The organism is Pedobacter arcticus A12, from assembly GCF_000302595.1.
In the GTDB taxonomy this organism is placed as follows: Bacteria; Bacteroidota; Bacteroidia; order Sphingobacteriales; family Sphingobacteriaceae; genus Pseudopedobacter; species Pseudopedobacter arcticus.
In genome coordinates this window covers 173,014-230,684 of sequence record NZ_JH947127.1, presented here as the reverse complement: position 1 = coordinate 230,684, position 57,671 = coordinate 173,014, and the positions used below count along the sequence as shown (strand labels likewise).

Genomic DNA, 57,671 nt, shown 5'->3' with positions numbered 1-57,671 from the left:
TTTAAAGCTTTTAGCTGTTCTAAAAATTCGGGGTTTTTAAGTTTTTCTGGTTGTAAAACATTTAAGTGATGCTCTACCGCGAATTTTTTTACCGCAGATTCGTTGATTTTTTGTCCGCGACCAGCCGGTTTATCAGGCGCCGTAATTACACCTACAATATTTTCTCCGGCTTCTAATAATGCTTTTAAAGAGGCCACCGCAAAATCGGGTGTGCCCATAAATATAATTCTCATCGTGTTTTTTATTTCTTAAAAGAGATGCTTTCCCCCAACAATCTAACCCCTAACCAACTAACAACCTAACTTAATTGTACAATAAATACTTTTTCCGCATCAGCTTATAAGCGTCCAAATCTGTTTTCCAGCTTGCTCTAATTTCGGCTTCTGTTTTTCCCGATTTAATTTGTTGCATTAAAACATTGTTGCCTGCCAATTTATTAAAAAAGGAATTAAAAAAGTTAGGTTTATCCGAATATGCCTGGTATAAATCAATCAATAATTTAAGATCCAGCTCTTTTGCATCTTTTAACTTTTGTTCGTCCACCGTTCTAAAATCTATACCATAACAAACCTGGTTTTCTAGCGGTGGGTTTTTGCTCATCCCATCAATGCTTTTTGGTGTAAAGCTAAATTTGTACTTTCCTTTTAGCAAAGGGCTTCCTAACACTTGGAAAGGGAATTCTGTGCCTCGTCCTTGGCTAATGTTTGTCCCTTCAAATAGGCATAAGCTTGGGTATAAATAAATAGAACGGTTGTTCGGAAGGTTGGGTGATGGTTTTACTGGTAAAATATAAGTCATGTTATGGTTGTAATTCTCGTTTTTGATTACGGTTAAATCACATTTAACACCATTCTTTAACCAACCTTGTCCGTTAACCATTTGGGCAAATTCGCCATTGGTTAAACCGTGTGCAATTGGTATAGCATGCATTCCTACACCCGATTTAAATTTCGGGTCTAAAATAGGTCCATCGATCAAGCCACCGTTTGGGTTCGGCCGATCAAGGATAATTAATGGCACTTTACTGTCTGCACAAGCTTGCATTACGGCCGCCATGGTAATGGTGTAGGTATAAAAACGGGCACCCACATCTTGAATGTCGAAAACCATGATGTCAATATTTTTTAGATCTTCTTTTGAAGGAGCACTTTTAGCGCCGTATAAAGAAATAACCGGAAACCCAGTCTTTTTGTCGATGTAATTGCCTACTTTTTCTCCTGCATCTGCAGTACCTCTAAAACCGTGTTCGGGACCAAAAATAGCTTTAATAGCAATGCCCATACTTTTTAACGTGTCAACCAAAGCTACGCCATTAATTTCTGCAGTTTGGTTAATCACCAAACCTACCCGTTTACCTTTTAGTAGCGGTAAATATTTGCTAGTTTGGTCAGCACCGGTCAATATTTTTCCATTTATGGTTTCACCGGATATACTTGTTGTTTTAGGTTGTGTTTGAGTTAAAACGCCAGCGCTACAAGAATTGCAGCTTAGCAAAGTGATGAGTGGAAAAAGTAAAAAGTAAGTAGTCCTGTTTTTTAAACCTAACATATTTTCTGTTTTTATTTTAATGGTTGCATATTTGCGATTATAAAAATAAACAAAAGCCCTTGAATTTAGGATTATTTATAGCTAAACGCATCTCTTTACAAGCTGAACGGACTTTTTCTAAACTAATTGTGCGTATTGCAATTGTAGGGATTATGTTGGGCTTGGGCGTGATGATTTTATCCGTTGCAATTGTAAAGGGCTTTAAATCAGAAATTAGAGAAAAAGTTAGAGGCTTTAACGGAGATATTCAGTTTGTTAAGTACGATTTAAATTCCTCGTTTGAGAACTCACCATTTACGCTGCCAAACAGCAACTTAAATAAGGCCAAAAGTTTAAACGGCGTAATGCATGTGGTGCCATTTGCTAACAAGCCTGGGATTATTAAAGCAAATAGCGAAGTAGAAGGTGTAATTTTAAAAGGTATTGACCATACCTACGATTGGAATTACTTTAAAAATATCCTGATTGCAGGTAAAACAATTGATTTTTCCGATTCCATAAATGCCAGCAAACAGATCATCATTTCCGATGTATTGGCAAAGCGCCTAAACCTTAAAGTGGGTGACGATTTTCTGATGTATTTTGTACAGGAATCTTTACGTAAAAGGAAATTTGATATTGTTGGTATTTACAACACCGGTGTAGAAGAAGTTGATAAAACGTATGTAATTGGTGATATGGCACTGATTAGGAAGCTGAACAACTGGGCTGATGACGAGGTTGGAGGCTACGAAGTGCGGGTTAACGATTTCTCTAAATTAGATCAGTTTACCTATACTTTGAGTGATTTTTTACCACCCGAAATAAAAACAGTAAACGTTAAGGACAATTATCCAATAATTTTCGACTGGCTTTCTTTGTTAGATGTTAACGCTCAGGTGATTTTATTTTTGATGCTGATTGTAGCTGTTATCAATATGATTTCTGCACTATTGATTATGATTTTGGAGCGCACCAATATGATCGGACTTTTAAAAGCTTTAGGAGAAACCAATTGGGGCATCCGTAAAATATTTCTTTATAATGCGCTTTACTTAGTAGGTATTGGCATGTTGCTTGGGAATGTTTTTGGTATAGGATTAGGGGTTTTACAGCAACAAACGCACTTTTTTACTTTAGATGAAGCTTCCTATTACATGAAGTTTATTCCGGTACAGCTTGAGTTTGCAGATATACTCATGATCAACGCAGGTACACTGCTGATTTGCCTTTTGGTGCTATTGATTCCGTCGTTATTAGTCACTCGTATTTCTCCGGTAAAAGCAATAGCTTTTAAGTGAGTTTTTGTGAAGTTCTGTAAATCCAAAAATGTAAAAGATTGATATTTATCTACGTAATAGATATTATACTTCGGTTTGAAAATTTGTGAGTTCCACAGAGCCAATTTCTCCTCCATTTTGGCAACACCTTGTTAGGTGTTTTTATTAAGGTTTTTTACTCAACTTTTGTAAAATGGACATCTGTTCTCGCTTCATTCGTAAGAGAGAAAGGATTATTAAATCCTCTAATTGTAAGTGAATTACCATTTATAGTATATTCAAACGTTTCGCTAAATTCCGCACTTCCGGGTTGATGGCTTGTTATTTTAATATTACTTTCTGTTAAAGAATAGGTGAAGTAATAAGAATTTGAAGAGTATAAAGTTATATGTGCAAATACAAAATAATCTTCTATCCTCATACCTGACGTAAAGTGTATTGTGTCGTTATGATTTAAATTCGGGCTAGAAGTGACCCACTTCCCGATAATCGACGACTCTACTGCGGTTTCTTTTTTACAACCCGAAAATACTGTTAAGCCTACGAGACAGATTGCTATTGCGATAATATTCCTCAATTTTAATTTCCTTGTTTGCATATTTTAAAAAAGTTTATGTTTTTTCTGGTCAGTAGATATTTTTGTAAACCATTATATGTTTTCATTAGCAATGCCCGCTAACGACAGTTCTCAGTAGCGTGTCTGATGTGTTTCTTGGTCATGATATAATGCCGGTTTTTATCTATTTTGGTCTATAGAAATAGTTTTGCTTTAAACTTCTGTAAATTATTTACCAAGTCCATATTTGTTAACTGCTGGTTGTCCCCATATGTTGTCTTTAACTCTGTAAATCGTTTTACAATCTGTTAATTGTCCGCATATAGCGTCTGGTTTTCCCCAAGCGTAGTTACAAGTTCCGACTTGTTTTCCATCTTTGTCGTAAATTGCCCCTCCCGCGTCATAAGCGTTCAATCCTGCAATGTAAACCGTCTGTCCGTTGTGTTTACATTCACTAATTTCTCCGTTTTTGTAGGTGTTGTAGAGTTTTTTTAGAGTCTGTTTGTTTTCAAAGTTATCTTTTTTACAACTTGAAATCCCAACTGACAACATCAGTGTCAAGGTGAAAATTGCTAAAAGTTTAATTTGATTTTTCATATTGTCGTCCTTTTAAAATGCCCGCTAACACTTAAATATATCCTTTAACAAAATCAGCTCCCTCTCTTTCGGAGAGCGTTGGGGGTGAGGCTCTCTCTATTTCCCAAAATTCAGCTTAAAGCTAATTCCTCCAGATCCAATCTCTAAATCTCTATTGCCAAAACCCGCAATTGGATATTTTACAAAAGGCTCTACAGAAATACTGTTTTTACTACTAACAGGATATAAAACTCCAAAAGAAAAATTAACAGTACGGGCAAATTGAAAGTTACTAAAAGCAGGATCTTGTTCTTCCTCAACGCTTCTTAAAACCGTTGTTGTGGGAGCGCTGGTTAACGAATAGTTTATCACAGACAGGTCGTTAACGTAACTTTGGTTAAGCAAACTGTATGAGCTAACTCCAGTTGAGATGAACGTTTTTACTTTCCCCAAGGGGATGTTGTATTTTAAATTTATAGGAATATCAAAACCCACCAGCTTAGCGTTGGTTCTTACACCTTCACTTACAGAAATACTTTGTTTTCCTATCTGTGATATAGAAGCATTTGGCGATTCCGGAGGACTGGCAAAACCCTGTGAACCCCCGCTCTGTTCTGAGTTTTGGTAAACAGCACTTTGTCTGTTTATACTGATACCAGAGTTAATACTTAAATATTTACTCAACTTTAATTCTGATAAAACACCTATTCCTAAGTTTAGATCATTGTTAAGGCCCGTAGAAGTGAAACTATAAAAAGTGTTTGCGTCAACTGCGAAATTTAAGCTGTTGTTTTTCTTTTTTTCTTCTTTTTTATTTGGTGAAGTAGCCGATTTTGGATAAATATCCGTGTTTTTTAATAAATCTGTTTTAAAAGCTAAATACGTTCGATTGTCAATTTTTTGAGCATCCCTGTTTTTAAAACTATACTCATCTAGCAATAATCCCTGCGCTGTATCATCAGCTTTAAAACTGTTAAAGTTTATTTGATGTGTGCTAACTAAACTAAGCTTGGCTCTGCTGTTAGTAGCCGAAATACTAACAATGTTTTCAACAGATTTGTTCTGATTTATAGTAGGCTTAATTTCTTTTTTTAATGCCGTTGTTGGGGTGTGTGCTTGCTTTCCAAAAGCGCTGGAACTTTCAACTGTTTCGTTTGAACCTTTTGAAATCGTCTCTATCGGTTTTGAAGCTTTATGTTGAGCAATATTTTTACCCGTTGGTTGTACAGCATTATTGGTGGCGATATTGAAAATCCACAATAAAGTCAAAGCTGCCGCAATACCGCTTGGTAAGGCATACCAAAGAATCAAACCGCGTTTTTTTCTGTTTTTCTGTTTCTGGAATTTATTCCACCCATCATCCGCCATTAAATCATCGTAATGATCAAATGTATCTCTAATGTGGTTTCTTAAAGTTCTATCAAATTGCTCGTTCATAATTCAAATAAAAATGAGCATTTACTAATTTTCTTAATTTCTCTTTTGCTCTTGATAAATACACCCTAGAACTGCTGGAAGGCATTTCTAATATATCAGCAATTTCTTCATGTGTGTAACCGTCAATCTCGTAAAGGTTAAAAACAACCCTGTGCATTTCTGGTAAATCTTTTAACAATCCTAAAATTTCTTCGGCGTTTATTTTACTGATGATGTTGTGGTTGGTAATGGGCTCATCCGCATCCTCAATATCTAAAACGTTGGCATGTTTCAAATTTTTCCGCCTATTGTCAATTGCCGAGTTTACAACAATTTGCCTAAACCAAGGTTTTATTAAACGATTGTGTTCAAACGTTTTTATGGTTTTAAAAAGTTTGATAAAAGCATCGTTTACAGCTTCTAAAGCATCGTCTCTATTGATACAATAGCGCATGCAAATAGCTATAGCGTATGCGTAAAAGCGTTTGTAAAGCATTTCTTGAGCTTTACTGTCATCTTTTCTGCATCGGTCAATTAATTCCTGCTCGCTATAATCGCTATAAGGTTTCCGCATTCAGCTATTTATATTGTTAATCTGATTTTAAAATAGTGAACGTAGCAGATTTTACACCCTTAATTTTGGTATTCGGATAGGGATCGACTGAATAAAGTAAGGCTTTATAGTTTTTATCATTTAAACCAAAACTTAGTGTGTCGGTTTTTGAGTTTTTTTCTGGGGAAATGATTAAATCTAATGCTACGGTATCAGTTTTACTTGTAGCTAGTAGTTTTACTTTCGCCTCGCCAGCCCATACACATTGAACATCTTCAGCACATCTGCTATCCGCAATCTCTTCAACGGTAACATGCATCCCCGTTAAAGTATCAGTACCAAACCACACACTCTTAGCTTGATAAAGTGTTGCTTTAGCGCCGAAATCAACAACTTTATTAGTTTCGATAGTTTGCTCGCATGCAATAAAAGACAGTAATCCTAAGATTGCTATCCCAAAAATAGAAGATTGATAATTGTTTAAATACATAATTCCCCCTTTTAAATACAAATACGTTATAGACAAGGTAACTGATACAGTTGTTACATTTTTTTTGCTTCGTTCCAGAAAACGTCCATCTCTGTTAAACTCATGTCTTTTAAATCTTTACCCATTCCACTTGCTTTAGATTCTAAGTACTGAAAGCGTTTGATAAACTTGCGGTTGGTTTTTTCTAAAGCGTCTTCTGGGTTAATGTTGATGAAACGGGCGTAATTGATCAGCGAGAACAACAAATCTCCAAATTCACCTTCGGCTTTTTCTTTATCAATCTCTTGATTGTCAACCACGTTAAACTCGTCTTTAAACTCTTGCAGTTCCTCTTCAACTTTAGCCCAAACTTGTTCTTTTTCTTCCCAATCAAATCCTACACCTCTTGCTTTTTCTTGTATTCTGGAAGCTTTTACCAAAGCAGGTAGGGAAGAGGGAACTCCCGCGAGAACCGATTTATTACCTTCTTTTAGTTTAATTTGTTCCCAGTTTTGCTTTACCTGTTCTTCCGTTTCTGCAATGGTGTCGCTGTAAATATGTGGATGGCGGTTGATTAGCTTTTCGCAGATGCCGTTTAAAACATCCGAAATATTAAAATCATTCGTTTCTGAGCCAATTTTAGCGTAAAAAACCAAATGCAACATCAAATCACCCAACTCTTTTCTGATCTCGGTCATGTCGCCTTCTAAAATCGCATCAGAAAGCTCGTATGTTTCTTCAATAGTGAGGTGACGCAAAGTTTCCATGGTCTGCTTTTTATCCCACGGACATTGCGTCCTTAAATCATCCATGATGGCTAAAAGACGTTCAAAGGCTTTTGCAGGTTGGTGTTGTTGTTCAAAAACATTCATTGATTGTGGTTTTGCCCAAAGGTAAGGATGTTAAAGTTTAAACCATATTTAGTGGGTGCTGTTTTTAGGTTTAGGATAGATTTATGACAAAACAAAAAACCTACGGTTTGCCGTAGGTTTTCTGAATAATTTCCGAAATATTTTAAGCTAAAATTCCTTCAATAGCTCTCAATTCGTTTTCCTCAAAAATAATATTGTCTAGTGCTTTTAAGGAGTCGGCAAGTTGCGTAGGTTTACTTGCACCTACCAAAACAGAGGTTACCCTATCATCTTTTAATAACCAAGCAATTGCCATCTGTGCTAAGGTTTGACCTCTTTCTTCAGCAATTTCATTTAGCTGTTTTACCTTTTCAATTTTTTCCGCTGTGGCATATTGCTCGTTTAAAAAACCGTGTTCTTTTGCCAAGCGGCTGTCACTTGGTATGCCATTTAAGTATTTATTGGTTAATAAACCTTGCGCTAAAGGCGAAAATGGTATGCAACCAACTTGGTTTTTTTCCAAAGAATCTAATAAGCTATCTTCCACCCATCGCTCAAACATCGAATACTTAGGCTGGTGAATTATACAAGGCGTTCCTAAATCATCCAGTATGCTTATCGCTTTTTCAAATTCGGGTGTTTCGTAATTACTTAAGCCTATATATAAAGCTTTCCCTTGTCGCACAATTAAATCTAGCGCTCCCATAGTTTCTTCCAAAGGTGTTTCCGGATCGGGACGATGATGATAAAAAATATCTACGTAGTCGAGATTCATACGTTTTAAGCTCTGATCTAAGCTGGAAACTAAATATTTCTTAGAACCCCAATCTCCGTAAGGTCCGTCCCACATCGTGTATCCAGCTTTTGTAGAGATAATGAGCTCGTCGCGGTAGTTTTTGAAGTCTTGATGTAGAATACGCCCAAAATTTTCTTCGGCAGATCCTGGAGGCGGACCATAATTATTGGCTAAATCAAAATGTGTAATACCGCGATCAAAAGCTAATTGTAAAATAGCCCGGTAATTTTCGTAAACATCTACGCCTCCGAAGTTGTGCCACAGCCCTAAAGAAAGGGCAGAAAGCTTGAGTCCACTGTTTCCGCAACGGCGGTAAATCATATCCGTATATCTGTCGGCTTTAGCTAAATAAGTCATTTTTTACAGTGTTGTTTATAGTTGTTTTATAACAATATGAGCTAAAGTAACTGTTTTATTTAAAAAGCTAAAGTGTTTTTTTAAGCACCCAAGGGCAAACTTGGTTTGTTATTTGCTTTTATAGGGTATCAGTTAATTTAAAAATATAACCTATGTCACACACACATCATAACGCTGGAAGTTCTGAGGCGGATAAAAAAGAACACGAGAAAAATCTTCATGGAAAAGAGGCAATTGATAAATTAAAAGATATTGCTAAAAGTGCGGAAAATTGTTTTTTCTGTACCAGTATTAAAACTGGGGTTCCTATGTCTGTAAGGCCAATGTCTGTACTGCAAGTAGACGACGAAGGAAGTTTGTGGTTTATGAGCGGAAAGGACAGCCATAAGAAAGAGGAGATTGAAGCAGACCCGTTTACACACTTGTTTTTCCAGGAAAACAAAAACTCTGGCTTTTTAAACATTTATGGAATTACAGATATTGTTGAAGACCAAGCTAAGATTGACGAGCTTTGGAATCCATTATTAAATGTTTGGTTTCCAGGAGGAAAGGAAGATCCGAATATCTGTCTTTTAAAAGTTACACCAACTAGCGTTTATTATTGGGATACCAAACATGGCGAATTGGTTTCGTTTGCTAAAATGGTCACTTCTTTGGTTATTGGTAAGCAGATGGATGATAGTGTAGAAGGTAAATTGGATATTTAAAACTTTCAACAAATTTTTTATCAACTGCCTTAAAGATGATTTAAGGCAGTTTTTTTATGAGCTGGATTTTAAAGAGGGACATTTTGCCGAGCTTGTGAGCTATGGATGTTTATATTTGTGTTTTAGGAATTCGACGAATGAAAAAGAAAATTATCATTTTAACCGGGGCTGGGATTTCTGCTGAAAGTGGTTTGCAAACTTTTAGAGATGCAGATGGCCTTTGGGAAGGTTATAACGTAGAAGATGTTGCTACACCAGAGGCTTGGGCTCGTAATCCTGTTTTAGTACAAAACTTTTATAATGAGCGAAGGAAGGCGGTTTTAGAAGCAAAGCCAAACGCGGCACATTTAGCTTTGGCCGAGCTCGAAAAGCATTTCGGTACGCTAATTATTACGCAGAACATCGATGATTTACACGAAAAAGCAGGGTCAAAGGTAGTGATGCATTTACATGGAGAAATTGTTTATTCCCGTTCCTCAAAAAATGCAGCGCTTCTTTATAAATTACAGAAGCCAACCATAGAAATGGGTGAGTTGTGTGAATTAGGGTCTCAATTGCGTCCGCATGTAGTTTGGTTTGGTGAAGCTGTGCCCATGATTAGCAAGGCAATGCATGAAATGCCACAAGCTGATATTGTAATTTTAGTGGGGAGTTCTTTGGCGGTTTACCCTGCATCTGGTTTATTGGAATTGGCAAAACCCGGTACACCAGTTTACATCATCGACCCAAAGATTCCCAATGTTAACCTACCAAAAAACATCGTTAAAATCGAAGAAAAGGCTAGTGTTGGTGTGCCTGTACTGGTATCTGAACTAATTAAAAATGAATAAGCTTAAATGTGTTTTTAATTGGAGCGGCGGCAAAGGCTCGGCATTGGCATTGTATCATTGCTTGCAAGATCCCAATTTAGATATTCGTTACTTAGTTACCACTATCAACGATAGCGTGAACCGCATATCCATGCATGGCGTTAGTTACGAGTTGTTAAAACAGCAAGCAGAAGAGATAGGGATTGAGCTCTACGAGATTCGTTTACCAGGAATGCCCGATATGCAGACTTACGATGAAACTATGCGTGTACATCTGCGTAAATTTAAGTTCGAAGGAATTATACATTCCATTTTTGGAGATATTCTTTTGGAGGATTTACGTAAGTATAGAGAAGATAAGTTGGCGGAAGTTGGTTTAACGGCCTTATTCCCATTATGGAAACGTGATACGCGAGCCGTTGTAGATGAGTTTTTAGCGTTTGGGTTTAAAACTGTTATCGTTTGTACCCAAGAGAAGTACGGCAATTTGTTGGGAGAGGAGATAAACCAAGAGCTTATTCGAACTTTTTCTGAAGATATGGATGTTTGCGGAGAAAATGGAGAATTCCATACTTTCGCTTTTGATGGACCGATATTTAGCAAGCCCATAAAATATACGCTAGGAGAGAAGGTTTTCAAAGCTTTTAAAGCTCCTAAAAATTCGACTGATACTTGTGGAGATATAGCTATTACGCAATCAGAAAACTCGGGGTTTTGGTATGTTGATTTATTGGCGAATTAGATGAAAAGACACCTCTTATAACGCTCTCTAAATAATCTACATTAACGTGAATTCTGTCGCTAATGCCTTTTCAGCACAGCCTTTTCTGCCCTCATGCCGGGCAATGGCATTTACTTTTTTCATTATTTGTTTATTTCTTTGTTCGGCATTCAAGAGTGCTTCGCAATTTTTTCCGCAAAAAGTAAACAAAAAACTCTCGACTACGCCCTTTGCTAAGAAGGCGGTGCTTTTACTCAGTTCACCTGTACCGCAAAGTTCTCATGTCGAAGATAATGTGAACTTTAGTCTGTGCTTCGGCTGGACTGAATGAGAAACAGCCGTAATCTGCATTATTCTGATATGATTTATTATAAATAAATTGATAATCGGTTTGTTATATCAAAAACCCACGTTACATTAAAATGTAAATCTTCTTTGTTGGGTTTTAATTGATGATATTTGAACAGAATAGCAAAAGAAAATGGCAGAAGATTTAACGATTAACAGTGGAACTAAAAAAGAGCAGTATCAATTACTAACACCACAAATTGAGGCTTTAATTACTGGAGAAACCGATTTAACAGCAAACTTAGGAAATGTTTGTGCGGCATTAAAAGAACAGTTTAACTGGTTTTGGGTTGGTTTTTACCTGATTAAAGGTGATCAATTGGTTCTGAATGCTTTTCAGGGGCCAGTTGCCTGTACGCGTATACAAAAAGGTAAGGGTGTTTGTGGTGCAGCTTGGCAAAATGCAAAAACACTGATAGTTGATGATGTTGATGCGTTCGAGGGTCACATTGCTTGCAGTAGTTTGTCCAAGTCGGAAATAGTAATTCCTATTTATAGCAATGATGTAATTATAGGTGTTTTAGATGTTGATAGCGAACACCTGAGTTTTTTCGATAAGGATGATCAGGAAGGACTGCAAAGAATAATAGACTTGATTGAGTTTTAATAATCGTCTAAAATATTTTTTAACTCATCTGGCAAATCATCAATGGTATCTATGTCTGATAATGTTATGCCCACGTGGTAGCTTATTCGTAAATTTTCTAAAACGTTAACGGTAGTGCGATATACTTCGTTGGTGCTCCAAGCTATGTCGCTAAACAATTGGGGAATCATCTTGTTTAAGCCTAACAAATAATAGCCACCGTCCTTTGCCGGGCCAATCACCGCGTCCTTGGTTTTGAGCGACTGAAATGAATCTTCAATATCACGCTGACTTAGCTCGTAACAATCAGATCCAATAATTAAAACACGCTCGTAACCTTTGGATAAAACCTGAGTAAAGGCGTCCTGCATTCTGCCACCCAAATCACTTTCTTTTTGGTAAGCGCTAAAATAAATCTCATCGCCCCAAGGCATTTTATTTTCAGAAACTTTATCGTAAAACAAAAACTTGTCTGCGTTTAAGTTTTTGGTAATGAGATTTGTATGGTTTAGTAGTTCTTGGTAAACTTTAAGTGCGTTCTTGTTTCCAACGGTAGAGGCTAGGCGAGTTTTTGACCTGCCCAACTCAGGATATTTTAAAAAAATAATGATGGCTTCTTTATTCATAAAATGCTTTAAACAAATAGCTGTGGCTCAAAAAAAGATACAGTTTTATACTAAACTCTTAACCAGCCAAGGGTTTAAAATACCAACTTATTTTTAGAATTCAATTTACTTAATTAAACCTGAGATTTCGTAATCGTTTAAGCCTAATAAAATAACCTTTTGGTGTTTGGTAATTTGATACAAAGAATCCGGAATAAAAACCAAGTTTTCTGTGGTGTGGTAAAGCAAATTCTTGCTTTGGGTGTTCATCTCTATCTTTGTAGGCGTAATTCCTGCAAAGCTTATTTTAATGGATTTTACGCGTAGGTCAGGATCTGTAGCGGAGTAAGTAACTGTGTTTGCAATGGAGTCCTTTTTATAGCTGTCTTTCCAAGCGGCCTTGTTAATGTCGCACTCAGAAAATAGCTGTAACTCCTGATCCCAGTTTTTTATAACCAGTGTTTTAGTTTCAGTCTCTTTATTTTTACTTACGGTTTTTACAACTTGTTTATTAGTAAGCGTGGATGCTTGTTGCTTAAAGTAACCAGCAACACCAAAAAAATATTTCTGTTCCGGAGCCTGTTCCTCCGGGGAGGACGAACAGCTCGAAAACAAAAATAAAATAATCGTAAATTTTAAAAGCTTAATCATTAAACTAATATTTCTCCACTCATTTCCTGTGGGGCATCAACACCTAGTAGTTTTAGAATTGTAGGAGCAATGTCTCCCAGCTTACCATCCTTAATGGTTTTATAATCCGGATCAATCAAGATACACGGAACCAAGTTTGTGGTATGCGCTGTATTTACAGAACCATCTTCATTAATCATATAGTCAGCATTACCATGGTCGGCAATGATGATAAACGAATAGCCATTTTTTAAACCAGCTTCAACAACAGCTTCTGCACATTGATCAACCGTTTCAACAGCTTTTACAACAGCTTCAAAAACCCCTGTATGCCCAACCATATCTGGGTTTGCAAAGTTCAGACAGATGAAATCTGCCCAGCCTTTTTCAATCTCGGGGATAATAGCATCCTTAATTCCATTTGCACTCATTTCTGGTTGCAAATCATAAGTGGCAACTTTTGGAGACGGAATCATCAGTCGTTTTTCATTCTCGAATTCTTTCTCGCGACCTCCAGAAAAGAAGAAAGTTACGTGAGGATATTTTTCCGTTTCCGCAATTCTAATCTGATTTTTATGGTTATGCTCTAAAACTTCGCCCAAAGTATTTACTAAATCAGCTTTTGTAAATACCACTTTAACACCTTTGAAAGTCTCATCGTAGGTTGTCATGGTGATATAGTCCAAATTCAAAGGCTTCATTCCTTGCTCTGGAAATTCTTTTTGGGTAAGCGCAACTGTAATTTCCCTACCTCTATCTGTTCTAAAATTAAAACAAATTACTACGTCTCCGTTTTCAATTACAGCAATTGGGTTACCGCTCGCATCAGTCTTTACTAAAGGCTTAATAAATTCATCCGTAACGCCATCAGCGTAAGACTTGCTAATTGGTGCAGAAAAATCAGTTACTTTTTCTCCTTGGCCGTTAACCAATAAATCGTAAGCAAGCTTTACCCTTTCCCAACGGTTGTCTCTGTCCATTGCGTAATATCTTCCAATTACACTAACTATTTCACCAGCAGAATTTTTTAAATAGTCGTTTAGGTTATTGATATAGCCTAATCCCGCATTTGGATCAGTATCTCTACCATCGCTAAAAGCATGGATATAAACTTTTTCTAAATCAAACGATTTTGCAGCGTCGCACAGTCCTTTTAAATGTAAAGTATGTGAGTGAACGCCCCCGTCAGAAAGTAGCCCTATAAAATGGACTTTCTTATTTTCTTTTTTCGCGTATTCAAATGCTTCTTTTAAAACCGGATTTGTTTTAAAATCTCCATCTTTTACAGCCTTATTTATTCTTCCCAGTTCTTGGTAAACTACTCTTCCAGCACCTAAATTCATGTGCCCAACCTCAGAGTTTCCCATTTGACCGGCCGGTAAACCAACCGCTTCACCAGAAGCTTCTAATCTAGAGTTTGGATACTGTTTGATGCAATGGTCAAAAAATGGTGTATTTGCAGCGATGATGGCGTTTGATGAGTCGTTTTTTCCGTATCCCCAGCCATCTAGGATTAGGAGTGCAACTTTTTTATCTTTCACGATGCAAATATAAAACTAATACTTAACAACATTAGCGAACAATTTGCTAAATTATGGCACTATTTGTGGATTTTTACATTAACACCGTACTATATGAAATACGCTTACACACTACTTTTTTTAATTATGGTTAAAAGCACTTTTGCTTTTGATATTATTGATGATGTTGCCGCAACATTTAAAAGTGGCGATGCAAAAGAAATCTCAAAATACTTTTCCTCAACCATAGAGCTTTCGATTATTGATAAAGAGGATATTTATTCTAGCAATCAGGCAGGTTTTATTTTGAAAGACTTTTTTGCGAAACACCCACCCATCAGTACAAAAATTATCCATAAGGTAACCTCAAACCCTAGCTATAAATTTGGTGTTATTTTGCTTGTTACGGCAAACGCTAATTATAGGGTAAGTTTTGAATTGAAGAGCAATTCATCAAAATTTTTACTGTCTCAAATCAGAATTGAAGAAAATAAAGAATAACCCAAACATAAAATTTCTATTTTTGGGAGCAAAATTTATACATTTTGGACAATCGACTATTACAACAATTTATAGATAACGCTCTAATTGAGGACGTTGCGGACGGAGATCATACCTCTTTATCCACTATTCCAGAAGATGCAAAAGGAAAAGCTAAGCTTTTAATTAAGGATGATGGGATAATTGCTGGCGTTGAAGTAGCTTTAGCAATATTTAAAACCGTAGATCAAAACCTAAAAATTGAGGTTTTGATTGAGGATGGTAAAGCTGTTAAATACGGGGACATTGTGTTGTACGTAACTGGTAGTTCACGCTCAATTTTAACCGCAGAACGTTTGGTGCTAAATACAATGCAAAGGATGAGCGGTATTGCTACAACCACCAACAAAATTGTAAAGTTGATTGAGACAACAGGTACCAAAGTTTTGGACACTAGAAAAACCACACCCAATATTAGGTTTTTAGAAAAAGAAGCCGTAAAAATTGGTGGAGGTGTAAACCATCGTTTTGGCTTGTACGATATGATTTTGATCAAAGACAATCATGTTGATTACGCCGGTGGAATTCCGCAAGCAATCAATGCAGCAAAAAAATATCTGAAAGAAAAAAATATCAATATCCCTATTGAAGTTGAGGTTAGAAACATCAAAGAATTAACCGACGTAATGAATACCGGTACTGTGGACAGGATTTTGTTAGATAATTTTAGTTTCGACGGATTAAAAGAAGCAGTTGCTTTGATAAATGGTAAATATATTACTGAGGCTTCTGGAGGAATTACCGAAGAAACAGTTTTAGATTATGCAAAATGTGGCGTAAACTATGTATCTATGGGTGCGCTAACCCATTCTGTGAAAAGCTTAGATATGAGCTTAAAAGCGGTTGTTTAAATAAAAATAAGACATTTGAGAACTTTAAATATTAATATAAAAGCTTTATGATTTCGATTTATTCTATCGGAGCATTATTATTAGCTTACTTGTTTGGCTCTATCCCTACAGCCGTTTGGATAGGTCAGGCTTTTTACGGAATCGACGTAAGAGAATACGGTAGCGGAAACGCTGGTGCAACAAATACTTTTAGAGTATTAGGCAAAAAAGCAGGGATTCCTGTGATGCTTTTAGATATCCTCAAAGGTTGGACTGCGACTAATCTCGTTTCTTTCATAGGTCTATCTGTGACCGGGCCCGAACATTCTGTTCAGTTCGTGAATTATCAGTTAGCTTTAGGTATTGTTGCGGTTATGGGACATCTCTTTCCCGTTTTCGCGGGATTTAGAGGAGGTAAAGGAATTGCTACCTTATTTGGTATGATATTAGCAGTGCACCTTCCATCAGCTTTAATCTGCGTTCTGGTATTTGTAGTGGTTTTATTGCTAACAAAGTATGTATCGTTGAGTAGTATTTGCGCCGGCTTTACATTTACATTAAGCGTGATATTTATTTATCAGGTTTCTGTTAAAGCAATAGTAATTTATGGAATGTGCATTTGCATATTAATTTTGGTCACGCACCAAAAAAACATAGAAAGGCTACTCAGAGGTAAGGAACCAAAGGTAAATCTGTTTAAAAAGAAACAGTAATATTAAATCAAAATTCATGAAAATTAAAGTATTGGCAGTAGTAGGGTTGAGTACCCTAATGATGGCTTGTTCAACAGTGCCACTTACTGGTAGAAGACAAGCAAACTTAGTGAGCGATGGCGAAATGCAGCAAATGGCCGCTACAAGTTATAGAGAGCTTTTATCGAGTCCAAAAACAAAAGTGCTTAATAATGCACAGAGCAGACAGGTAAAAGCGGTAGGCGCTAAAATTCAGGCGGCAGTTACCAAGTTTATGAATGAAAACGGTTATGCAGATCAAATTGCAGGCTTTAATTGGGAATTTAATTTAATTGAAAGCCCAGAAGTTAACGCTTGGTGTATGCCAGGAGGGAAAGTGGCCGTTTATACTGGTATTTTACCCATTACACAAAACGAAGCAGGTTTAGCTACGGTTATGGGTCATGAGATTGCACATGCCATAGCAAAACACAGTAATGAGCGTTATTCTCAAGAGATGATTGCACAGGGTTTAGGTGCTATTGTAGGTTCGGCAGTAACCAAAACAGAAGCTGGAGCAAGCGTTTTTAACCAGGTTTTTGGTATCGGTGCACAAACTGGTGTACTTTTACCTAATTCAAGAAAACAAGAATCGGAAGCAGACAGGTTAGGGCTAACTTTTATGGCTATGGCCGGATATAATCCGCAAAGTGCAGTCGGTTTTTGGCAACGTATGGCCGCAAAGAGTAACGGACAAGCACCACCAGAATTTTTAAGTACGCACCCAAGCGATGCAACAAGGATCAATGATATTCAAAAGTATCTTCCAGAAGCAAACAAATATTATAAGAAATAGATTTTTTTCAATAAGAAGAGGCTTGGAAACTGCGGTTTTCAAGCCTTTTTTTGTTTAAGCTTTTTTATGATTCAGGTATCTACATCGGGAAAAAGGAAGTCTGCTTAACGCCACTGCTCCAAAGTACTTAGTGTGAATAACAGCAGACTCGTTACTTTTTTTTGCGACTAGCTGTGATTTTTCGAATTGATGAAATAGTGCATCTAGAATAAACTTGCTGTAAAGCCTCTATCTGATTTCATTATTCCGCAGGATCACTGAAATCTAACTTAGAAAGCCGAGGACTGCGTCCGGAATATTAGCGTAAGACCTGACTAAATTGATCGTTCACATGTAAGGGTTTAGATTTCAGTGACCACTGAAAAAGCGAACAAGAAACCACAGGTGTTATTCTTTCCTCATTTTAACTTTCTTTCCGTTTTGATTTAATATCATTTCTTTTTCTTCGGGAAGAAATTCAAGTTTTAAACCTGCTTGGTCAAGTTTAAATTTGGTTGTCTCATAAGCCTCCAAAGAAAATTTTGGCTGGCCTGTTGCTTGCCCTTTTAGTATATTTCCTTCTTTTGTAATCGTCAATTTTAATGGAAAATTTGGGCTTGAATAAGTTCCCAGAAATTCATCTAAGTCTTCTGATTTAAGAGTAATTGATTTGAAAGCAGGAAATTCATAATCTTTGCCGTAGATAATACTTAAAATTCCGATGGCAAAATCGTTGTGCGGAAAACGCTCTCCGTTGATAGCAAAAGCTAATCCTAAATGGTCCTGCTCGTTGTAGGCAACCATACAGTGTGTACCGTAAGTATCTCCGCCATGTCCATAAAAAGAACGCTCATAAAAAGGAATGAACATTAAGCCTCTCCCAAAAGGTTCTTTTTTTGTATAGTCGGGTTTCATTTGCTCAATAGTTTCCTTTTTCAGGATTTTATATTGAAATAAACTAGACAGAAAAATGTTTAGGTCGTTCGTTGTAGAAACAATGTCTCCAACTCCTATTATATTTGAAAACTCAAAGTCTGTAACTTTTTCCCATTTATGAGTGTAGCTGTATGATGGGGAAATGTTTTTTGTTCCTTCGGTTATCGATGTCAGATTTTTAAGATTTAGCGGTATGGTAATTTTTTCTGCAACGATTGTAGCGTAATTTTTGTTCAATAGTTTTTCTGTAATTTTTGCCAATAGATAATAACCCGAATTGGAATAAGCAACTTTTTCATTTGGTTGAAATGAAACGCCTTGTTTAATGATTTCTTCAAAAATTTTATTTTCGCTTACTTTTATTGTTAGCCAAGTTATGCTGTCTTTTTTTGCCGTAAAATCTCCTAAACCACTGGAATGTTCTAATAAGTTTTTGATTGTAATTTTATCAGAATTTGGAATTTTGGGATAAAACTTTGATAATTTATCTTCTAAACGCAATTTATTATTTTCAATAAGTTCAAAAATTAAAGTAGCCGTAATTACTTTGGTTATTGACCCAATTTGATACTTTGTTTCAGAATTATATTGAACATTTTCAAGGTTTGATTTTCCGAAGTGTTTGTTGTAAACTTCTTTTCCGTTTTTGAAAATGGAAACGCTTCCAATTCCTCTGTTGTTGTTTTCAATGTGGCTAATAAAGTTGTCAATTTTTTGAACGTCAATGTTTTGAGCAAAAACTTGAAAGCCGAATAAAATGGTTATTACTGAGGTGATAAGTTTTAATTTCATATTGCGTTATCGTTTGTAATTGTGCAATAAAACTTCTATGTGTCAGGAGGTAAGTAATTCAATTGCTTTATATTTTATAAATATATTTCTTTTTGGTGAATTTTTTATAAGTACGAATAATTTAAGAAAATGAGTAGCCAAAGCCTATGTTGTTTAAGCCAGATAGAAACGGAAAACCCACAGCGAGCGCAACGGAGCGAGGATTTGTAGTGGATAGCTGGGACATGCTAATCTAGAAAGCAATTACTTTTGTTCTTTCAAAAATTTGAAACGCTTTTTAGGGAGCTGATTTCTTCAAAAGTTTGGCCTCAGACTAGTGTTTCCTTTTTCGTTAGGAGTGAAATTAAAAATTCCGAGGATTTTTTGTGCTGTTCAGTTCGGTAAAAGAAACCAACTGATCAAATCTGGCGCCGGGTGCTCGGTAGTAAATTAGTATTTGATAGTCGTTTTCTGTTTGGTAGTAGGAACCTTCGAAAGCGTTAGCGTCAATCAATTTGCCGTTTTTATCCACCCAAACATATTGATAATCCACCACACCTTGCTTTAAAAGCGTGGTTAAGGTGAATTCTTTACGCTCGGCGTTGTAAACCATGCGGTTGCTGTTGTTTTTTTGGTAAGCAGTAAATTTACCCACCACATAGGCAAACCCCTGTTCGTCTGGTGCTTCGGCCTTTAAAACAAAGTTTACATTTCCGTAATCTGCATCGTAACGCGGATCGTTTCCATCTTGGTTTAAGGTGTAGAAATTACCGTCTTCATCAAATTGATAGGTATAAGAGCTTTTGCTTTTATCGATATCTGCAAAAAGGTTTACGGTATAAATACTGTCTTGGATAATCTGGTAAACCCCGTCTGATTTATACCGGAAACTACGGGTATCAAACCTGCGAAACTCGTTGCCAGCCTTAAAATCAGTAGTGCTATTGTCAGCGTAAATGAGTTGGTTGTTTCTGATGAACAAGGGGCGTTGCGTGTTTTGAAAAATATCTGTTCGCCCATTCTGTAGTACGACTGCCGTGATTTCTTGATAAGCGTTTTGTATGTTTAGGCTTGGGTGGAAGATAGAAAAGTTTATTTTCTGATTGCTATCGCGATTTGAAACAGTGGCTGAAGGTGCTATTTCGGCTTGTACAGCTACTTTTGTATTAAGCAGATAAAACCTGCGTGTCAGTAATAATTTTGTTGCATCGCCATCTTCAAAAACCTTCAGTAAGTAATTTCCAGATAATTTAGGAATTACGCTAAAATTAGGCAACTTAAGTTCGTAATGGGTGTACTTTTGGTAAGTGTTGTATGAAAACCGATAATCGTTGACACGGTCTTCGCTAAAACTTTCTAGATATTCGATAGGGCTGATGGATGAAGGAGTCCAATCTGCATTACAATGTACAACGCTATAATACAGATTTCTGCTACCACCCCGTAAATCATCAAAACTTAAAAGTAGCTCATCACCGCCTCCTAAATTTAATAGGGGGAAAGACTGCACCTTTTTAAGGTTGTAAAAAGCAACGGTTTTAATTTCGGGAAGATAATTGATATCGTCGTAAACCAAATCCGAAGAAGGAACTTCAACCCGTTGTGAACGTTGTTTTTTTTCTTTTTTTTGAGCGAAAGTATGGGAAGTATAAAGTAAACAGTATGAAGTAAAAAGTAGGAAATAGTACCCAGTAAGTTTTAAGTTGTAAGTTTTAAGTTGATGGTTTTGTGGCGAACAATTTTGTTTTACTAATCCCATACATTTTTTTAATAAAAATAAACTTGTTGTTTTAAGATTTGGAAAGCCTAATTAACTAATGAGCGTGAACTTCTATTAGCCTAACAACCTTACCAACTAAACCCTAACAACCTATTTAAGCCTCCAAAACCATAATCTCTTCTGCAAGTTCTTCCCAATGTAATTGTGCAGCACCTAAAGTTTCTTTGGCTTTATCATAACGCTCGTTTACCTCTTTTAATTTTGTTGGGTTGCTATAAATTTCTTCTTTCGCAATTTCTTCCTCTAAGTTTTTTACCGACTTTTCCTTTTCAGCAATATCCTCTTCAAGCGCCTGTAAATTTTGGTTTAGCTTTTTTAACTGCTTTTTCTTTTCCTCTATTTCAGATGGTTTTGGTTCTTCTTTTTTAGGCTTGTTTGCTTTAGCTGGTTTTATACCACCTTGGTCGCCGGTTTTAATTCTTTTAGCCTGCCATTCTTCATATTCCTCGTAAGTTCCTGGGTATTCTTGGATGTTTTGACCTTCGATGAACCAAATTTTATTGGCAACGTTGTCTAAGAAATACCTATCGTGAGAAACTGCAATTAAAGTACCTTCATATTGTTGTAATGCCTGAATCAGTATGTTTACCGACTGGATGTCCAAGTGGTTGGTGGGCTCATCCAGAATCAAAAAATTAGAATCTGTAGTCAATGATTTTGCTAATGCAACCCTTGATTTTTCACCTCCGGAAAGTACTCTGATTTTTTTAAAAACATCATCTCCGGTAAATAAAAAGCATCCTAAAATAGAACGGATTTCGGTATCACTGTGTTTTGGTGCAAAAGATTGTAGTTCTTCTAAAATGGAGTTATCCAAGTGTAAGCTTTCCAGCTGATGCTGAGCGAAGAAGGTAGTAGTAACATTATGCCCGACTTCACATTTTCCTTTAAAATCCTCAGTTCCGGCAATCATCCTTAACAAAGTCGATTTTCCTTTTCCGTTGGCACCAATTAAAGCAATTTTATCACCTTTTTCAATTACACCATCAGCATTGTTTAAAATATCGATAGCTGGATAGCTTTTGTAAGCTTCTTCAATTCTAATGACATGGCGGCCAGAAGGTTTAGAGAATTTAAATCGGAAATTTACTGATGGGTTGTCGTCGTCAACGTCTTCCACACGATCCATTTTATCTAAAGCTTTCATACGGGACTGCGCCATTTTAGCTTTAGATGCTTTTGCTCTAAAACGTTCAATCAATCGCTCTTCCTGCTTTATCTTTGCCTGTTGGTTTTTGAATTCTCCTTTTTGGATTTCCCCGCGTAAAGATTTTTCTTCTACATAGAAGCTATAGTTGCCAGAATAAATAGTTAATTTTCCTTTTCTGGATTCAACAGTTCTATTTACAATTTTATCTAAGAAATACCTATCGTGAGATACAATTACGATAGCGCCCTCAAAATTATTTAGATAAGTTTCTAACCATTTAATGGACGGTAAATCCATGTGGTTGGTAGGTTCATCCAGCAACAAAATATCTGGTGTTTGTAAAAGGATTTTCGCAAGCATAACCCGCATACGCCAACCTCCAGAAAAAGTATTTAAAGGGCGATGTTGATCTTCGGAACTAAAACCTAAACCGGCTAGAATTTCATTTGCTCTATACTCAATGCTATAGCCATCTAAAGCTTCAAATTCAAGTTGTTTGTCACTTAGTTTGTTTAATACTTCTTCAGAATAATCTGTCTCTAGTTTTTTTAACAGCACCTCAATTTCGTCATGCAATTGGTTCTGGCGCTCAAAAGCTTCCATGGCCACATGTAAAATGCTGTGGTGCGAATCGTAAGAAAGTAAATCTTGGTTTAAATAACCTATCTTCAGGTCTTTAGCCATAGAAACCGAACCGGATGAGGGCTGGTATTCTCCAACTATTATTTTAAGCAAGGTTGATTTTCCGGTTCCGTTAGCGCCGATTAATCCGCATCTTTCTCCGGGTTTTATGTGCCAGTTGGCTTCTTCGTATAGGGCTCTTGAGCCAATTAGGAAGGTTAAGTCGTTTATTGAAATCATTCGGGCGCAAAGGTAGTAATTTTGAATAAGCAATTAATAGCGCAATAGGATAATTACATTAGAAACGAATTATTTTTTATCGGTTTTACGTTCGGTTTGCTTAATTACGCCACCAGGAACGTTAGCTTCTACATCATTTTTTGTATGCATCAAGCTTCTTTTGACTTTAACTTTATCCCAATCTGTACCCACTTTTCTTTTGTCTTGAAACGTCATTTTTAGAGAATTTAGAGATTTATTACATTTTTTATCTGCTCGCTAACATCATGAAGGGTATTGCTATCAAGCGGAGTGCCCGCAGTTTGTACAATTTTTCCATCCTCAGAAAATTTTACTCTAGGGTTTTCTGTCTCTTTTAAAAATCCAAGTTCATACTCCTGGCTATTTGCGGAATAAAATACTTGCACCTCTTTTGGCTCAGTATCCCCCATAATGTGGATGCTAATTTCAAATATTCTGTTCATAATTACTGTATTATAAGTTAATATAAAAACAAATATGATACCTAAAATAGGTTTAAAAGCTGAAAAAGTTATTTTAGTTGTGTTTGTTAGGGAATTAAGAAGAAACGTATTTTAAACCAATGATAGAACTTACCAATGTGAAAAGGAAAAATATACGCCAAAATGTTGCCGGTTCCTTAAAAATAAAGATACCAATAATCACCGAGCCTACGGCTCCAATACCTGTCCAAACTGCATAGGCAGTGCCAATTGGCAGTGTTTGGGTAGCTTTAATAAGCAGTAACATACTGATGATAAGGCAAGCTAAAAAGCCACCGTACCACAGGTATGTTTCTGTTCCGCTACTTTCTTTTGCTTTGCCTAAACACATCGCAAATGCAGTTTCAAAAATGCCTCCTAAAATTAAAAGTAACCAGTTCATTGCTTAATCTAAAAATAAAGTGTCGTCTTCTTCGGTCGTTAGGTTTAATTTTACGACGTCTTTTCCTGCTATTCCTTCTACAGATCCACTAATGTGGACGGCATTCAATAGTACTTTTTCCAGCTGTTTTTCTCTGCTCTTCCAAAGTTTTTCCATGGCGTTACGTTCTGTTTGGATGCTGGCTTTCATGCTCATAAAACCTTCGCTGATGGCACTCCACTGGTTGTTAAACTCCGAGCTGGTTAGATAATCGTAAAGCATGTGCATTTTGTCTCCCCGGTTTTCCTGAGATTTTGTAGCTGCATAAAGTTTTACAATTCCATCTCGTAAAACAAAGGTAACAGCTTTTAATTCTTCGAAAGAACAAATCCAAACTCCATCTTTTTCGCCAAAGCAATCCATCCCTTTTGGATAACATTGGGTAACAATAACGGCTACATCCGCCCCGACAGAAATTTTATCTTTCTTAAGTTTCTCTATCCAGTCGCCACCAAAATCTTTGGTGCGTTTACTTTCGTAGATAATTTTACCACAGGTTTGTCCGCTCGAATTTCTAACAGTTTGAATACAATCTGCGCCACGTACGCCTTTGCCAACTTCTGCAATCACATCAAAAGGGAAATTGCTTTGTAACAATTGCTCCACAATTAATTCCTGAGATTCGCCTTGCATTTGCATAGAGCCCTGTTCGGATTTCCGCTTCATCTCGTCAACCAGTTTGTTTTGTGCTTCTAGTTTTTGTTCGTATTCTTTAAGTTTTAACTGAAATTCGGTTTCCTTTAAATGACTTTTCTCATTTTCCTGCTTTCTAATCTGCTCTGATAGCGTTACGCGTTCTTCCTGTAGTTTTCGCTGTAAAGAAAGTTCCATTTCGGCTTCCTTAGTTTTTAAATCAGCTTCTTTACGTAAAAAGTCGAGTTCTTTTAGCCTAGCCGTTTTTAGTTTTTCTTCACCTTCTTTATTTGCATTTTGCAATAGCTGTAGTTGATTTTCAAAATCGGTAGCGATGCTTTTGCGTAGGTTTTCTTCTAATTGTTTTTGCAATTGCGCTTTCTCACTATCAGCTTGCTTTTGCATTTGCACTTTTTCTTGCTCTAGTTTTTGTTGAAACAACGACGCTTGCTGTTTTTCTTTTTGTAAAAAGTCCTGCTCTTTTTTTTGATACTCTTCGTCTTTTTTACGGGCTTCCTCGTCTTTCTTTTTTTGAAAATCAAGCATTTGCTTCCGCAGATTGTTTTTATATTCTTCGGCCATTACTTCTTCGATAGGGAAGGAGTGACTACAATTAGGACATTTTACTTCTGTTGACATATTGCTTTTAAAAAGATTTTTAAGGTAGGATATTTTTATGGATACAAAAATAAGATTTTCAATTTATTGATTTCGTTTATTAAAAGATGTTGTTAACGATAGGCGTGGATACCGGCTTTGTGGCTAATGCCTTGTGGTGTATGAATGGATAGCGTGTTAAAACCTCCTAGGTTTGTGAAAATCGCCGTTTTTGTTCGAGCTGTTAATGTGCAGTAATGTTTAGTTATGAGGGTTTGTTAATTGACCTGACCTGTTTTGTTGTACAATTTTTTTTGGGTACGATGATTGTATTGTTTGATTTATAAACATTTACAGAGATGATAACAGACAAAATTGAAGAAGTAAAAAACTCTTTAGAAGAGAGCTTACTTAAAGAAGATATTTTTACCAATATCAGTAAAACCGAACGAATATTATCAATGGCGAGCGGAAGCTATATTTTTTTAAAAGGGTTGAGTAATGTTTTTTCGAGCCCAATGTTAGCTACTAGCGAACTGTTGGTTGGTTTTGGACTATTGCAACGTGGGGTTACTGGGCATTGTGCGCTTACCGAAAAGTGGGAGATGAGTAAATTGGGTTCCACTTCTGTGGTTATTGTAGAGCAATAAAATAGACAAAAGAGGTTGTCTAAAAACATCGAACTGTCACATTGAGCGGAGTCGAAATGTATTCCTGATTAGCACTGAAGAGGCTTCGACTCCGCTCAGCCTGACAAAAAGGGATACATTTCTAAATTTTCACGGCTCTCAGCATTTCGCGTTTTCCGGCTGCGCCAGGGGCTTTTTCTACTTTCATTCCTAATGATTTCATAATCCGTTTTAAATCGCCAGTAATGGCATACGTTACAAAAACACCACCTGTTTTTAAGAGGTTAATAATATGTTGTATAAATTCTTTAGTCCACAGTTCGGGCTGATTTGAAGATGCAAAAGCGTCAAAATAGATCACATCGAACTTAAGATCTGTTTTATATACTCGAGCATCGGCATGTACGATTTGTAAATTGCAGTAACTGTTGAGCTGGATAGGCTCTTTTAAGACTTGGTTATAATTTGATATAAAGGTATTCCAAGTAGCTCGGGAAACCAATTCTTGATAGTTGGTCTGCTCAAGAAGCGTCACAGATAGCGGATAAGCCTCCAAACCAACATAAGTTAGGTTAAGTTCTTTGGCTGTGGAATAATCTTGCGTTAGTAAAAAGTTTAAACCTGTACCAAAGCCTACTTCTAATATCGTAAGTTCGGTAATGTTTTTATCTGCCAAATAGTACCGTAATCCAGAATTTAGAAATACATGGTTACTTTCTTGCAATGCACCGTTTTTACTATGATAATTTTCCTTTACTAAGGGATGGAATATGGTGTTTGAACCGTCTGCGGTAGTTACTACGGTGTATTGCAGACTATTGGTTGGCATCGTTTGGTTAATTGCTGTTAATTGACTTTTGTTCCGTTGGTGATCCATTTCGACCAGTTTTTGTTATAGGTATGTATCTCAGAAGTTTGTACGCCGTTGGTTTTGTAAACTGGCTGGTGTTCGTTTACCCATTCAAAGATGCCACCGTAAAGGTTATGTACTTTTTGGAAGCCATTTTTAATGAGCTTCTCTGCTATTTTCTCACTTCTATAACCCACAGAGCAATAAACAACCACGTCAGCATCTTTTGGGATATTTACCACCCTGCGCATATCAAACCAAATATAACCTACGTTTCTTGCGTTTTTAAGGTGACTAACGTTGTATTCTTCTTTCTCTCGGGCATCTAATAAATAAACATTTTTAAGGTGTTTTAAAGAATCTACGGAAATAAGCGGAACTGAATGCTGATACAAATCATCCAGAATTTCTTTGTATTCGGGATTTTTTATTTGAGATAAAACAGCGAACGGTAAGGTTAAGAAGAATAGCGTCAGTATGTTTTTTAGCATTTTATTGTAACGGGTAGAAGTATTAATTGTTATTTGCAATGGTTCGCTTTTGTTAAATAAAGCAAGTTTTTATGTTTTGGGCGCTGTTTTTAGAACACGATAAATATAGAAACAATCATTTTAATTTTGACCGAAAGAAATTAACATCGCAAAAAAAGCCGGAGCTTTTGCTCCGGCTATATTATTACCAAATTCTAATTCTGTCTTCTGGCGCTTTATATAATTTATCGCCTTTTTTTACGTCAAAGGCTTTGTACCAAGCATCCATGTTAACCAATGGACCTATTGTTCTGTATTCTCCCGGTGAGTGCGGATCAACGATAATAAATTGAGCTGCAGTTTCTGGTAAAATATTTATTCGCCAAACTTGTGCCCAAGCTAAAAAGAAGCGTTGATCTGGTGTAAACCCATCAATCTTGTCTTCAGTTTGCCCTTGCTTAGTCATTTTAAATGCTTCGTAAGCCACGTTTAAACCGCCTAAATCGCCAATGTTTTCGCCCAGGGTTAACTTCCCATTTACATGGATAGTGTCTAAAATAGTGTATTTATCAAACTGATCTGCTAACTTTTCGGTTTTTGCTTTAAAGTTTTTCAAATCTTCATCTGTCCACCAATTTCGTAAAGTTCCGTCTTTATCGTACTGGCTTCCTTCGTCATCAAAACCATGTGACATTTCATGACCAATTACCGAACCTATTCCGCCATAATTTACGGCGTCATCAGCGTTAGGGTCAAAAAATGGAAACTGTAAGATACCCGCTGGGAAAACAATTTCGTTGATAACGGGATTGTAATAAGCATTTACAGTGGGCGGAGTCATTCCCCATTTAGTTTTGTCTACTGGTTTACCTAATTTGTTGATCATTTTGTTATAATCCCATTCATCAGCATTTTTTAAGTTTTTAAAGTAAGTAGCGCTGTTGATTGCTAAGCCATCGTAAGTTTCCCATTTATCTGGGTAGCCGATTTTTGGCATAAAGGCGTGAAGCTTATCTAAGGCTTTTTGTTTGGTAGCTGCACTCATCCAATCTTGCTTATTGATTCTAATTTCAAAAGCTTTAGAAAGGTTGCTTACCAATTCTTCCATCCGGGCTTTAGCTTCTGGTTTAAAGTACTTTTTAACATAAAGCTGGCCCAATAGTTCGCCGATGGTTTCATCAGTTAGAGACGACATTCTTTGCCATCTTGGGGTTTGTATTTTTTGGCCCGATAAAGCTTGTGAAAACTTAAAACCAGCATCAACAAAAGGAGAACTTAAATTTCTACTTGAGTTTTTAAGAATATTCCACTTTAAATAAACTTTCCATTGATTTAACGGAACGGTTTTAAGCATTCCATTTGCTTTTACAAAAAAAGCAGGATTGTCTACCAAAATAGAATCTTGCCCAGTAACCTTCATTTTTTGCAATAAACTTGTCCAGTTTAATGCGGGAGTAGTTTTGCTTAAACCTATTACACTTAATTTATTGTAGGTTTTATGAGGGTCACGCATTTCTACTCTACTCATTTGAGCTTCAGCGAACGATTTTTCTATTGCAAAAATGTTTTTTGCGTTTAGTTCAGCGCTTTGTGCAGAACTTCCTGTCAATGTAAAAAGCTTTACAATAAAATCGTGGTAAGCGGTTCTTATTTTCCTAGACCTGTCGTCGTTTTTTAGATAATAATCACGGTCTGGTAGGGTTGTGCCGCCTTGGCTTAACTGTGCCATCATCACCTGCGGATTTTTAGAATCCTGATCGATGTAAAAATCAAAAACCGGAGAGGCAATTCCTTTGGTGCGCATGGTAGCAACTGCGTTTATTACACCGGTAATATTTGTAATTGCGTCAATATTTGCTAAATCTGCTTTAATTGGGGTATAGCCAAGCTTTTCGATAGCCAAACTATCCATTCCAGCGCTGTAAAAATCGCCAACACGTTTTTCAACAGAACCGGGCTTTGCAGTTTTGTCGTTTTTAGCATCAACTAAGATGCTTTTTACGGCATTGATGTTAAAATCTCTTAATACGTTGAAACTTCCCCAACGCACCTCTTTCGCTGGAATTGGGTTGTTTTTTAACCATGTTCCGTTTGCGTAGGTGTAGAAATCGTCGCCTGGTTTTACAGATAAATCCATATTGGCAACATCTATTAATTTTTTTTGTGTAGGCGCTGTGCTGTTCTGAGCTAAAACCGGCGTGGTTGCGGTTGATATTCCTAGCCCAACCATCACCAAGTGACTTAATTTGAGTTTCATAAATTTTTTGTTTACAACGTGGTGAAGGTAAGCATAGCACAGCAATTGTTTCAAAATTTGAATATGATTGTTACTTTGTAGTCGATAGTTTTCAGTCAATGGTCGATGGTGAATAGGTTGAATAGGCGCTCCTTCAGAAAGAAGGCTTCGCTGTTTATAATTTCAAATGCTATAATCCACTTAGCTCTGTGATCTCTGTGTCCTCCGTGGTTAAAAGAAATAGCTTTTGTGTCCTCTGTGCTAAACTTTGTACACTCTTTGGTTGATAACCAAAAGAACATAACATTAAAAAAAAACTCTCTTTCCTCTGTGGTTAAAAAAACAGTTGCATAACACACCTCACTCCGTAGTTTACAAACCAAAAAAACTTAAAACGGATAATTTCCTAATAAACCCTATTTTTGCGTTTCGAAAAAAATAGAGTCTTATTATATATGAGTATTGCCAAAACGTACAGCCCGAAAGATTTTGAAGATAAATGGTACCAGTATTGGATGGAGAACGATTTTTTTAAATCAACTCCAGACGATCGTGAACCTTATACTATTGTAATTCCTCCGCCAAATGTCACCGGGGTATTACACATGGGACACATGTTGAACAACACCATTCAAGATGTTTTAGTTCGTCGAGCAAGAATGAGCGGTAAAAACGCTTGTTGGATTCCAGGTACAGATCATGCTTCAATTGCGACAGAAGCGAAGGTAGTGGCGATGCTCAAAGAAAAAGGCATCAACAAAAAAGATATTTCCCGTTCAGAATTTTTGGCTCATGCTTACGAGTGGAAAGATAAATACGGTGGAATAATTTTAGATCAGTTGAAGAAACTAGGTGCTTCTTGCGATTGGAGCCGCACTTCTTTTACCATGGATCCAGCTTTATCCGAAGCAGTGATTGATACGTTCATTCACCTGCATAACAAAGGCTTGATTTACCGTGGTGTACGTATGGTGAATTGGGATCCGCAAGGTTTAACAGCAGTTTCAGATGAAGAAGTTATCCGTAAAGAAGTTAACCAAAAGCTATTTTATATAAAGTATCAAGTAGTAAGTAGCAAGAATCAAGACAAAAAGAATCAAGAGCCACAAGACAAGGAGTCTCAATACTCAATACTCGATACTCAATACTTAACGATTGCTACCACCCGCCCAGAAACCATTATGGCTGATGCAGCGATATGTGTGAACCCGAATGATGAGCGTTACATGCATTTACACGGAAAATCAGTTTTCGTCCCTTTGATCAATAGAGAGATTCCGGTTATCCTCGATGAATATGTGACCATGGATTTTGGTACAGGCTGTTTAAAAGTTACGCCAGCACATGATTTAAACGATTACGAACTCGGACAAAAACACCATTTACCAGTAATCGATATCTTAAATGATAACGGAACGTTGAATGAAAAAGCAGAGATTTTAGTAGGAGAGGATCGATTCATCGCCCGTAAAAGGATTGCTAAATTATTAGATGAGGCTGGGCATTTAGAAAAAGTAGAGGATTATAAATCACAAGTTGGTTTTTCTGAAAGAACCGATGCGGCTATTGAACCAAAGCTTTCTATGCAATGGTTCTGTAAAATGAGCGAAATGGCCGGTCCCGCTTTGGATTATGTGAATAATGGAGATGTTAAACTGATTCCTGATAAATTCATCAACACTTACCGTCATTGGATGGAAAACGTGAAGGATTGGTGTATCTCTCGCCAGTTATGGTGGGGACAACAAATACCGGCTTGGTATGCGCCAAATGGCGAAGTTGTAGTTGCTAAAACTGCGGAGGAAGCAATTGATCAATTCAATTTAAAACCTTTAACCTATAACTTACAACCATCCGACTTAAAACAAGACGAAGACGTAGTAGATACTTGGTTCTCATCATGGCTTTGGCCGATTTCTGTTTTTGATCCAACAGTTTGCGGTAATCCGGAAGCCAAAGGAAATGCAGATATTAACTATTACTACCCGACCAATGATTTAGTTACTGCTCCAGAAATTTTATTCTTTTGGGTGGCTAGGATGATTATGGCAGGGCATGAATTTAGAGGACAGGCGCCATTCAAAAATGTTTATCTAACTGGAATTGTTAGAGATAAATTAGGTCGTAAAATGTCTAAATCTTTAGGTAATTCGCCAGATCCCTTAGATTTAATTGAGAAATACGGTGCGGATGGTGTTAGGGTAGGGATGTTGCTTTGTTCGCCAGCAGGAAATGATATCATGTTTGATGAATCTTCTTGTGAACAGGGAAGAAACTTCGCCAATAAGATTTGGAATGCTTTTAGGTTAATTAAGGGGTGGGAAGGCCTCACCCCAGCCCTCTCCAAAGGAGAGGGAGAATCAAACGGAAATGTAAACGCTGTTGCGATTGCTTGGTTTGAGTCACGTTTTAACGAAGCTTTAGCGGAAATCGAAGCTAACTTTAAATCCTACCGTTTATCAGAAGCTTTAATGGCGACTTATAAATTGGTTTGGGACGATTACTGCGCTTGGTATTTAGAAATGGTAAAACCGGCATATCAGCAACCGATCGATAGAGCCACTTACGAGGCAAGCATTCAATTTTTTGAAAGAATTTTGAAAGTATTGCATCCGTTTATGCCTTTCTTAACTGAAGAGCTATGGCATGATGAAGTTTTTGGAAATCGTGAAGAAAAGGATTGTTGTATTGTAGCACAAATTCCAACGTCTGCCGAAACTAACGATAAGCTTTTAAAAGAAATTGAGGCGATTAAGCAAGTAGTTTCCGAAATACGTAATATCCGGAACAGCAAGCAAATCTCTCCAAAAGAGGCGTTGAATTTAGCAGTAAAAATAAACTCCGATATTGATTACTTAGCTTACACTAACATTATCTGTAAACTGGCCAACATCACTGAAATCAGCAAAACTGATGAGAAAATTGCTTGCGCTGCTACTTTTATGGCTGGTAGAGATGAGTTTTTTGTGCCTTTGGAAGGAAATATCGATGTAGAAGAAGAAAAAGCAACAATCAAAAAGGAAATTGAATACTTGCATGGCTTTTTGAAATCTGTAAATGGAAAGTTGGCTAATGAACGTTTTGTGCAAAACGCAAAACCAGAGATTGTAGCAAACGAGCAGAACAAGAAAGCAGATGCGGAAGCTAAGATTAAAATTTTAGAGGAATCTTTGGTTGCTTTGGGATAGAATTGATTATTATTTGGTTAGGTAGTCAGGTGGTCAGGTGGTTAGATTGTTAGTCTTAGTTCACGAGAAAATTAAGGCTTCCGTCATCATGTCGAGGCAAAAAGACATCCCACAAATTAGATCTTCCGATAGCATGGCAACCCTTCGAGTAAGATGTGTCCTAGATGAACTGACGTTTTTCATTCCGTTCTACATGATGGAGTCTTTTGAATACAAACAAAACGGACTGTCCTTTCGGAACAGCCCGTTTTTAGGTTAATCACAGGGTTAAATTGTTTAGTTCAGTGCAGTTATTTCAGCTTGAACTGTTGCTTCATTAGTTTGTACCAAGGTTAAGCTTTCATTCATATTAGCAGAGATCGTTACTGATTTTTTAGCGAAGTAGTATTTTCCGTCTTTGATGGAGAAAGAAATCAGTTTACCTACCGAGCCAATTGGCATAGAATCGTCATAGCTTTTAACTTTGTTTGGGCCGTCTGCCGTGTAAAGTTGTGCCACTACATTGTCCCCATCAGCACAAAAGAAAACGAAAGTTTCGCCGGTGAATCCTCTAAAAGTTGCCATTTCTCCTGGGTTGTTTAGTACAGTTACTCTAACGGTTGTTTTTGGTGCGCTTGAATTGTAAAAGATATCACAATTAACCCATCCTAACATCCCAAAGTCAAATCCAAAAGTATCTCCAATCGCTTTAACCTCACGTTGTTGGTTTTGTCCGTTAGCACCTACTGGAGCTTGCCACGCCATTTGATTTGCTTCGCCAACTTGTTCTACACCTTCCCAAATTTGAGTATAAGGTTGCCCCTTCGCTGGCATTTTAATGTTCAACGGTTTTTGTAAATACTTGTCTACGCTTTGTCCGTTTACCTTTGCATCAACAAAAATAAACCCTTGCGAAATCAATGGAGCTCCAGAAATATGGTTGGTGTTGGTTCCACTCAATATAATAGCACTACGTGTTAACATTTCGTAAGCTTCTATAGTTATATTTCCAGTGACAGGTTCGCCATTTCTAGTGAAAGAATTTGGTTGTATTGTGATTTCTGTTCCATTAATTAACTTTAATGTTTTAGGTAGTTCTGATGATTTGATCTCGAATTTTTGCTGTTGCGAACCTAATTTTTGAGTAAAATCTTTAGTGGTTTTTACATCGTTTATTGGGTCAACTCTATTTTTCTTACAAGCCGTAAATCCTATTACCGCTATTAATAATGCTGCTGTGAAATTTAACTTTTTCATGATTTCTTAATTTATGGCAATCAAATTTGCCAGGTTAAAATTTTTAAAATAAAAACTGAATTAATAAAAAAAGGCTTAATGCCATTGCTACGTTAACTAGTGTGTTGATAATAGTTCCTTCTCTAGTGCTCATATTTGTTTTTTTAAGGGTTTCTGTAGGTATATAAACCGGAGTTTGATTTTGTTACCCCAGATTTTTTAATTTTTTTTGAAGGGTTTATTTAGATGAGGTATGTGCGATAGAAAATATTTGCTTTACTACATTTTTTTGGAGCGTTGATTGCTTATTTGATCCAAAAGACAAGATGATTTTGCCAAAGGAATATGAAAAGCTAAGCCCGGAAGATGCAATCGTATTACAGATGGAAATGCGCAAAAGTATTAATATCACGCCATTAAATAAAGATTTTAAATTGATAGGCGGAGCTGATATTTCTTTTAACAAATACGAGGAACAGGTTTATGCTGGCATTATTGTTTTGGCATATCCTTCTATGAAAATTGGTTCTCAGGTTACGGTAAAAGCATTCACTAAATTCCCAAACATTTCTGGCTTACTAGCTTTAAGAGAAACCCCTGCATTGCTAAAAGCTTGGGAGCAACTCAAGCAAAAACCAGATGTGTTGATTTTGGACGATCAAGGTATTGCCCATGAAAGGGGAATTACCACACATTTTGGATTGCTCACGAATATTCCTACTATTGGTTGTGCTAAAAGTAAACTTTACGGAAATTATCATCAATTAGAAAATGAGCGTTTTTCCGCTTCACCACTTCTAAAACAAGAAGAAACAAGAGGTTTTGTATTAAGAACAAAAGTCAATTGCAAACCTATATATATTTCTCCCGGCCATAAGATAAGTATAGCTCAAAGCTTGGAAATTATTAAAAACTGTAGCTTGAAACACAGAATTCCGGAACCACTAGATTGGCTCATTTATTAGTTAACGAAGCGAGGGTAAACGACACGGAAAACAAACAAACTAAGCTTTTTTAGATAATCTTTTAAAATGTGAAAGATTGCTACCGAAATTAAATTTAAGATCAATAAATTCAGGTTTAAGGTGTTTGATCAAGGGGCAGTTAAAGTTGGACACCTGGCTTATGTATAGAGTTTGAAAACTCTTTATTATTGTTGAATCCGATTCACGCTTCGCTTAAGACTTCGGACAGTGGGAGTTGAATTTGCTTTATCAGTTTTTCTGAAAAATTCAATGAGAATGGAGGTATCGATGAGTATTAACTTGTTCTCCATTGATTAATTTCGATTCTTGCATTTGCAACTTTGTCTAATTGCTCTTTAGAAAAAGTTGGCGCATTCAAAAGAAAGTTTTCTAAATCGGACTTTGTTGTTTTAGCAACTGCTTTTTGCTGCTCTACTTCGCTGTTAAGCTTGTCCCACTTTTGTTTTGGAAGCTGTTTAGCTATTTGAACTAATTGTTTGAAGTCTATATTTAGGTGGAGTTCCATAATCAAATTTAATGTTTTATTTCAATTTTTTTAATGAATGTATAAAAGGAGCTAGTTTTAAGGGTTTGTTACACTTCGTCATGCTGAGGAAAGGAAGCATCTCACAAATAGGTTTAGGCGGATTACAAATCCGCTTTATTTTTATTTCGGCATACGCTACGTTAACATGTAGGATAACTGGTTTTTTTAAAGAGTTTGGAAACTCTTTTCTATTATTGAATCCGAAGTCACGCTTCGCTTAAGACTTCGGACAGTCGGGGTTAAAAATTGAATTTTGGTTTAGCAGAATTTTTTAATTTTAAATATATCTCTTTGTGATAAGGATATTCAAAGGCTAAAGTAAAATCGAAATTTTGCATTAAATCAAATTCCCGGATTAAGAACATAAAATTAGGGTAGCCAAGTCCTCTCTGAGTTGAGTTATATAATAATAGAAAAAGTTCTTCCGATGAAAGCTGTGCTCTAAGAACAGAAGCATAAAACTGTTTTTCTTTATCTTCAATAAGTTTAGATAAATATATAAATTTAAAAATATGATATATGTTTCTAAAATAATGACTTAGAATTTGTTTATTGTCTTCGTAATAAAATTTATAATAAGCATCATTAAGCCTACTTTGGGCTTCATTGACATTAGTTGGAGGATTATCAAAAGTGATTAACCCACCAGCTCCATCATTATTGTCAATTTCATTTAAAGATTGGATATGTTGGTTTAAACTTCTAAACGCACTTGAAATAACTTCTCTTTTTTCTATATATCTAGTAAGTGAATTATTGGTTATACTAAAACTTAGTTTGTCAACTAATTCGTGATGTAAATTTACTAATTGAAAAAAAGTATTTTCAAACCTTTGATTTTTCAAGGTAATACTTTGTTCTGTAAATACCTTTCTTGTTTCTTCGAGTTCGTTTCTTTGTAATTCAAATTCTTTAATTTGTTGGTTTAAAGCATCTACTTGAAGAGATAATGTTCTTCTATTTATCTTAATGTCTTTTCTTTGTTCAGTTAAGGCAACGTAAAATAAAATCACCCCAGCAAGAGACCAAATTGATCCTGTAATACCGCTTATAAAATCAGAAAAGTTAGCGACTTTTTCGGAATTAATTTCTTCATGCGTTGTGAAAGACTCTTTCCATAAAAAAAGCACTATCCCAATAAAAATAATAATAAATCCAGATGACAGTAATCTAACACTGTTTTTCTCTGTTAATATTTTGCTCATATACAATTCAATCTAAAGATATAGATTTTTTATTTTATCAGACCGCTGGTCCTTAGAGTTAAGAGAAATCTTTTAGGATTAAAATGAAAAGTCTTCGCCTTATCAACTGTCGTAGAGTTAAGCTAAGCGTCTCTACGGATTAAGAAATGGAACTGAGTCTCCATACTCTTTAATTGTTGATATACTATCTAGCGCAAGTCTTACAAGTGAAGGCAAAGAGCGCTAAGGGACTTGTGTTTTATATAATTGGAATCTTATAAAAGTTAGTATAGAACAAACAGATAATTTATGCACAAGTCAGCCCCTGATTTGAACAAACTCGCTAAGACTTGCGCTAGTGGGTTTAATTTATTAGAATATTTTTTAAGAAATAAATAATTGTATTTTTGAAAAAGAATTTATTTTTAAATGCAACAGCCTCGACGTCGAATCTCAAACTCTTTTTTTGGAGCAAAAATAACTGAGCCAGACAAGTTTATAGCGACTGTTATTGCGGTTATAGTTTTTTTAGTCGGTATTACCATCACGGCTTCATATCAAATCACTAAATTTTATTTACAACAAGAATTTAACGAAAAAACTCATCAACAAGATAGAGCATTCGATAACATGCAACGAGATTTGAAGACAGAGTTAAAAGACTGTGAGGATAATAATAAACTTGTAACTAAGGAAGATTTAGAAAATTTCAAACAGAACGTGGAAAGGAGTTTTAGAAGTGAAAAGAAATAATAATGTTCTCAAATTTTGCTGTTTGTTAATAATTATCGCTATGACGATAATAGCTTTGTTACTTATGAACAATTCATTTCTTAAAGCAGACCTAGAAAGCAAAAATATTCTCATTGGAAAATTGCAGCAAGCTAGTGATTCAACTAAAAATGAATATAAGTTAAGAATAGATTCATTAGCCGTTCTTCAAAATGATAATTCTTATACGACTGACGGGAAGAAGGTTACTATCAGTGATATCATTAAGTCAGCGAATTCTTGGTATTTAGAAAAAGAAAGTTTGAAAATTCAGCTTGAAAATTGTTTAAGCCTTCAAAAGTCATTTAAAGATAATTTGGATGAAACTACCAACATGTATGGTGTGGAAGTGAATAAAAGTAATGAGAATCTGAAGGTGGCAAATAATAACGCTAAAATAGCTAACTCTTACCAAAAACTTGTTAAGAAATATAATCCAGATAAATACAGAGAATACGAGTTTTTTTACCAGTCAGCTAAGAAATATTTCGGTTTAGACTATGAAATTAAAGAATTGTCCGATTCGACCAGGAATTTAATTTTCAAACCGAATTCTACACTTGACTCTGCTTTAGGTTATTTTGAAGCACTTAAAACTGGTCGTGGCAAGAAAAATATTATTTTAAAGCAAGAAGTAAAAGGAAAATAGAAACTCTACGTATAGAGTTAAGCGAAGCGTCTCTACGGATTAACAAATAAAACGGAGTCTTTAGACTCTTTAATTGTCGGTTCATCGGTTAATAAAGCTAGTGTAATAAACATACAGATCGCCACAACGCCTTCGCACAAGCCATCGCTTCGGCTTCGCGATGACGGCATGAGAATATTGGACATTGCAGGTAAAACCAAAGTAAATCCCCACCAACCCCGCGTTAAATAAACTGGATTGAAGCGACGGCCCGGATTGTTCGTCAGTCGGCGGACAAACGGCGTACAGCGTAAAGCAAGACTGTCGGGAATTGCTTGCACAACAGCACCTTTTCACAATCGACTCCGCTCAGGATAACATGATGATTTTTTTGGTCTTTCGGTTAATAAAGCAAATACAAAAGAACACGGAGATTGCCACTCCGCCACCCTTCGACTCCGCTTAGGATGACACTCAGCTTCAAAATCAAACATTTTTCATAACCCGTCTGAAAAACAGATATAAAACTGTATTTTTGCACCGATAAAAATAATAAATATGAGTTTAAATGTGTTTAAACAGTCGATTGATTTAGGCGATGGCCGTATCATTGAGATCGAAACTGGAAAATTGGCTAAACAAGCTGATGGTTCGGTGGTTGTGAAACAAGGTGATACCATGCTATTGGCTACTGTTGTTAGTAACAAAGATGCAAAAGAAGGTGTCGACTTCCTTCCTTTATCCGTTGATTACCAGGAGAAATATGCGGCAGCTGGTCGTATCCCTGGAGGTTTCTTAAGAAGAGAAGCCAGATTATCTGATTACGAAGTTTTAATTTCGAGAATCGTTGATAGGGCTTTACGTCCTTTATTTCCAGAAGATTATCATTCTGATACGCAGGTGATGATTTCTTTAATTTCATCAGACAAAGATATTATGCCTGATGCATTGGCAGGTTTGGCAGCTTCGGCGGCTTTAGCTGTTTCGGATATCCCGTTTAACGGACCAATATCTGAAGTTCGTGTGGCAAAAATCGACGGTAAGCTGGTGATTAACCCACTTCGTTCTGAGTTGGAAAGAGCTACTTTAGAATTTATTGTTGCTGGTTCTGCAAAGGACATTAACATGGTTGAAGGTGAAGCTGATGAAATTGCTGAAGCTGATTTAATTGAAGCGATTCAATTTGCTCACGAAGCCATTAAAAAACAAGTTGCTGCACAGGTTGAGTTAGGTCGTTTAGTTGGTAAAACTGAAAAAAGAACTTATTCTCACGAAAACAGCGATTTAGAATTAAAAGCAAAAATTACTGCTGATACTTACGATAAAGTTTACGCAGTTGCTAAATCAAACTCAGGTAAAGACGATCGTTCTGCACAATTTAAGGCTATCCAAAAAGAAGTTTTAGATGCTTTGCCAGAAGGAGCTACAGAATCTGATAAGTTTTTAGCTAAAAAATATTTCCATGATGTACAGTATGATGCCGTAAGAGCATTATTATTGAATGAAGGAATTCGTTTAGACGGAAGAAAAACTACTGAAATTCGACCAATTTGGAGCGAAGTAGGTTATTTGCCTTCTGCTCACGGTTCTGCAATTTTTACTCGTGGCGAAACACAATCATTAACTACGGTTACATTAGGTGCAAAATCTGATGAGCAAATGATTGATGGTGCGTTCATTAATGGTTACAACAAGTTTTTATTGCACTATAATTTCCCTGCTTTCTCAACTGGCGAGGCTCGTCCGAACAGAGGAGTTGGCCGTCGTGAAGTTGGTCATGGTAACTTAGCCATGAGAGCAATTAAAAAAGTATTGCCTGCTGATGCTGAAAATCCATACACCATCCGTATTGTTTCTGATATTTTAGAATCTAACGGTTCTTCATCTATGGCTACCGTTTGTGCGGGTACATTAGCTTTGATGGATGCTGGTATTCAATTGAAAGCTCCGGTTTCTGGTATCGCTATGGGTTTAATCTCTGACGAAGCAACTGGAAAATACGCTATTTTATCTGATATTTTAGGTGATGAAGATCATTTAGGAGATATGGATTTTAAAGTAACTGGTACTAAAAACGGTATTACTGCTTGTCAAATGGACTTGAAAGTGAACGGTTTAAGCTACGAAGTTTTGTCTAACGCATTAGCTCAAGCAAGAGATGGTCGTTTACATATTTTAGGCGAGATTGATAAAACAATGTCTGCACCACGCGAAGACTTTAAACCTCACGCTCCACGTATTGTTTCTTTGGTTATCGATAAAGAATTTATTGGTGCAATCATAGGTCCGGGTGGTAAAATTATTCAAGAAATGCAACGTGAAACTGGCGCTACAATCTCTGTTGAGGAGAAAGATAACAAAGGACACATTCAGATTTTTGCGGATAACAAAGCTGCTATTGACCAAGCAACTACGCGTATCAAAAACATTGTAGCTAAGCCAGAAGTTGGCGAAGTTTACGAAGGTAAAGTGAAATCTATTATGCCATTTGGTGCATTTGTAGAGATTATGCCGGGTAAGGATGGTTTATTGCACATTTCTGAAATTGACTGGAAACGTTACGAAACTATGGATGGTATTTTCCAAGTAGGTGACGAAGTAAAAGTTAAACTGATGGATGTTGATAAGCAAGGTAAATTAAAACTTTCTCGTAAAGCTTTATTGCCTCGTCCACCAAAAGAAGAAGCTCCAAAAGCTGACGCATAATTTAAGTCCGAAGTCTGATGACGGAAGTCCGAAGGCATAACGGATAAATGAAACGCCTTGATTTGTTGAAAATCTAGGCGTTTTTTTGTTTGGTTCCATTTTACCAGATGTTGAACCGGTGGAATGTATATAGGAATACGCGAGCATAATTACCCACAAGAATTGTATAAAGGAATTACCTGAGAAAAATTACGTTTTTAGCTTAGCCGAAGAACGACGTCAAATTTTTGTTAAAACTCCCGTTGCATCAATGGTAACTTCCTGCCCAACTTTGCGGTAGATCACATCGGGTGCTTTAACCTTATAATCGGCAGTCAGTAATTTAAAGTTGGTGTCAAAAATTATCTTTTGCTGTTTAACAGTGAACGTACAAGCTATTGATTTTGCTTTGGTAACACCGTGAATATTGAATTTTCCGTTAAAATGCAGTGTGTAAACACCGTCTTTGCTTAAATCGATTTCTTCAGTATATTTTCCATGAAAGTTTGCATTGGGGTATTTTGCGCTTTCGATGTACTTTTCATTAAAATGGGCCTGCATTAAAGCTTTCTTAAAAGTGAAACTTGTTACAGGGATTTCAATCTCAACTTCTTTCTTTACCGTATTAAGTTTTGCTTTTGCGGCATTGCTCACTGCTTCAATATCTGCAATAGGTGCGGGAGAAAATAAATGCACATACATTTCAGAAGCATTATAAACTTGTGCTTTTAATGTGCATCCGATAAAAAGAAATAATGGAAGAATGAAGTACCGCATAAATTAATGATAAATATATCTAAAATAACGGGCTTATTTGTGTTTAGATATAATTTCTAAAAGAAAGCTTATTTGTTATATTTGGCATATGAAGCCAATTATTTCCCCTTCAATTCTTTCTGCAAATTTTGCCAACCTCGAAGACGATATCTTAATGCTTAACGATAGTGAAGCAGGGTTGATTCACGTAGATGTAATGGACGGAGTTTTTGTACCTAATATTTCTTTCGGTTTCCCTGTAATTGCTGCAGTAAAAAACTTTGCCCTTAAGCCTTTAGATGTCCATTTAATGATTGTTAACCCAGATCGTTATCTGAAAGAGTTTAAAGAAGTAGGTGCGGATATCATTACCGTACATTATGAGGCTTGTACGCATCTACATCGTACAGTTCAAAACATCAAAGAATTGGGTTGTAAAGCTGGTGTGGCGTTAAATCCGCATACACCTGTGCTATTGTTAAAAGATATTTTAGCAGAGTTGGATTTGGTGTTAATTATGACGGTTAATCCCGGTTTTGGGGGGCAGAAATTTATTGAGCATAGTTACCAAAAGATAAGAGAGCTTAAAGCAATGGCTATGGAGCTGAACCCAGACCTAATGATTGAGGTTGACGGTGGCGTTAGTAACCATAATTCTTTGGCACTTTTAAAAGCTGGCGCAAATGTTTTGGTAGCGGGTAACGCAGTTTTTGGCTCGGCTGATCCAGCGCATACCATTGCCGAATTAAGAAATATATCTCCAGACATTTTAACGGCCTGATTTTTTTTAAATGGCTAAGTTTTTCTTCTTTCTATTGCTGTTGCCTGTGTTTTTAGATGCACAAACTGTGCATAAAATATCGGGTAAAGTGAGTAATACAGAAAACGAAGAACTTGCCGGTGTTAACCTATCTGTAAAAGAAACACAGGTTTCTACGAGTTCAAATAACCAAGGAGAGTTTAATTTTAGATTAAAGGCTGGGGTTTATCAGGTGTTGATTACCTATTTAGGTTATCAGACCCAAACTATTGATTTAAAGGTTGATAAAGAATCTAATAAAATACTCAATATAGTTTTAATCAAAGATTTAAGAAGTCTAAAACAGGTTGTAATCAGTGATAAATCTGTGCGTAACACAGGAATGATTAAGGTCGATGCTAAGCTTTCAAGCTCCAATCCAAATATATCTCAAAGTTTCGAATCGATTTTAAAACAGTTGCCCGGCGTTTCTACTAACAACGAGCTAAGTTCCCAGTATTCTGTTAGGGGAGGTAATTTCGATGAAAACTTAATTTACATCAACGATGTTGAAATTTACAAACCCTATTTAGTCCGCAACGGGCAACAGGAAGGTTTAAGCTTAATTAATCCCGATCTGGTTTCAAATGTGAAGTTTTCTGCTGGCGGATTTACACCCCGTTATGGCGATAAGCTTTCATCTGTGTTGGATGTGCAGTACAAAACTACAGATTCCGTAAAATATACTTTTGGTATCGGTACAAACGGGGTTTCTGCCACTGCCTTTGTAAAAGAGGGTAAGTTTAGTGGTGCTATCGGTTACAGAAATAAGCAGAACAAATTTATATTGAATGCACAACCGGTTGTTGGTGCGTACCAGCCACAATTTCATGATTTACAAGGCTTGCTGAATTACCAGATCAGCAAAAAAAACAGTTTGAACTTTTTTGGTGCCTATAACAGCAGTAAGTTTGGTTTGGTGCCCCAGTCCCGAAGTACGGAATTTGGGACTTTAAACGAGATTTTAAGACTAAATGTAGATTACGAAGGGCAGGAGCAAGATCAATATACAAACGTGGTGGCTGCGCTTACTTTAAACAGTACGCTGAGCGAGAAAGTGAATTTTAAGTGGATTAATTCCATGTTCCTGATTACTGAAAAAGAGAATTTCGATATTTTAGGTACTTATATTTTCGACGAGATCGAGAATGATTTCGCTAGCGGAACTTTTGGTCAGGTAAAAGCAAATAGAGGGATAGGAGCTTATCAGAACTACGGGAGAAATGAACTTCAAGCAGATGTTTATGCCTCTGAACTGAAACTGAACTACAGTACCAGAAAGTCTTTTTGGGAAACGGGATTAAGATTTCAGTACGATAAAATTGCTGATCAGCTAAAAGAGTTTGAGCTGATTGATTCTGCTGGTTTCGCAATTCCGAACACGTATAATAATTTTGTGCTTAGCCAGTCTGTGGATGCCTCAAACACTGTAAACACACTTAGGTACACGGGTTATGTGCAAAATACAAGCGATATTAGTTCTCAGCTTTCTTTCACTGGGGGACTTCGATTCAATTATAATAATTATACAAACGAGTTTATTGTTAGCCCACGGGTTGTTTTCGCCTATAAACCAAAGGCTCACGAAAATAGCGTTTATCGTTTTGCAACAGGACTTTACGCACAACCTCCGTTCTATCGGGAAACCCGTAATTTTGATGGTAGCTTAAACCCCAACACCAAATCGCAAAAATCACTTCATTTTGTGCTTTCCTCTGATAGTAAGTTTGAAGGTTTGGGCACCAAGCTTAATTTTTTGGCAGAAACTTATTATAAAAGTTTGTACAACCTAACGCCATACGATATTGAAAACCTAAGGATAAGATATTTTGCAGACCAAGAAGCCAAGGGTTATGCCATGGGTGCCGATTTTAGAATTAGCGGAGAGTTTGTAAAAGATCTGGAATCGTCTTTTAGGATTTCAATTATGCAAACGGCCGAAGATATCAAAGGCGATTCTTACATCAAAAAAAATACGGATGGAAGTACACAAACTATTTACCCCGGTTATATCAAAAGACCAACAGATCAACGGATTAACTTTTCCGCGTTTTTTCAAGATAGGCTGTTCAATAGCCCAACCTATAAAGTGCACTTAAATTTATTGTATGGTTCAAAATTGCCTACTGGTCCGCCCGCTACAGAACGTTACCAGCAAACTTATAATATCCCGGCTTATAAAAGGCTGGATATCGGCTTCTCAAAAGATATATTAGACCCCGAAAGTTTACATAAGCCAGCGCTTTTAGCAAGGTATTTTAAATCAATAATTATTTATGCAGAAGTGTTCAATCTGTTAAATATTAATAATACGGTATCATATTTATGGGTTACAGACGTTAATAATAACCAGTATGCAATACCAAACTATTTAACATCAAGGCAACTGAATGTGAGATTGATTACGAAATTTTAAAAAAAAATAGGACTTCACCAATGTTTATCATAAATTTGCGACTTAATTCTATAAAGAATGACGCCCAGCATCACACAAAAGAAATTATACGCTCCAAGTATAATGGCTTGGGCGATATGTTTTCCCAATAATTTACACCAAACTTTAAATAAATGAAACACAATTTTGGTGCAGGACCCTGCATTTTACCACAAGAAGTATTTAAACAAGCTTCACAAGGCGTTTTAAATTTTAATGATACTGGTTTATCTATTCTAGAAATTTCGCACAGAGCAACTGAATTTGTTGCAGTAATGGACGAAGCTATTAGTTTAGTGAAAGAACTTTTAAACGTTCCAGAAGGATATTCGGTTATATTTTTACAAGGTGGCGCAAGTATGCAGTTTGCAATGACTGCTTTTAACTTATTGCCAGAAGGTAAAAAAGCAGCATTTTTAGAGACTGGTGTTTGGGCTAAAAAAGCTTTTGCAGAGGCTAAGTTAATTGGAGATGCTGAAGTTGTTGCTTCATCAAAAGATAAAAACTACAGCTACATTCCTAAAGATTATACCATTGCGGCTGATAGTGCATATTTTCACTGTACTTCAAACAATACCATTTATGGTACGCAAATGCACAATTTTCCAAAAACTTCTGTTGGAACAGTTGCCGATATGTCTTCAGATATCTTTAGTAAGGCAATAAACGTTGCTGATTTCGATTTGATTTACGCTGGTGCTCAAAAGAACGTTGGTCCGGCTGGCGCTACCGTAGTGATCGTTAAAAACGATATCTTGGGTAAATCAGGTCGTACAATCCCATCTATGTTAGATTACCAAAAGCAAATAGATGCAGAATCTATGTACAATACACCTCCAGTGTTCTCTGTATACGTTTCTATGTTGAATTTAAGATGGTTAAAAGCTAAAGGTGGCGTTGCCACGATAGAAAAAGAAAACATTGCGAAAGCAAAAGCGTTATATACAGAGATTGATAGAAATCCATTATTCAAAGGAACCGCAGCGGTAGAAGATCGTTCAAACATGAGTGTTTGCTTTGTAATGGAGAATGCAGAGTTGGAAAAACCTTTCTTAAAATTTGCAGAAGAAAAAGGCTGCGTTGGAATTAAAGGACACAGAAGTGTTGGAGGCTTTAGAGCTTCGTTATACAATGCTTTACCAATTGAAAGTGTTCAAGTATTAGTTGATGCAATGAAAGAATTTGCAGCAAAAAACGTTTAAAAACCAAATCCAAAAAATAGATAAATTAATGAGAATTTTAGCAAACGACGGAATTGATCCAATAGGAAAAAAACTATTAGAAGACGCCGGAATTGAGGTTGATACAAATAATATTCCACAAGAAGAGTTGGCTGCGAAGCTAAACGCTTACGATGGGATTACAGTTAGAAGTGCTACCAAAGTTAGACAAGAGTTAATTGATGCTTGCCCAAACTTAAAGGTGATTGGTAGAGGTGGTGTTGGTATGGATAATATCGATGTGGCTTACGCAAAAAGTAAGGGAATTGCAGTTGAAAACACACCTGCAGCATCTTCACAATCTGTTGCTGAGTTGGTTTTTACTCATCTTTTTAACGGCGTACGTTTTGTTTACGATGCAAATCGTAAAATGCCTGTTGAAGGAGCTACTAACTTTAACGGCTTAAAGAAAGCTTACGCAAAAGGTGTAGAGCTTAAGGGTAAAAAATTAGGTATTATTGGTTTTGGACGTATTGGTAAAGAAACTGCAAAACTTGCTTTAGGTGCAGGTATGGATGTTTTGGCTTTCGATTTATACGATATTCCAGCAACTTTACAATTGGAACTTTCTGGTGGTACTAAAGTAGATGTGCCAGTAAAAAAAGTAAGTTTAGATACACTTTTAGCTGAAGCTGATTTTATTTCTCTTCACATTCCATTTACAGAAAAGCCAGTTTTAGGTAAAGAGGAATTTGAAAAAGTAAAACCAGGAGTAGGTATTGTAAACTGCTCTAGAGGGGGTACAATAGATGAGCAAGCTTTAATTGAAGCGTTAGATAGCGGTAAAGTTTCTTTTGCTGGTTTGGATGTTTTTGATAACGAGCCAACGCCATTAGTTGCTTTATTACAACACCCTAAAGTTTCGTTAACTCCGCACATAGGAGCAGCAACTAATGAGGCACAAGAAAGAATTGGTGTGGAGTTGGCGAATTTGCTAATTGGACATTTAAAAGGATAATAAAAGATTTAATTTTATTTGACTTGATTTAATAAATATTAGAAAACCTCAAAGCTAAGCTTTGAGGTTTTTTTTATGGGAAAATTTTGATCTACAAAAACGGATTAATTTGAAAAGCTATCCGCTTTAATATTAAATTTGCAACATGTATAAACTAGTTAAGCCTCTGTTTTTTCAGTTCGACCCCGAACAAATTCACTATACCGTTACCGATTCTTTAAAAATTGCTCAAAAGGTGTGGGGATTGCCTCGTTTGCTCAAAAGTCTTTTCGTTTTTGAGGATAAAAAATTAGAGCGTAATGTTTTTGGTTTAAATTTTAAAAACCCAGTTGGTTTAGCTGCTGGTTTTGATAAAAATGGAGAATTTATAGAGGAATTGGCAAACTTTGGCTTCGGTTTTATTGAAGTTGGTACCGTAACGCCTTTGCCACAACCTGGCAATGATAAACCACGGATGTTCCGCTTACCTGCTGATGAAGCTTTGATCAATAGGATGGGCTTCAATAACAAAGGTGTAGAAGTTTTAGCCCGCAAATTACAATCGGTAAAAAGAGATGGGTTAATTATTGGTGGCAACATCGGTAAAAATAAAAACACACCAAATGAAGACGCAGTAAGTGATTACATCAAGTGTTTTGATGCGCTATTTGATGTGGTTGATTATTTCGTTGTAAATGTAAGTTCGCCAAATACGCCAGGTTTAAGAGCATTGCAAGAAAAAGAACCGTTAAAGCATATTCTTAATACCTTACAACAAAGAAATAAGAAGAACGATATCTCTAGGCCAATACTACTGAAAATTGCACCTGATTTAACAGATGATCAGCTCGACGATATTGTAGAAATTGTTCAGGAAACAAAAATTGCAGGCGTAATTGCTAGTAATACCACCATTTCTAGAGATAATTTACAATCGTCTGAAAAACTAAAAGGTGAAGCAGGAGGGTTAAGCGGTAAACCATTAACTAAACGCTCAACAGAAGTAATTAGGTACTTGTCTGAAAAATCGAACAAGTCATTTCCTATTATTGGGGTAGGCGGCATTCACAGCGGAAAAGATGCTAAAGAAAAGTTAGAAGCCGGTGCTTCTTTAGTTCAGATTTATACTGGATTTATTTACGAAGGTCCGGGTTTGGTAAAACAGATTTTGAAGGAATTGGTTTAAAGTTTAATTCTACATTTCATGTGATGTTTCAGTTTTGCAATGAGGTGACTTATGTGTGAGACCTCTCGTGTCCTCGAGGTGACGAACGGGAAGTTGTATAGTGAATATAAAAAATCCCTTCATGTCGACGGTATGAGACAGCACACTAACAAGTTAAGGTCTTAAAGTAATGTTTAGGGAAAACCTGACTAAAACAAAAAAAAGCGTTCCAATTATCTCAGAACGCTTTCGAAAATATCAGTTTAAAAGAAATTATCCTAAAATCAAGGTCTGCACCCGGTCTGGCCCAACAGAAAGATACTTGATAGGCACTTCCAATTGTTTTTCTAAATAATCAATGTACGCCTGTAACTTTGTTGGGATTTCGTTTGGCTCTCTAATTCCTGTTAAATCTTCTTTCCAGCCGTCAATTTCTTCCCAAATTGGCTCTGGTTTAATGCTGCAGATATCGTAAGGCATGTAATCAATCACTTCGCCATTATAGTTATAATGGGTACAAGCGTATATTTTCTCAAAACCACTTAAAACATCAGCTTTTGTCATTACCAATTGAGTAACACCGTTAAGCATAATCGCGTATTTTAAAGCTGGTAAATCAATCCATCCACATCTTCTTGGTCTGCCAGTGGTAGCACCAAATTCATGACCAACTTTTCTTAATTCTTCTCCAACTTCATCCTCTAACTCAGTAGGGAACGGACCACCGCCAACACGGGTACAATAAGCTTTAAAAATACCAACTACCTCACCAATTTTGTTTGGTGCAATACCTAAACCAGTACAAGCACCAGCGGTTGTGGTATTTGACGAAGTTACAAAAGGATAAGAACCAAAATCAATATCTAACATGGTTCCTTGAGCACCTTCTGCAAGTACAGTTTTGCCTTCTTTTAAGTATTGAGCAACTAAATGCTCGCTATCAACATGAGGGAATTTTTTTAATAATTCAATGGCATCAAAGAAAGCTGCTTCTCTTTCAGAGAAATCTTCCACATCACCATAGTTTCCTAAAATAGAACGGTGTTTTTCCACCAGCTTATCATATTTAGCCTTAAAATCCGGAAGGTAAATATCGCCTACTCTTAAACCGTTACGGCCAGTTTTGTCCATATAAGTTGGACCGATGCCTTTAAGCGTAGAACCAATTTTACTGTCGCCCATTTTCTTTTCAGAAGAAGCATCCAGTAATTGGTGCGTTGGTAAAATCAAATGCGCTTTACGGGCAATCATTAAATTTTTCTTCGCTAATAAATCAACTCCTGCATCTTTCAATTTGTCAATTTCCTTTTTCAGGATAATTGGATCAATCACAACTCCATTACCAATTAAATTCATGGTATTGGCTTCAAAAATTCCTGATGGAATGGTGTTTAGAACAAACTTTTTTCCGTCAAACTCCAGGGTGTGCCCAGCATTTGGTCCGCCTTGGAAGCGAGCAATTAAATCATATTTGGGAGCTAAAACATCAACAATTTTGCCTTTTCCTTCGTCGCCCCATTGAAGGCCTAATAAAACATCAACAGCCATTATTTATTGGTCAGATATGTAAGTGTAAGTGAATTAATTTTTATTTTCTTTTGATTCGCAATAGCCATCCTGTAAACGAGTACAGTTTCCGTAAAGGTTAAGCGAGTGGTGTTGGATGTTAAACTTTAACAAATCACCCATCATAGATTGTATTTGCTGAACGCGTGGGTCACAAAATTCTACCACTGTTCCACAATCTAAGCAAATGATATGATCATGTTGTTTAAATCCATAAGATTTTTCAAACTGCGCCATGTTTTTTCCAAACTGGTGTTTGGTAACCAAGTCGCATGATAATAGCAGTTCTAAAGTGTTGTACACGGTAGCTCTACTTACCCTGTACTTTTTGTTTTTCATTTGGATGTAAAGTGATTCTACATCAAAATGATCTGTTCTAGAGTAAATTTCTTCGAGTATAGCGAAACGTTCAGGTGTTTTTCTGAGGTTTTTATTTTCAAGATAGCTCTCGAAAATCTTTTTTACCATATCAATGGTTTCTTGTACGCTCATAGTGAATATTAAAAGCCAAAGTTATCAAAATTTATAATATAGCTAAATGATATTTGGCTTTTTAAGGTCAAATTTTGTGTTACCGTTTTATCATACAAAATTATTTGCTATTCAACCCAATTTTAGTGTATGTTACCTACAAGATAAAATACCTTATTTAGGTGTTTTTACCTCGTAATTTTTTCTCAGCTTCAATCTATTAACTAATAGAATTTTTAATTCTTTGGTTATATTTTGATTTTCCTTGGCAATGTTAAGCGATTCCCGCTCTGCGGTTGTTTCATCATACAGTTCTTCATCTCCGTTATTATGTAGTGTGAATCTATATTTTGGTGTACGAACCGTACTTGCATTGCCAGTATAGGCATAAGCAAAATGACCTTCAATATTAGGATTAACTAACATGTTTTTAAACGATTGGCCCTGCAAAAAGGCAGGTTTTGTGATATTTGTGAGTTCACAAAGTGTGGGAAAAATGTCTATCGTCTCTATAATTCCGTTTGCTGCTTTCCCAGGAGCCGGCATTGAAGGGTATTTTACAATCAGTGGAGAACGTAAAGCTTCCTCGTAAAGATTATGTTTGCCCCAAATCTGATGCTCGCCAAGGTTCCAGCCATGATCGCCCCATAAAACAACGATTGTGTTTTTATCAGCTCCGGTATCTTTTAGTTTTTTTAAAATTAGACCAACCTGAGCATCTGCATAGCTCACACAGGCGGCGTAATGCTTTCGCACCTCTGTAGCAAAGGCGGTATCTATATTTGGATTTTTGCCCCAGCGGTTATAATTCATGAACTCGGCAGAATTAAACCAGGTGCTTGGTCCTTTGGGTTTCTGTGGAGAAAATATTGGAGGTAAATTTACATTTCGATATAAATCGTAATACTTTTTTGGCGCACCAAAAGGCAAATGTGGTTTCAATAATCCAACTACTAAAAAAAAAGGTTTGCTTTTGTCGTTGGCAAGCATTTCAAGTTGCTTAATCCCTTCTTTGGCAATTAAATCGTCGGGGTAACTATCATTAGGGCTTTCTGCACTTTGGAAAACCGCCATGTCCGATTGTTTTACACGGATTTCTCCATTCGCTAAACCATGCATAGCACCTCTAGGATGTTCCCATTCTCCTACAGGCATGATGTTTCTATCCCAGGCATTTGGCATTTCAATGATATTTGGATCGTTCCAATCGTCACCGCCCAAGCCACCAGGGTGATGAGAGACCTTTCCAACAGAAACCGTTGTATACCCATTGTTTCGAAACCACTCTGGTAGGGTTGGATTTACATTTTTTGGAAAAGTTTTGAGGTAGTTTGCCCGTTCAAACAAAGCCTCATTTCCATAAGGGCCATAAACACCTGTTAACATCGCAGCTCTAGAAGGTCCGCAACTTGGAGCATTTACGTAATGCCTAAAGAACGGGCGACCAGTGGCCGCAAGTTTGTCAATGTTTGGCGACTTGATGTAGGAAATCCCAAAAGACTTTAGCTCCGGTCTTAAATCGTCCACACAAATAAATAAAATGTTTTTCGGCTTTTTACTTTGCGCTTTTATAGGTAAAATGCCGATCAATAGTAAAGGAACTATCAAAAAACAATTAAAAAGAATAAGTGCCGATTTCTTGATTTTATCCATTTTTTTTAAAATACTATTAAATCAGTGATTGGTTAATTCTTTAGCAACGGCATTTCATTTTCCGAATCAAACCGTGTAACCTCAGAAATGCCTTTCACTTCTTTGATTTTTTTGATCAGATTTTCCAGATGCTCTGTATTGTTTACGTAAATCATAATTTTACCTTTAAAAATCCCTTGGTCCGTTTCCATAGTGATAGAACGCATGTTGACTTTAAAGTCGTTTGATATTACTTGGGTTAGGTTATTGATCAGGCCAACTTCATCAATTCCAGTAATTTGGAGCCCTGTTAAAAACGCCAACTGCTTCTGGCTGGTCCATTTAGCTTTTAAAATTCGATAACCAAAACTCGACATTAACTTTGTAGCATTTGGGCAGTTGGTACGGTGAATTTTAATCCCATCAGAAACGGTCACAAATCCAAAAACATCATCTCCAGGAATTGGGTTACAACAGTTAGAGAGTTTGTAATCTATCTTTTGTAGATCGTCGCCAATTAAAAGTATATCGTTATCCTTCGTTTTTACCTGCGTTATAATTTTTTGAATATTATCCGAATCGTTTTCACTGGTTGTTTTATGTTCAATTACTTTTTCAGATGCAGCAAACTCTTTTAAATCTTTAAGGTCAATTAATCCTTTTGCAACATTGTAAAAAACATCTTGTGACGATGGTAATTTAAAATAGTAGCTGAGTTTTAATATATTATCAGTGTTGTAGGTTATTTTGAGCGATTTTAACTTACGCTCTAAAATCTCTTTGCCATCCTCAGCAATTTTCCTTTTTTCTTCTTTTAATGAAGATTTGATTTTTGCTTTTGCCTTTGCGGTAACCACAAAATTCAGCCAATCTTCCTTCGGGGTTTGTTTGCCAGACGTAATTACCTCTACCTGGTCGCCGTTCTGCAGTTTAAAAGAAAGCGGTACTAGTTTGTGGTTTACTTTTGCTCCAATACATTTTGCACCCACATCCGAGTGAATTTCAAAAGCAAAATCGAGCGCCGTTGCATCCAAAGGCAATTGCAATAAATCTCCTTTAGGGGTAAAAATGAAAATCTCATCAGAGAATAAATTCATTTTAAAATCATCCAAAAAGTCCAGCGCATTTGATTCGGGGTTGGCTAACAGCTCACGTACTTTGTTTACCCATTGGTCTAAACCGCTATCACTAGAAGATTCTTTATATTTCCAGTGTGCAGCAAAACCTTTTTCAGCAATCTCATTCATCCGCTCGGTACGGATTTGTACTTCCACCCATTGTCCTTTCGGGCCCATTACGGTGGTGTGTAAAGATTCGTAACCATTTGCCTTAGGCGAAGAAATCCAGTCTCGCAAACGGTCTGGATTAGGACGGTACAGATCCGTAACAATAGAATAGGCCTTCCACGAATCAGATTTCTCATGTTCCGGAGTACTATCCAAGATGATTCTAATCGCAAAAAGATCATAAACCTCTTCAAAAGGAATCCCTTTTTTCTTCATCTTATTCCAAATGGAATGGATGGATTTCGGCCTGCCTACAACATTGGCTACCAAGCCAACTTCTTCTAGAATTTCATCAATAGGGCCAATAAACTCTTTAACAAAAGCTTCTCTCTCTGCTTTTTTCTCATTTAGTTTTTTTGCAATGAATTTGTAGGTTTCAGGCTCTACATATTTCATAGACAGATCTTCCAATTCAGATTTTATCGTATATAAACCCAAGCGATGCGCTAATGGAGCATATAAATAGGCAGTTTCCGAACAAATCTTTAGCTGTTTATCACGAGGCATAAAATCCATCGTACGCATGTTATGCAACCTGTCGGCGAGTTTAATCAGAATTACCCTTACATCATCTGCAAGGGTGAGCAACATTTTTCTAAAATTCTCTGCCTGTATGGAGCTGTTGGCATCAAAAACACCAGATATTTTGGTTAAGCCATCAATGATTTTTGTTACTTTTTTACCAAACTCACGCTCAATATCCTCCAAAGTGATATCGGTATCTTCCACAACATCATGCAACAAGGCGCAAACAATAGATGTAGTGCCAAGTCCAATTTCTTCCGCTGCAATCTGTGCAACAGCAATTGGATGATAGATATAAGGTTCTCCAGATTTGCGACGCATGTCTTTATGGCTTTCTACAGCCATATCAAACGCCATTCTGATCATCTTTTTATCACCTTTTTGGAGCGTAGGTTTACATGCTCGTAGTAGTTTTCTGTACCGCTTTAAGATCTCAGATTTCTCTGCTTCAATATCTATCGTATAATCCTTCATTAAGATTGGAATCGCTTTGTTTTTATTTTGTTAAAATAACGAATTTAGGGTTACTTATTGCTTTTTTAGTAATAAATAAGCAATAAATTTGTAACTTAAAATTATGAAAAACAAAGTGCTATTTACTTTTGGCTTCTTGTTTTTGATGGCTTCATTTAGCATGGCGCAGGATTTGGGTATTAAGGGGGTAAATGATACCATTAGGGTTTCTGCATTAAATGTAGAGGGCGAAATGGTGCCTTGGATTGTGCTTAACGAAGTGGTTATTAAAGATTACCGTCGTTTTGCATCTAAAGAGGCTTATGATAACTATCGTAGGCTACGTTACAACGTTATAAAAGTACTGCCTTACGCTAGGTTTGCGGGCCAAAGATACCGGCAGCTGGAACGTGATTTGGCAACAACTACTGATAAACGAAAACAAAAAGAGTACGTTAAGAGTTGTGATAAGGAGATAAAAGATTTGTTTAATAAGGAGGTTAAAAACCTCACCATCTCGCAAGGAGAGATATTGATAAAACTGATTGATAGGGAAACGGGCAACAGTAGTTACGATTTAGTGAAAGATTTGAAAGGAAATGTATCTGCTTTTGTAATGCAATCTGTTGCAAGAGTTTTTGGCCACAACCTTAGAAATAAGTACGATGTAGATCAGGAAAGGGATATCGAATCGATTATTAGGTCTACTGGTTATTACAATTATTAGTGATTTTTTATAATGGAGAAACCCAATATTTACCAGTTTAGCGTAGAGAATGTAAAAGGGGAGACGGTAAGTCTTGAGAAATATAAAGGCAAGGTTTTATTGATTGTAAATACCGCGTCTGAATGTGGTTTTACCCCCCAATTAGCACTTTTAGAAGAGTTAAGGACGAATTTCGAAACGACAGATTTTGAGATTTTGGCTTTCCCTAGCAATGATTTTGGTCAGCAAGAACCGTTGAACGACGAAGGTATTGGTAAATTCTGTACTGTTAATTACGACACACATTTTACGATATTCAAAAAAACTAAGATTAGGGGCGAGGATGCACATCCACTTTTTAGTTTTTTGGCTGATAAAAATTTGAATGGAAACTTTAATTCGGCGCCACGATGGAATTTCCACAAATACCTAATCAATACCAAGGGCGAATTGGTAGATTTCTTTTATTCTTTTACAAAACCCAACTCAGCAAGGGTTAAAAAGAAAATTCAGAAGCTTTTAACACCAACAACAAGCTAAAGGCTGTGAATTTTAATATCATTTATTTTGTGGGCCTTCTAAAGCTTAAGATCTACGACGCATTAATTTGAAATTATGAAATTGGATTTATTGTTTATCGTTGCCCATCCGGATGATGTGGAGTTAGGTGCAGCAGGCACAATCTTGAAACATAAAAAAGAGGGTAAATCTGTAGGAATTATCGATTTAACCCGTGGTGAACTAGGTACACGTGGAACGCCAGAAACCCGTAAACAAGAGGCCAGCGATGCTTCAAAGATTTTAGGGCTTGATGTTCGAGAAAATTTAGGCATTAGAGACGGCTTTTTTAAAAACGATGGGGAGCATCAGCTTAAGGTTATTGCTGCCATACGTAAATACCAGCCAGAGATTATCATTACCAATGCCTATCATGATCGGCATCCCGACCACGGCAGGGCTTGTGATTTAGTAAACGACTCCTGCTTTTTAGCAGGTTTAAGAAAAGTTGAAACCCAGGAGAACGGTGAAACTCAGAAACCACATCGTCCAAGGTTATTGTTGCATTTGATTCAGGATACTTATATAAAACCAGATATTGTGATTGATGTATCTGAGTTTATGGATCAGAAACTGGAAGCAATACGGGCTTATAAAACCCAGTTTTTTGTAGACGGCGTAAGTTTGGATGAACCACAGACTTATATTTCTAACCCAGCTTTTATGGATTTAATTATTGGAAGAACCAGGGAATTTGGTCGTTCGATAAATGTTGACCACGCCGAAGGGTTTTTGTCTAAGAAGATTTTAGGAGTAGATAGCTTGTTTGATTTGAAGTAACTAGCCATATTTGGTGCTGTTTTTTTAGCCGTTATCTCCTTTCGGCAATGTCACCTCAACTATAGGGGAGGTTTGCAAGTTACTTAGCTTAGTTTAACCTTCGCAATACACTAACTTTCTCCTCATACCTCGTCTAAATGACGGTGTTAATTACCCTAAGCCCTTCAAAAAAGGAATTGCGGCACTCGGTACAAACTGAGCAACATCGCCACCATAACGTAAAACATCCCTAACAATGGTAGAACTGATGGATGAATAACCCGGTTTACTCACAATAAAAATGGATTCCACTTCGGGGATTAAAGAATGGTTCATTTGAGCAATCGCTTTTTCGTATTCAAAATCGGATACGGTTCTAATTCCCCTAATCATATGCGAAGCACCAATTTCTTTTGCGAAGTTCACGGTTAAACCTTCGTAGCTTACGATTTCTACTTTTGGCTCATCAATAAATACAGCTTTAATCATGGCCAGCCTTTGCTCCACACTTAATAAAGACTGTTTAGTGCTGTTGGTACCTACACCAATGTATATTTTATCAAAAAGAGATAAAGATCTTTTTAAAATATCTACGTGTGCTTTGGTAATAGGGTCAAAAGAACCAGGGAAAAGTGCAATTTTCATAAGCTTTGATTTGAACTAAAAATAGGGTTTAATTTCTAAAGAAGCTAAAAGCCGAATAACCGTATTTTCTTTTTTCGTTGAATTTTGGATGTGCAGATAAATCCTGCATACTTTGGTGCTCTATAACAAGCAAACCGTTTTCTGTTAACAGGTTTCTATCAAATATAAGTGCTGGGATTTCTGGAATGCGATTTAAATCGAATGGTGGGTCGGCAAAAATCAAATCGAATTGATCCGTCTCCTGGTTTAAAAATTTAAAAACATCTGCTTTTATTGCCTTAATCTGGTTTAGGTTTTGCTCTTTGCTGGTGTTTTTTAGGTAATTATAACAGCCGAAATTTTGATCAACCGAGGTGATTTCCAAAGCATCGCGAGAAGCAAACTCTAAACTGATGTTTCCCGTTCCGCTAAACAAATCGAGCACCTTTAGCTCGGTAATCTCCAATTGGTTTCCCAAAATATTAAATAAAGCTTCCTTCGCCATGTCTGTTGTGGGTCTAACCGGAAGGTTTTTTGGTGGATTAAACCTAATCCCTTTTAATCGGCCACCTACAATTCGCATAAACCTAAGGCTAACAGAGAGAAAAATCTGGGCATTACCGGTTTTTCCAAACCATGATAAAATAGCGGTAAGCTATCTTGATCTGTCATTTCTGTATGTGGGAAATGTTTCAGAAGTTGCTTAAAAATCTCGTCTTCGGTTTCTACCGAACCACTTAATTTAAGCGTAGCACTCGCTGGTTTGATGTTGTTTTCTTGTGCAGCTAAAAGCACAAAGTATATGAGCTCGTCTTCGTTCTGAAACTCAAAAATATTATAGAACTGGAACTTATTGTGATTAAATATAATTACTTCTGCCAAGCCGTCTCTAAAATTGATAAAAAGCTGTGAAGTGCTGATCTGGCTAAAGCCGAAGCTTATCCCTTTAAAAAAAGGAGCCATCTGTGGGTAAATCTGCGCATTGGGGAAATAGCTTCCAATTTTATCCAACTGCAATTTTGGTAAAGCGTAAATCATGGTAATACCGGTGCCACTTAACTGCTGGGTAGATATTTCTTCATTTTCTGTTGCACCAATGTACTTAATGAAGTTTTCTGTAGCCGATTCGTGAAATAGCTGGGTAGGAACAAATGTGAATTTTTGGGTAGTCAGACTTATTTTTGTGTTTGCAAAGTTTGATTTCAGCAAACCATCATAAATACCGTTGTAAATGTTCGAGAGTTTGTTAGAAATGGCTTTAACCGACTGATTTTGAGGGTCAATTACTGCGTAGTTGTAATAATTAGAACCAATTTCTAAGTATAACTCGTATGATTTGGCCTGCGTTGCGTCAAAATCAGCAGCGGTTAATTGTATCTGTTCATTCATTCTAAACAAAAGTAAAAATTTATCTGTAAGACGATGCTTTTTTAGCGAAATTTGAAATAATGAGCATTGCCCACGATTTAACCAAAACTTTTCCGCACTTACCCAATCCACAACAATTATACTTGTTTGAGAAATTAGACCAGTTTTTGCAACTAAAGACTAATGATTCGTGTTTTGTTTTAAAAGGC

General features: G+C 36.6%; 57 protein-coding genes (2 of these 57 only partly in view). 24 read left to right on the top strand and 33 right to left on the bottom strand.

Features of this window, described 5'->3' with window-relative positions; genetic code table 11:
- Positions 1–233, bottom strand: partial view of a methionyl-tRNA formyltransferase gene (gene fmt / locus B176_RS0112590; protein ID WP_202803350.1) — the beginning only. Its footprint begins 682 nt before the window's first position; 233 of the gene's 915 nt are visible here — the first part of the coding sequence; it begins with the start codon at positions 231–233; its stop codon lies beyond the left edge, outside the window.
- A gap of 70 nt (positions 234–303) precedes the next feature.
- Positions 304–1,548, bottom strand: coding sequence for an exo-beta-N-acetylmuramidase NamZ family protein (locus B176_RS0112585; RefSeq protein WP_017259175.1), 1,245 nt, complete (start codon positions 1,546–1,548; stop codon positions 304–306).
- A gap of 59 nt (positions 1,549–1,607) precedes the next feature.
- Here B176_RS0112585 and B176_RS0112580 point away from each other — a divergent pair, with 59 nt between their 5' ends.
- The gene (locus tag B176_RS0112580) at positions 1,608–2,828 is read left to right on the top strand and encodes an ABC transporter permease (protein WP_026063314.1); all 1,221 of its coding nucleotides are present in this window, start codon (positions 1,608–1,610) and stop codon (positions 2,826–2,828) included.
- Positions 2,829–2,982: 154 nt separating this feature from the next.
- Here the strand turns inward: B176_RS0112580 and B176_RS0112575 are convergent, their stop codons facing one another.
- The 7 genes from B176_RS0112575 to mgrA all read right to left on the bottom strand — a co-directional run bounded on the left by B176_RS0112575 (position 2,983) and on the right by mgrA (position 8,381).
- Complete coding sequence (locus tag B176_RS0112575; protein ID WP_017259173.1) at positions 2,983–3,405, bottom strand: hypothetical protein; 423 nt, start codon at positions 3,403–3,405, stop codon at positions 2,983–2,985.
- A 186-nt stretch (positions 3,406–3,591) separates the two neighbouring features.
- Positions 3,592–3,960, bottom strand: coding sequence for a hypothetical protein (locus tag B176_RS0112570; protein WP_017259172.1), 369 nt, complete (start codon positions 3,958–3,960; stop codon positions 3,592–3,594).
- A gap of 96 nt (positions 3,961–4,056) precedes the next feature.
- The gene (locus B176_RS0112565; RefSeq protein ID WP_017259171.1) at positions 4,057–5,376 is read right to left on the bottom strand and encodes a hypothetical protein; all 1,320 of its coding nucleotides are present in this window, start codon (positions 5,374–5,376) and stop codon (positions 4,057–4,059) included.
- Complete coding sequence (locus tag B176_RS0112560) at positions 5,360–5,929, bottom strand: RNA polymerase sigma factor (RefSeq protein ID WP_017259170.1); 570 nt, start codon at positions 5,927–5,929, stop codon at positions 5,360–5,362. Before B176_RS0112560 ends, B176_RS0112565 begins: the two co-directional genes overlap by 17 nt.
- Positions 5,930–5,945: 16 nt before the next feature.
- Complete coding sequence (locus tag B176_RS20325; protein ID WP_017259169.1) at positions 5,946–6,398, bottom strand: hypothetical protein; 453 nt, start codon at positions 6,396–6,398, stop codon at positions 5,946–5,948.
- A gap of 53 nt (positions 6,399–6,451) precedes the next feature.
- Positions 6,452–7,249: a nucleoside triphosphate pyrophosphohydrolase gene (gene mazG, locus B176_RS0112550; protein ID WP_017259168.1), complete on the bottom strand. Its 798-nt coding sequence runs from the start codon at positions 7,247–7,249 to the stop codon at positions 6,452–6,454.
- Positions 7,250–7,391: 142 nt separating this feature from the next.
- On the bottom strand, positions 7,392–8,381 hold the full coding sequence (mgrA, locus tag B176_RS0112545) for an L-glyceraldehyde 3-phosphate reductase (RefSeq protein WP_017259167.1): 990 nt from the start codon (positions 8,379–8,381) through the stop codon (positions 7,392–7,394).
- 152 nt (positions 8,382–8,533) lie between these two features.
- Between mgrA and B176_RS0112540 the strand changes: the two genes are divergently transcribed.
- From B176_RS0112540 to B176_RS0112520, 4 genes are all read left to right on the top strand, one after another.
- Positions 8,534–9,088, top strand: a complete 555-nt coding sequence (locus tag B176_RS0112540; protein WP_017259166.1) for a pyridoxamine 5'-phosphate oxidase family protein — start codon at positions 8,534–8,536, stop codon at positions 9,086–9,088.
- 137 nt (positions 9,089–9,225) lie between these two features.
- Positions 9,226–9,918: an SIR2 family NAD-dependent protein deacylase gene (locus B176_RS0112535; RefSeq protein WP_017259165.1), complete on the top strand. Its 693-nt coding sequence runs from the start codon at positions 9,226–9,228 to the stop codon at positions 9,916–9,918.
- On the top strand, positions 9,911–10,639 hold the full coding sequence (locus B176_RS0112530; protein WP_017259164.1) for a Dph6-related ATP pyrophosphatase: 729 nt from the start codon (positions 9,911–9,913) through the stop codon (positions 10,637–10,639). Before B176_RS0112535 ends, B176_RS0112530 begins: the two co-directional genes overlap by 8 nt.
- Positions 10,640–11,099: 460 nt before the next feature.
- A complete protein-coding gene (locus B176_RS0112520) occupies positions 11,100–11,573 on the top strand; it encodes a GAF domain-containing protein (RefSeq protein WP_017259162.1) in 474 nt (157 codons plus the stop codon).
- Here B176_RS0112520 and B176_RS19550 read toward each other — a convergent pair.
- The 3 genes from B176_RS19550 to gpmI form a co-directional block, all read right to left on the bottom strand.
- A complete protein-coding gene (locus B176_RS19550) occupies positions 11,570–12,178 on the bottom strand; it encodes a TIGR04282 family arsenosugar biosynthesis glycosyltransferase (RefSeq protein ID WP_017259161.1) in 609 nt (202 codons plus the stop codon). The genes B176_RS0112520 and B176_RS19550 overlap by 4 nt on opposite strands.
- A gap of 105 nt (positions 12,179–12,283) precedes the next feature.
- Positions 12,284–12,808: a hypothetical protein gene (locus tag B176_RS0112510; RefSeq protein ID WP_017259160.1), complete on the bottom strand. Its 525-nt coding sequence runs from the start codon at positions 12,806–12,808 to the stop codon at positions 12,284–12,286.
- The gene (gene gpmI / locus B176_RS0112505) at positions 12,808–14,328 is read right to left on the bottom strand and encodes a 2,3-bisphosphoglycerate-independent phosphoglycerate mutase (protein ID WP_017259159.1); all 1,521 of its coding nucleotides are present in this window, start codon (positions 14,326–14,328) and stop codon (positions 12,808–12,810) included. The genes B176_RS0112510 and gpmI overlap by 1 nt, the downstream gene beginning before the upstream one ends.
- 93 nt (positions 14,329–14,421) lie before the next feature.
- Between gpmI and B176_RS0112500 the strand changes: the two genes are divergently transcribed.
- Genes B176_RS0112500 through B176_RS0112485 form a run of 4 tightly spaced genes read left to right on the top strand, consistent with a single transcriptional unit; the run spans position 14,422 to position 17,204 of the window.
- Positions 14,422–14,808: a DUF4783 domain-containing protein gene (locus B176_RS0112500; RefSeq protein ID WP_017259158.1), complete on the top strand. Its 387-nt coding sequence runs from the start codon at positions 14,422–14,424 to the stop codon at positions 14,806–14,808.
- A 44-nt stretch (positions 14,809–14,852) separates the two neighbouring features.
- Positions 14,853–15,698: a carboxylating nicotinate-nucleotide diphosphorylase gene (gene nadC / locus B176_RS0112495; protein WP_017259157.1), complete on the top strand. Its 846-nt coding sequence runs from the start codon at positions 14,853–14,855 to the stop codon at positions 15,696–15,698.
- 47 nt (positions 15,699–15,745) lie between these two features.
- The gene (gene plsY / locus B176_RS0112490) at positions 15,746–16,390 is read left to right on the top strand and encodes a glycerol-3-phosphate 1-O-acyltransferase PlsY (protein ID WP_017259156.1); all 645 of its coding nucleotides are present in this window, start codon (positions 15,746–15,748) and stop codon (positions 16,388–16,390) included.
- Positions 16,391–16,406: 16 nt separating this feature from the next.
- On the top strand, positions 16,407–17,204 hold the full coding sequence (locus tag B176_RS0112485; protein WP_017259155.1) for a M48 family metallopeptidase: 798 nt from the start codon (positions 16,407–16,409) through the stop codon (positions 17,202–17,204).
- Positions 17,205–17,591: 387 nt separating this feature from the next.
- Here the strand turns inward: B176_RS0112485 and B176_RS0112480 are convergent, their stop codons facing one another.
- The 7 genes from B176_RS0112480 to B176_RS0112450 all read right to left on the bottom strand — a co-directional run bounded on the left by B176_RS0112480 (position 17,592) and on the right by B176_RS0112450 (position 24,877).
- The gene (locus B176_RS0112480) at positions 17,592–18,911 is read right to left on the bottom strand and encodes a serine hydrolase domain-containing protein (protein ID WP_017259154.1); all 1,320 of its coding nucleotides are present in this window, start codon (positions 18,909–18,911) and stop codon (positions 17,592–17,594) included.
- Positions 18,912–19,254: 343 nt separating this feature from the next.
- Positions 19,255–20,649, bottom strand: coding sequence for a type IX secretion system plug protein (locus B176_RS0112475; RefSeq protein ID WP_017259153.1), 1,395 nt, complete (start codon positions 20,647–20,649; stop codon positions 19,255–19,257).
- A gap of 115 nt (positions 20,650–20,764) precedes the next feature.
- Positions 20,765–22,681 carry an ABC-F family ATP-binding cassette domain-containing protein gene (locus B176_RS0112470; RefSeq protein WP_017259152.1) on the bottom strand — a complete coding sequence of 639 codons (1,917 nt, stop codon included), beginning with the start codon at positions 22,679–22,681 and terminating at the stop codon, positions 20,765–20,767.
- A 69-nt stretch (positions 22,682–22,750) separates the two neighbouring features.
- Positions 22,751–22,897: a hypothetical protein gene (locus tag B176_RS20985; protein ID WP_017259151.1), complete on the bottom strand. Its 147-nt coding sequence runs from the start codon at positions 22,895–22,897 to the stop codon at positions 22,751–22,753.
- Between the two features lie 11 nt (positions 22,898–22,908).
- On the bottom strand, positions 22,909–23,145 hold the full coding sequence (locus B176_RS0112460; protein ID WP_017259150.1) for a hypothetical protein: 237 nt from the start codon (positions 23,143–23,145) through the stop codon (positions 22,909–22,911).
- Positions 23,146–23,239: 94 nt separating this feature from the next.
- Positions 23,240–23,566, bottom strand: a complete 327-nt coding sequence (locus B176_RS0112455; protein ID WP_017259149.1) for a DMT family transporter — start codon at positions 23,564–23,566, stop codon at positions 23,240–23,242.
- A gap of 3 nt (positions 23,567–23,569) precedes the next feature.
- Positions 23,570–24,877 (bottom strand): DUF2130 domain-containing protein, encoded by a 1,308-nt coding sequence (locus B176_RS0112450; RefSeq protein ID WP_026063312.1) that lies wholly within the window; start codon positions 24,875–24,877, stop codon positions 23,570–23,572.
- 317 nt (positions 24,878–25,194) lie between these two features.
- Between B176_RS0112450 and B176_RS0112445 the strand changes: the two genes are divergently transcribed.
- The gene (locus B176_RS0112445) at positions 25,195–25,485 is read left to right on the top strand and encodes a YgaP family membrane protein (RefSeq protein WP_017259147.1); all 291 of its coding nucleotides are present in this window, start codon (positions 25,195–25,197) and stop codon (positions 25,483–25,485) included.
- A 121-nt stretch (positions 25,486–25,606) separates the two neighbouring features.
- On the opposite strand, the gene mnmD is transcribed toward B176_RS0112445, so the two are convergent.
- The 3 genes from mnmD to B176_RS0112430 all read right to left on the bottom strand — a co-directional run bounded on the left by mnmD (position 25,607) and on the right by B176_RS0112430 (position 29,014).
- Positions 25,607–26,341, bottom strand: a complete 735-nt coding sequence (gene mnmD / locus B176_RS0112440) for a tRNA (5-methylaminomethyl-2-thiouridine)(34)-methyltransferase MnmD (protein ID WP_017259146.1) — start codon at positions 26,339–26,341, stop codon at positions 25,607–25,609.
- Positions 26,311–26,844: a rhodanese-like domain-containing protein gene (locus tag B176_RS0112435; RefSeq protein WP_202803349.1), complete on the bottom strand. Its 534-nt coding sequence runs from the start codon at positions 26,842–26,844 to the stop codon at positions 26,311–26,313. Before B176_RS0112435 ends, mnmD begins: the two co-directional genes overlap by 31 nt.
- A gap of 145 nt (positions 26,845–26,989) precedes the next feature.
- On the bottom strand, positions 26,990–29,014 hold the full coding sequence (locus B176_RS0112430; RefSeq protein ID WP_017259144.1) for a M13 family metallopeptidase: 2,025 nt from the start codon (positions 29,012–29,014) through the stop codon (positions 26,990–26,992).
- Positions 29,015–29,475: 461 nt separating this feature from the next.
- On the opposite strand from B176_RS0112430, the gene B176_RS0112420 reads away from it, so the two are divergent.
- Positions 29,476–32,208 carry a valine--tRNA ligase gene (locus B176_RS0112420; protein ID WP_017259142.1) on the top strand — a complete coding sequence of 911 codons (2,733 nt, stop codon included), beginning with the start codon at positions 29,476–29,478 and terminating at the stop codon, positions 32,206–32,208.
- Positions 32,209–32,484: 276 nt separating this feature from the next.
- Here B176_RS0112420 and B176_RS0112415 read toward each other — a convergent pair whose 3' ends face one another.
- On the bottom strand, positions 32,485–33,444 hold the full coding sequence (locus B176_RS0112415; RefSeq protein WP_017259141.1) for a hypothetical protein: 960 nt from the start codon (positions 33,442–33,444) through the stop codon (positions 32,485–32,487).
- A gap of 305 nt (positions 33,445–33,749) precedes the next feature.
- Between B176_RS0112415 and B176_RS19545 the strand changes: the two genes are divergently transcribed.
- Positions 33,750–34,388 (top strand): endonuclease V, encoded by a 639-nt coding sequence (locus B176_RS19545; protein ID WP_051130028.1) that lies wholly within the window; start codon positions 33,750–33,752, stop codon positions 34,386–34,388.
- Positions 34,389–34,683: 295 nt separating this feature from the next.
- Here the strand turns inward: B176_RS19545 and B176_RS0112405 are convergent, their stop codons facing one another.
- A complete protein-coding gene (locus tag B176_RS0112405; RefSeq protein WP_017259140.1) occupies positions 34,684–34,914 on the bottom strand; it encodes a hypothetical protein in 231 nt (76 codons plus the stop codon).
- Between the two features lie 260 nt (positions 34,915–35,174).
- Positions 35,175–36,140: a putative phage abortive infection protein gene (locus B176_RS0112400; RefSeq protein WP_017259139.1), complete on the bottom strand. Its 966-nt coding sequence runs from the start codon at positions 36,138–36,140 to the stop codon at positions 35,175–35,177.
- Between the two features lie 408 nt (positions 36,141–36,548).
- Here B176_RS0112400 and B176_RS0112395 point away from each other — a divergent pair, with 408 nt between their 5' ends.
- The 3 genes from B176_RS0112395 (at position 36,549) to B176_RS0112385 (ending at position 40,224) form a co-directional block, all read left to right on the top strand.
- Positions 36,549–36,872: a hypothetical protein gene (locus B176_RS0112395; protein ID WP_017259138.1), complete on the top strand. Its 324-nt coding sequence runs from the start codon at positions 36,549–36,551 to the stop codon at positions 36,870–36,872.
- A gap of 40 nt (positions 36,873–36,912) precedes the next feature.
- Complete coding sequence (locus B176_RS0112390; RefSeq protein ID WP_154647980.1) at positions 36,913–37,539, top strand: hypothetical protein; 627 nt, start codon at positions 36,913–36,915, stop codon at positions 37,537–37,539.
- Between the two features lie 537 nt (positions 37,540–38,076).
- Complete coding sequence (locus B176_RS0112385; RefSeq protein WP_017259136.1) at positions 38,077–40,224, top strand: polyribonucleotide nucleotidyltransferase; 2,148 nt, start codon at positions 38,077–38,079, stop codon at positions 40,222–40,224.
- Positions 40,225–40,443: 219 nt separating this feature from the next.
- Here the strand turns inward: B176_RS0112385 and B176_RS0112380 are convergent, their stop codons facing one another.
- Positions 40,444–40,980, bottom strand: a complete 537-nt coding sequence (locus B176_RS0112380) for a YceI family protein (protein ID WP_017259135.1) — start codon at positions 40,978–40,980, stop codon at positions 40,444–40,446.
- Positions 40,981–41,068: 88 nt separating this feature from the next.
- Here B176_RS0112380 and rpe point away from each other — a divergent pair, with 88 nt between their 5' ends.
- From rpe to B176_RS0112355, 5 genes are all read left to right on the top strand, one after another.
- Positions 41,069–41,740 (top strand): ribulose-phosphate 3-epimerase, encoded by a 672-nt coding sequence (gene rpe / locus B176_RS0112375; protein WP_017259134.1) that lies wholly within the window; start codon positions 41,069–41,071, stop codon positions 41,738–41,740.
- 10 nt (positions 41,741–41,750) lie between these two features.
- On the top strand, positions 41,751–44,174 hold the full coding sequence (locus B176_RS0112370) for a TonB-dependent receptor (RefSeq protein WP_017259133.1): 2,424 nt from the start codon (positions 41,751–41,753) through the stop codon (positions 44,172–44,174).
- 152 nt (positions 44,175–44,326) lie between these two features.
- Positions 44,327–45,394 carry a 3-phosphoserine/phosphohydroxythreonine transaminase gene (gene serC / locus B176_RS0112365; RefSeq protein ID WP_017259132.1) on the top strand — a complete coding sequence of 356 codons (1,068 nt, stop codon included), beginning with the start codon at positions 44,327–44,329 and terminating at the stop codon, positions 45,392–45,394.
- 28 nt (positions 45,395–45,422) lie between these two features.
- A complete protein-coding gene (locus tag B176_RS0112360; protein WP_026063309.1) occupies positions 45,423–46,370 on the top strand; it encodes a D-2-hydroxyacid dehydrogenase in 948 nt (315 codons plus the stop codon).
- A 145-nt stretch (positions 46,371–46,515) separates the two neighbouring features.
- On the top strand, positions 46,516–47,535 hold the full coding sequence (locus B176_RS0112355; RefSeq protein ID WP_017259130.1) for a quinone-dependent dihydroorotate dehydrogenase: 1,020 nt from the start codon (positions 46,516–46,518) through the stop codon (positions 47,533–47,535).
- Between the two features lie 252 nt (positions 47,536–47,787).
- On the opposite strand, the gene B176_RS0112350 is transcribed toward B176_RS0112355, so the two are convergent.
- The 4 genes from B176_RS0112350 to B176_RS0112335 form a co-directional block, all read right to left on the bottom strand.
- Complete coding sequence (locus tag B176_RS0112350; RefSeq protein ID WP_017259129.1) at positions 47,788–49,062, bottom strand: adenylosuccinate synthase; 1,275 nt, start codon at positions 49,060–49,062, stop codon at positions 47,788–47,790.
- A gap of 33 nt (positions 49,063–49,095) precedes the next feature.
- Positions 49,096–49,572, bottom strand: a complete 477-nt coding sequence (locus B176_RS0112345; RefSeq protein ID WP_017259128.1) for a Fur family transcriptional regulator — start codon at positions 49,570–49,572, stop codon at positions 49,096–49,098.
- 153 nt (positions 49,573–49,725) lie between these two features.
- A complete protein-coding gene (locus B176_RS0112340) occupies positions 49,726–51,204 on the bottom strand; it encodes a sulfatase (protein WP_017259127.1) in 1,479 nt (492 codons plus the stop codon).
- Between the two features lie 32 nt (positions 51,205–51,236).
- Positions 51,237–53,468, bottom strand: a complete 2,232-nt coding sequence (locus B176_RS0112335) for a RelA/SpoT family protein (protein ID WP_017259126.1) — start codon at positions 53,466–53,468, stop codon at positions 51,237–51,239.
- A gap of 103 nt (positions 53,469–53,571) precedes the next feature.
- On the opposite strand from B176_RS0112335, the gene B176_RS0112330 reads away from it, so the two are divergent.
- The 3 genes from B176_RS0112330 to bshB1 all read left to right on the top strand — a co-directional run bounded on the left by B176_RS0112330 (position 53,572) and on the right by bshB1 (position 55,491).
- Positions 53,572–54,174, top strand: a complete 603-nt coding sequence (locus B176_RS0112330) for a DUF4294 domain-containing protein (protein WP_017259125.1) — start codon at positions 53,572–53,574, stop codon at positions 54,172–54,174.
- A gap of 12 nt (positions 54,175–54,186) precedes the next feature.
- Positions 54,187–54,693 carry a glutathione peroxidase gene (locus B176_RS0112325; protein WP_017259124.1) on the top strand — a complete coding sequence of 169 codons (507 nt, stop codon included), beginning with the start codon at positions 54,187–54,189 and terminating at the stop codon, positions 54,691–54,693.
- 75 nt (positions 54,694–54,768) lie between these two features.
- Complete coding sequence (bshB1, locus tag B176_RS0112320; RefSeq protein ID WP_017259123.1) at positions 54,769–55,491, top strand: bacillithiol biosynthesis deacetylase BshB1; 723 nt, start codon at positions 54,769–54,771, stop codon at positions 55,489–55,491.
- Positions 55,492–55,641: 150 nt separating this feature from the next.
- Here the strand turns inward: bshB1 and coaD are convergent, their stop codons facing one another.
- The 3 genes from coaD to B176_RS0112305 are packed head-to-tail and all read right to left on the bottom strand — an operon-like array spanning position 55,642 to position 57,483.
- On the bottom strand, positions 55,642–56,115 hold the full coding sequence (gene coaD / locus B176_RS0112315; protein WP_017259122.1) for a pantetheine-phosphate adenylyltransferase: 474 nt from the start codon (positions 56,113–56,115) through the stop codon (positions 55,642–55,644).
- A 28-nt stretch (positions 56,116–56,143) separates the two neighbouring features.
- A complete protein-coding gene (locus B176_RS0112310) occupies positions 56,144–56,677 on the bottom strand; it encodes an RsmD family RNA methyltransferase (RefSeq protein WP_017259121.1) in 534 nt (177 codons plus the stop codon).
- Positions 56,665–57,483, bottom strand: coding sequence for a DUF3822 family protein (locus B176_RS0112305; protein WP_017259120.1), 819 nt, complete (start codon positions 57,481–57,483; stop codon positions 56,665–56,667). The genes B176_RS0112310 and B176_RS0112305 overlap by 13 nt, the downstream gene beginning before the upstream one ends.
- 59 nt (positions 57,484–57,542) lie before the next feature.
- On the opposite strand from B176_RS0112305, the gene B176_RS0112300 reads away from it, so the two are divergent.
- Positions 57,543–57,671: the 5' portion of an ATP-dependent DNA helicase gene (locus B176_RS0112300; protein ID WP_017259119.1), read on the top strand. It continues 1,269 nt past the right edge of the window; only the first 129 of its 1,398 coding nucleotides appear in the window; its start codon is at positions 57,543–57,545; its stop codon lies beyond the right edge, outside the window.

Bases quoted from the DNA above. Each gene is read 5' to 3' on its own strand.
- B176_RS0112535 (WP_017259165.1), top strand. From the start codon at position 9,226: ATGAAAAAGAAAATTATCATTTTAACCGGGGCTGGGATTTCTGCTGAA.
- B176_RS0112520 (WP_017259162.1), top strand. From the start codon at position 11,100: ATGGCAGAAGATTTAACGATTAACAGTGGAACTAAAAAAGAGCAGTAT.
- B176_RS0112510 (WP_017259160.1), bottom strand. From the start codon at position 12,808: ATGATTAAGCTTTTAAAATTTACGATTATTTTATTTTTGTTTTCGAGC.
- B176_RS0112530 (WP_017259164.1), top strand. From the start codon at position 9,911: ATGAATAAGCTTAAATGTGTTTTTAATTGGAGCGGCGGCAAAGGCTCG.
- B176_RS0112350 (WP_017259129.1), bottom strand. From the start codon at position 49,062: ATGGCTGTTGATGTTTTATTAGGCCTTCAATGGGGCGACGAAGGAAAA.
- serC (WP_017259132.1), top strand. From the start codon at position 44,327: ATGAAACACAATTTTGGTGCAGGACCCTGCATTTTACCACAAGAAGTA.
- B176_RS19550 (WP_017259161.1), bottom strand. From the start codon at position 12,178: ATGAATAAAGAAGCCATCATTATTTTTTTAAAATATCCTGAGTTGGGC.
- B176_RS0112445 (WP_017259147.1), top strand. From the start codon at position 25,195: ATGATAACAGACAAAATTGAAGAAGTAAAAAACTCTTTAGAAGAGAGC.
- B176_RS0112585 (WP_017259175.1), bottom strand. From the start codon at position 1,548: ATGTTAGGTTTAAAAAACAGGACTACTTACTTTTTACTTTTTCCACTC.
- B176_RS0112455 (WP_017259149.1), bottom strand. From the start codon at position 23,566: ATGAACTGGTTACTTTTAATTTTAGGAGGCATTTTTGAAACTGCATTT.
- bshB1 (WP_017259123.1), top strand. From the start codon at position 54,769: ATGAAATTGGATTTATTGTTTATCGTTGCCCATCCGGATGATGTGGAG.
- coaD (WP_017259122.1), bottom strand. From the start codon at position 56,115: ATGAAAATTGCACTTTTCCCTGGTTCTTTTGACCCTATTACCAAAGCA.
- B176_RS0112540 (WP_017259166.1), top strand. From the start codon at position 8,534: ATGTCACACACACATCATAACGCTGGAAGTTCTGAGGCGGATAAAAAA.
- B176_RS0112575 (WP_017259173.1), bottom strand. From the start codon at position 3,405: ATGCAAACAAGGAAATTAAAATTGAGGAATATTATCGCAATAGCAATC.
- B176_RS0112570 (WP_017259172.1), bottom strand. From the start codon at position 3,960: ATGAAAAATCAAATTAAACTTTTAGCAATTTTCACCTTGACACTGATG.
- B176_RS0112325 (WP_017259124.1), top strand. From the start codon at position 54,187: ATGGAGAAACCCAATATTTACCAGTTTAGCGTAGAGAATGTAAAAGGG.
- B176_RS0112305 (WP_017259120.1), bottom strand. From the start codon at position 57,483: ATGAATGAACAGATACAATTAACCGCTGCTGATTTTGACGCAACGCAG.
- B176_RS0112480 (WP_017259154.1), bottom strand. From the start codon at position 18,911: ATGAAATTAAAACTTATCACCTCAGTAATAACCATTTTATTCGGCTTT.
- B176_RS0112355 (WP_017259130.1), top strand. From the start codon at position 46,516: ATGTATAAACTAGTTAAGCCTCTGTTTTTTCAGTTCGACCCCGAACAA.
- B176_RS0112560 (WP_017259170.1), bottom strand. From the start codon at position 5,929: ATGCGGAAACCTTATAGCGATTATAGCGAGCAGGAATTAATTGACCGA.
- B176_RS0112430 (WP_017259144.1), bottom strand. From the start codon at position 29,014: ATGGTTGGGCTAGGAATATCAACCGCAACCACGCCGGTTTTAGCTCAG.
- B176_RS0112405 (WP_017259140.1), bottom strand. From the start codon at position 34,914: ATGGAACTCCACCTAAATATAGACTTCAAACAATTAGTTCAAATAGCT.
- B176_RS0112310 (WP_017259121.1), bottom strand. From the start codon at position 56,677: ATGCGAATTGTAGGTGGCCGATTAAAAGGGATTAGGTTTAATCCACCA.
- B176_RS0112460 (WP_017259150.1), bottom strand. From the start codon at position 23,145: ATGAACAGAATATTTGAAATTAGCATCCACATTATGGGGGATACTGAG.
- B176_RS20985 (WP_017259151.1), bottom strand. From the start codon at position 22,897: ATGACGTTTCAAGACAAAAGAAAAGTGGGTACAGATTGGGATAAAGTT.
- B176_RS0112395 (WP_017259138.1), top strand. From the start codon at position 36,549: ATGCAACAGCCTCGACGTCGAATCTCAAACTCTTTTTTTGGAGCAAAA.
- B176_RS0112385 (WP_017259136.1), top strand. From the start codon at position 38,077: ATGAGTTTAAATGTGTTTAAACAGTCGATTGATTTAGGCGATGGCCGT.
- mazG (WP_017259168.1), bottom strand. From the start codon at position 7,249: ATGAATGTTTTTGAACAACAACACCAACCTGCAAAAGCCTTTGAACGT.
- B176_RS0112450 (WP_026063312.1), bottom strand. From the start codon at position 24,877: ATGTCAACAGAAGTAAAATGTCCTAATTGTAGTCACTCCTTCCCTATC.
- B176_RS0112380 (WP_017259135.1), bottom strand. From the start codon at position 40,980: ATGCGGTACTTCATTCTTCCATTATTTCTTTTTATCGGATGCACATTA.
- B176_RS0112420 (WP_017259142.1), top strand. From the start codon at position 29,476: ATGAGTATTGCCAAAACGTACAGCCCGAAAGATTTTGAAGATAAATGG.
- plsY (WP_017259156.1), top strand. From the start codon at position 15,746: ATGATTTCGATTTATTCTATCGGAGCATTATTATTAGCTTACTTGTTT.
- B176_RS0112485 (WP_017259155.1), top strand. From the start codon at position 16,407: ATGAAAATTAAAGTATTGGCAGTAGTAGGGTTGAGTACCCTAATGATG.
- B176_RS0112370 (WP_017259133.1), top strand. From the start codon at position 41,751: ATGGCTAAGTTTTTCTTCTTTCTATTGCTGTTGCCTGTGTTTTTAGAT.
- B176_RS0112345 (WP_017259128.1), bottom strand. From the start codon at position 49,572: ATGAGCGTACAAGAAACCATTGATATGGTAAAAAAGATTTTCGAGAGC.
- B176_RS0112400 (WP_017259139.1), bottom strand. From the start codon at position 36,140: ATGAGCAAAATATTAACAGAGAAAAACAGTGTTAGATTACTGTCATCT.
- B176_RS20325 (WP_017259169.1), bottom strand. From the start codon at position 6,398: ATGTATTTAAACAATTATCAATCTTCTATTTTTGGGATAGCAATCTTA.
- B176_RS0112390 (WP_154647980.1), top strand. From the start codon at position 36,913: ATGACGATAATAGCTTTGTTACTTATGAACAATTCATTTCTTAAAGCA.
- B176_RS0112330 (WP_017259125.1), top strand. From the start codon at position 53,572: ATGAAAAACAAAGTGCTATTTACTTTTGGCTTCTTGTTTTTGATGGCT.
- mnmD (WP_017259146.1), bottom strand. From the start codon at position 26,341: ATGGATCACCAACGGAACAAAAGTCAATTAACAGCAATTAACCAAACG.
- B176_RS0112500 (WP_017259158.1), top strand. From the start codon at position 14,422: ATGAAATACGCTTACACACTACTTTTTTTAATTATGGTTAAAAGCACT.
- B176_RS0112475 (WP_017259153.1), bottom strand. From the start codon at position 20,649: ATGGGATTAGTAAAACAAAATTGTTCGCCACAAAACCATCAACTTAAA.
- B176_RS0112565 (WP_017259171.1), bottom strand. From the start codon at position 5,376: ATGAACGAGCAATTTGATAGAACTTTAAGAAACCACATTAGAGATACA.
- B176_RS0112470 (WP_017259152.1), bottom strand. From the start codon at position 22,681: ATGATTTCAATAAACGACTTAACCTTCCTAATTGGCTCAAGAGCCCTA.
- B176_RS0112340 (WP_017259127.1), bottom strand. From the start codon at position 51,204: ATGGATAAAATCAAGAAATCGGCACTTATTCTTTTTAATTGTTTTTTG.
- B176_RS0112335 (WP_017259126.1), bottom strand. From the start codon at position 53,468: ATGAAGGATTATACGATAGATATTGAAGCAGAGAAATCTGAGATCTTA.
- rpe (WP_017259134.1), top strand. From the start codon at position 41,069: ATGAAGCCAATTATTTCCCCTTCAATTCTTTCTGCAAATTTTGCCAAC.
- B176_RS19545 (WP_051130028.1), top strand. From the start codon at position 33,750: ATGATTTTGCCAAAGGAATATGAAAAGCTAAGCCCGGAAGATGCAATC.
- B176_RS0112360 (WP_026063309.1), top strand. From the start codon at position 45,423: ATGAGAATTTTAGCAAACGACGGAATTGATCCAATAGGAAAAAAACTA.
- B176_RS0112415 (WP_017259141.1), bottom strand. From the start codon at position 33,444: ATGAAAAAGTTAAATTTCACAGCAGCATTATTAATAGCGGTAATAGGA.
- mgrA (WP_017259167.1), bottom strand. From the start codon at position 8,381: ATGACTTATTTAGCTAAAGCCGACAGATATACGGATATGATTTACCGC.